This is a genomic window from Dietzia sp. NPDC055340 (assembly GCF_053645335.1).
On the sequence record NZ_JBSHML010000010.1, the window covers coordinates 1 to 56,455 of the forward strand.

Annotated in this window: 53 protein-coding genes (1 of these 53 cut by a window edge); 24 read left to right on the forward strand and 29 right to left on the reverse strand. The window is 70.5% G+C overall.

Annotated elements, in window-relative coordinates:
* Positions 1–106: 106 nt before the first annotated feature.
* Both ACWIFB_RS09000 and ACWIFB_RS09005 read right to left on the reverse strand, forming a co-directional pair.
* Complete coding sequence (locus ACWIFB_RS09000) at positions 107–1,342, reverse strand: IS1096 element passenger TnpR family protein (RefSeq protein ID WP_454058046.1); 1,236 nt, start codon at positions 1,340–1,342, stop codon at positions 107–109.
* Positions 1,343–1,403: 61 nt separating this feature from the next.
* A complete protein-coding gene (locus ACWIFB_RS09005; protein ID WP_454058047.1) occupies positions 1,404–2,150 on the reverse strand; it encodes a potassium channel family protein in 747 nt (248 codons plus the stop codon).
* On the opposite strand from ACWIFB_RS09005, the gene ACWIFB_RS09010 reads away from it, so the two are divergent.
* From ACWIFB_RS09010 to ACWIFB_RS09040, 7 genes are all read left to right on the forward strand, one after another.
* Positions 2,149–2,301 (forward strand): hypothetical protein, encoded by a 153-nt coding sequence (locus tag ACWIFB_RS09010; protein ID WP_454058048.1) that lies wholly within the window; start codon positions 2,149–2,151, stop codon positions 2,299–2,301. The genes ACWIFB_RS09005 and ACWIFB_RS09010 overlap by 2 nt on opposite strands.
* A gap of 18 nt (positions 2,302–2,319) precedes the next feature.
* On the forward strand, positions 2,320–3,231 hold the full coding sequence (locus tag ACWIFB_RS09015) for a dihydrodipicolinate synthase family protein (protein ID WP_452098700.1): 912 nt from the start codon (positions 2,320–2,322) through the stop codon (positions 3,229–3,231).
* Positions 3,224–3,625 carry a DMT family transporter gene (locus ACWIFB_RS09020; protein WP_452098701.1) on the forward strand — a complete coding sequence of 134 codons (402 nt, stop codon included), beginning with the start codon at positions 3,224–3,226 and terminating at the stop codon, positions 3,623–3,625. Before ACWIFB_RS09015 ends, ACWIFB_RS09020 begins: the two co-directional genes overlap by 8 nt.
* Entirely contained in the window at positions 3,622–3,942 is a 321-nt protein-coding gene (locus ACWIFB_RS09025; protein WP_452098702.1) for a DMT family transporter, read from the forward strand. The genes ACWIFB_RS09020 and ACWIFB_RS09025 overlap by 4 nt, the downstream gene beginning before the upstream one ends.
* Before the next feature lie 60 nt (positions 3,943–4,002).
* Complete coding sequence (locus tag ACWIFB_RS09030; RefSeq protein WP_452098703.1) at positions 4,003–5,211, forward strand: NADH:flavin oxidoreductase; 1,209 nt, start codon at positions 4,003–4,005, stop codon at positions 5,209–5,211.
* A 164-nt stretch (positions 5,212–5,375) separates the two neighbouring features.
* Positions 5,376–6,239 (forward strand): SDR family oxidoreductase, encoded by an 864-nt coding sequence (locus tag ACWIFB_RS09035; RefSeq protein ID WP_452098704.1) that lies wholly within the window; start codon positions 5,376–5,378, stop codon positions 6,237–6,239.
* A gap of 5 nt (positions 6,240–6,244) precedes the next feature.
* Positions 6,245–6,643, forward strand: coding sequence for a DoxX family protein (locus ACWIFB_RS09040; protein WP_452098705.1), 399 nt, complete (start codon positions 6,245–6,247; stop codon positions 6,641–6,643).
* A gap of 83 nt (positions 6,644–6,726) precedes the next feature.
* Here the strand turns inward: ACWIFB_RS09040 and ACWIFB_RS09045 are convergent, their stop codons facing one another.
* The gene (locus tag ACWIFB_RS09045) at positions 6,727–7,749 is read right to left on the reverse strand and encodes a mechanosensitive ion channel family protein (RefSeq protein ID WP_452098741.1); all 1,023 of its coding nucleotides are present in this window, start codon (positions 7,747–7,749) and stop codon (positions 6,727–6,729) included.
* 93 nt (positions 7,750–7,842) lie between these two features.
* On the reverse strand, positions 7,843–9,354 hold the full coding sequence (locus tag ACWIFB_RS09050) for a dolichyl-phosphate-mannose--protein mannosyltransferase (RefSeq protein ID WP_454058049.1): 1,512 nt from the start codon (positions 9,352–9,354) through the stop codon (positions 7,843–7,845).
* A 93-nt stretch (positions 9,355–9,447) separates the two neighbouring features.
* On the opposite strand from ACWIFB_RS09050, the gene rsmI reads away from it, so the two are divergent.
* Positions 9,448–10,296, forward strand: coding sequence for a 16S rRNA (cytidine(1402)-2'-O)-methyltransferase (gene rsmI / locus ACWIFB_RS09055; RefSeq protein WP_454058050.1), 849 nt, complete (start codon positions 9,448–9,450; stop codon positions 10,294–10,296).
* Positions 10,297–10,334: 38 nt separating this feature from the next.
* Here rsmI and ACWIFB_RS09060 read toward each other — a convergent pair whose 3' ends face one another.
* On the reverse strand, positions 10,335–11,618 hold the full coding sequence (locus ACWIFB_RS09060; protein ID WP_344988118.1) for an aminodeoxychorismate synthase component I: 1,284 nt from the start codon (positions 11,616–11,618) through the stop codon (positions 10,335–10,337).
* A 174-nt stretch (positions 11,619–11,792) separates the two neighbouring features.
* Here ACWIFB_RS09060 and ACWIFB_RS09065 point away from each other — a divergent pair, with 174 nt between their 5' ends.
* From ACWIFB_RS09065 to rsmA, 5 genes are all read left to right on the forward strand, one after another.
* Positions 11,793–13,394, forward strand: coding sequence for a BCCT family transporter (locus ACWIFB_RS09065; RefSeq protein ID WP_454058135.1), 1,602 nt, complete (start codon positions 11,793–11,795; stop codon positions 13,392–13,394).
* A 9-nt stretch (positions 13,395–13,403) separates the two neighbouring features.
* Positions 13,404–15,242, forward strand: a complete 1,839-nt coding sequence (metG, locus tag ACWIFB_RS09070; RefSeq protein WP_454058051.1) for a methionine--tRNA ligase — start codon at positions 13,404–13,406, stop codon at positions 15,240–15,242.
* An 8-nt stretch (positions 15,243–15,250) separates the two neighbouring features.
* A complete protein-coding gene (locus ACWIFB_RS09075) occupies positions 15,251–16,117 on the forward strand; it encodes a TatD family hydrolase (protein WP_454058052.1) in 867 nt (288 codons plus the stop codon).
* A 243-nt stretch (positions 16,118–16,360) separates the two neighbouring features.
* Complete coding sequence (locus ACWIFB_RS09080; protein WP_454058053.1) at positions 16,361–17,557, forward strand: transglycosylase family protein; 1,197 nt, start codon at positions 16,361–16,363, stop codon at positions 17,555–17,557.
* A 38-nt stretch (positions 17,558–17,595) separates the two neighbouring features.
* Positions 17,596–18,507: a 16S rRNA (adenine(1518)-N(6)/adenine(1519)-N(6))-dimethyltransferase RsmA gene (gene rsmA / locus ACWIFB_RS09085; RefSeq protein WP_452098742.1), complete on the forward strand. Its 912-nt coding sequence runs from the start codon at positions 17,596–17,598 to the stop codon at positions 18,505–18,507.
* Here the strand turns inward: rsmA and ACWIFB_RS09090 are convergent.
* Entirely contained in the window at positions 18,444–19,406 is a 963-nt protein-coding gene (locus tag ACWIFB_RS09090; protein WP_454058054.1) for a LysR family transcriptional regulator, read from the reverse strand. The genes rsmA and ACWIFB_RS09090 overlap by 64 nt on opposite strands.
* A 102-nt stretch (positions 19,407–19,508) precedes the next feature.
* On the opposite strand from ACWIFB_RS09090, the gene ACWIFB_RS09095 reads away from it, so the two are divergent.
* Genes ACWIFB_RS09095 through ACWIFB_RS09105 form a run of 3 tightly spaced genes read left to right on the forward strand, consistent with a single transcriptional unit; the run spans position 19,509 to position 23,447 of the window.
* A complete protein-coding gene (locus tag ACWIFB_RS09095; protein WP_454058055.1) occupies positions 19,509–20,513 on the forward strand; it encodes a YeiH family protein in 1,005 nt (334 codons plus the stop codon).
* A gap of 37 nt (positions 20,514–20,550) precedes the next feature.
* Entirely contained in the window at positions 20,551–21,618 is a 1,068-nt protein-coding gene (locus tag ACWIFB_RS09100; RefSeq protein WP_454058056.1) for a 4-(cytidine 5'-diphospho)-2-C-methyl-D-erythritol kinase, read from the forward strand.
* 2 nt (positions 21,619–21,620) lie between these two features.
* Complete coding sequence (locus ACWIFB_RS09105) at positions 21,621–23,447, forward strand: ABC-F family ATP-binding cassette domain-containing protein (protein WP_454058057.1); 1,827 nt, start codon at positions 21,621–21,623, stop codon at positions 23,445–23,447.
* Positions 23,448–23,664: 217 nt separating this feature from the next.
* Here the strand turns inward: ACWIFB_RS09105 and ACWIFB_RS09110 are convergent, their stop codons facing one another.
* From ACWIFB_RS09110 to ACWIFB_RS09125, 4 genes are all read right to left on the reverse strand, one after another.
* The gene (locus ACWIFB_RS09110) at positions 23,665–25,440 is read right to left on the reverse strand and encodes an oleate hydratase (RefSeq protein ID WP_454058058.1); all 1,776 of its coding nucleotides are present in this window, start codon (positions 25,438–25,440) and stop codon (positions 23,665–23,667) included.
* A 139-nt stretch (positions 25,441–25,579) separates the two neighbouring features.
* Complete coding sequence (locus tag ACWIFB_RS09115) at positions 25,580–26,497, reverse strand: HAD hydrolase-like protein (RefSeq protein ID WP_454058059.1); 918 nt, start codon at positions 26,495–26,497, stop codon at positions 25,580–25,582.
* Positions 26,494–27,048 (reverse strand): TetR/AcrR family transcriptional regulator, encoded by a 555-nt coding sequence (locus ACWIFB_RS09120; protein WP_454058060.1) that lies wholly within the window; start codon positions 27,046–27,048, stop codon positions 26,494–26,496. The genes ACWIFB_RS09115 and ACWIFB_RS09120 overlap by 4 nt, the downstream gene beginning before the upstream one ends.
* Positions 27,049–27,106: 58 nt before the next feature.
* Complete coding sequence (locus ACWIFB_RS09125; RefSeq protein WP_454058061.1) at positions 27,107–28,747, reverse strand: GMC oxidoreductase; 1,641 nt, start codon at positions 28,745–28,747, stop codon at positions 27,107–27,109.
* Positions 28,748–28,871: 124 nt separating this feature from the next.
* Between ACWIFB_RS09125 and ppk2 the strand changes: the two genes are divergently transcribed.
* The 3 genes from ppk2 (at position 28,872) to ACWIFB_RS09140 (ending at position 32,329) form a co-directional block, all read left to right on the forward strand.
* On the forward strand, positions 28,872–29,822 hold the full coding sequence (gene ppk2 / locus ACWIFB_RS09130) for a polyphosphate kinase 2 (protein ID WP_344988093.1): 951 nt from the start codon (positions 28,872–28,874) through the stop codon (positions 29,820–29,822).
* 95 nt (positions 29,823–29,917) lie between these two features.
* The gene (locus ACWIFB_RS09135) at positions 29,918–30,961 is read left to right on the forward strand and encodes an enoyl-CoA hydratase/isomerase family protein (RefSeq protein WP_344988091.1); all 1,044 of its coding nucleotides are present in this window, start codon (positions 29,918–29,920) and stop codon (positions 30,959–30,961) included.
* Between the two features lie 153 nt (positions 30,962–31,114).
* Positions 31,115–32,329 (forward strand): AI-2E family transporter, encoded by a 1,215-nt coding sequence (locus ACWIFB_RS09140; RefSeq protein WP_452098718.1) that lies wholly within the window; start codon positions 31,115–31,117, stop codon positions 32,327–32,329.
* A 34-nt stretch (positions 32,330–32,363) separates the two neighbouring features.
* Here ACWIFB_RS09140 and ACWIFB_RS09145 read toward each other — a convergent pair whose 3' ends face one another.
* From ACWIFB_RS09145 to ACWIFB_RS09155, 3 genes are all read right to left on the reverse strand, one after another.
* Positions 32,364–34,205, reverse strand: coding sequence for a serine hydrolase domain-containing protein (locus ACWIFB_RS09145; RefSeq protein ID WP_452098719.1), 1,842 nt, complete (start codon positions 34,203–34,205; stop codon positions 32,364–32,366).
* Positions 34,206–34,275: 70 nt separating this feature from the next.
* Positions 34,276–35,157, reverse strand: coding sequence for a cytochrome c biogenesis CcdA family protein (locus ACWIFB_RS09150; protein WP_452098720.1), 882 nt, complete (start codon positions 35,155–35,157; stop codon positions 34,276–34,278).
* 7 nt (positions 35,158–35,164) lie between these two features.
* Positions 35,165–35,923, reverse strand: a complete 759-nt coding sequence (locus ACWIFB_RS09155; RefSeq protein WP_452098721.1) for a DsbA family protein — start codon at positions 35,921–35,923, stop codon at positions 35,165–35,167.
* Between the two features lie 145 nt (positions 35,924–36,068).
* Between ACWIFB_RS09155 and ACWIFB_RS09160 the strand changes: the two genes are divergently transcribed.
* Genes ACWIFB_RS09160 through ACWIFB_RS09170 form a run of 3 tightly spaced genes read left to right on the forward strand, consistent with a single transcriptional unit; the run spans position 36,069 to position 38,076 of the window.
* Complete coding sequence (locus ACWIFB_RS09160; protein ID WP_452098722.1) at positions 36,069–36,659, forward strand: hypothetical protein; 591 nt, start codon at positions 36,069–36,071, stop codon at positions 36,657–36,659.
* On the forward strand, positions 36,656–37,096 hold the full coding sequence (locus ACWIFB_RS09165) for a BlaI/MecI/CopY family transcriptional regulator (RefSeq protein ID WP_452098723.1): 441 nt from the start codon (positions 36,656–36,658) through the stop codon (positions 37,094–37,096). Before ACWIFB_RS09160 ends, ACWIFB_RS09165 begins: the two co-directional genes overlap by 4 nt.
* Entirely contained in the window at positions 37,093–38,076 is a 984-nt protein-coding gene (locus ACWIFB_RS09170; RefSeq protein WP_452098724.1) for a M56 family metallopeptidase, read from the forward strand. Before ACWIFB_RS09165 ends, ACWIFB_RS09170 begins: the two co-directional genes overlap by 4 nt.
* Positions 38,077–38,143: 67 nt before the next feature.
* Here ACWIFB_RS09170 and ACWIFB_RS09175 read toward each other — a convergent pair whose 3' ends face one another.
* From ACWIFB_RS09175 to ACWIFB_RS09215, 9 genes are all read right to left on the reverse strand, one after another.
* On the reverse strand, positions 38,144–38,953 hold the full coding sequence (locus ACWIFB_RS09175) for an MsnO8 family LLM class oxidoreductase (RefSeq protein ID WP_452100655.1): 810 nt from the start codon (positions 38,951–38,953) through the stop codon (positions 38,144–38,146).
* Positions 38,954–39,073: 120 nt separating this feature from the next.
* Entirely contained in the window at positions 39,074–40,546 is a 1,473-nt protein-coding gene (locus tag ACWIFB_RS09180; RefSeq protein WP_454058062.1) for a GH1 family beta-glucosidase, read from the reverse strand.
* Between the two features lie 6 nt (positions 40,547–40,552).
* Positions 40,553–41,791: an MFS transporter gene (locus ACWIFB_RS09185; protein WP_454058063.1), complete on the reverse strand. Its 1,239-nt coding sequence runs from the start codon at positions 41,789–41,791 to the stop codon at positions 40,553–40,555.
* A 110-nt stretch (positions 41,792–41,901) separates the two neighbouring features.
* On the reverse strand, positions 41,902–43,596 hold the full coding sequence (locus ACWIFB_RS09190; protein ID WP_454058064.1) for a hypothetical protein: 1,695 nt from the start codon (positions 43,594–43,596) through the stop codon (positions 41,902–41,904).
* An 83-nt stretch (positions 43,597–43,679) separates the two neighbouring features.
* Positions 43,680–44,642: an LLM class F420-dependent oxidoreductase gene (locus ACWIFB_RS09195; protein ID WP_454058065.1), complete on the reverse strand. Its 963-nt coding sequence runs from the start codon at positions 44,640–44,642 to the stop codon at positions 43,680–43,682.
* 378 nt (positions 44,643–45,020) lie between these two features.
* Positions 45,021–46,628 (reverse strand): peptide chain release factor 3, encoded by a 1,608-nt coding sequence (locus tag ACWIFB_RS09200; RefSeq protein WP_230930091.1) that lies wholly within the window; start codon positions 46,626–46,628, stop codon positions 45,021–45,023.
* A gap of 235 nt (positions 46,629–46,863) precedes the next feature.
* Positions 46,864–47,322, reverse strand: a complete 459-nt coding sequence (locus tag ACWIFB_RS09205) for a DUF1990 family protein (RefSeq protein WP_454058066.1) — start codon at positions 47,320–47,322, stop codon at positions 46,864–46,866.
* A gap of 40 nt (positions 47,323–47,362) precedes the next feature.
* On the reverse strand, positions 47,363–47,971 hold the full coding sequence (gene pth / locus ACWIFB_RS09210) for an aminoacyl-tRNA hydrolase (protein ID WP_452100649.1): 609 nt from the start codon (positions 47,969–47,971) through the stop codon (positions 47,363–47,365).
* 33 nt (positions 47,972–48,004) lie between these two features.
* Entirely contained in the window at positions 48,005–48,901 is an 897-nt protein-coding gene (locus ACWIFB_RS09215; RefSeq protein WP_454058067.1) for a LysR family transcriptional regulator ArgP, read from the reverse strand.
* 68 nt (positions 48,902–48,969) lie between these two features.
* On the opposite strand from ACWIFB_RS09215, the gene ACWIFB_RS09220 reads away from it, so the two are divergent.
* Positions 48,970–49,587, forward strand: coding sequence for a LysE/ArgO family amino acid transporter (locus ACWIFB_RS09220; protein ID WP_454058068.1), 618 nt, complete (start codon positions 48,970–48,972; stop codon positions 49,585–49,587).
* A 153-nt stretch (positions 49,588–49,740) separates the two neighbouring features.
* Here ACWIFB_RS09220 and ACWIFB_RS09225 read toward each other — a convergent pair whose 3' ends face one another.
* The 5 genes from ACWIFB_RS09225 to glmU all read right to left on the reverse strand — a co-directional run bounded on the left by ACWIFB_RS09225 (position 49,741) and on the right by glmU (position 54,002).
* A complete protein-coding gene (locus ACWIFB_RS09225) occupies positions 49,741–50,370 on the reverse strand; it encodes a 50S ribosomal protein L25/general stress protein Ctc (RefSeq protein WP_454058069.1) in 630 nt (209 codons plus the stop codon).
* A 162-nt stretch (positions 50,371–50,532) separates the two neighbouring features.
* Positions 50,533–51,189 carry a phosphoribosylanthranilate isomerase gene (locus ACWIFB_RS09230; protein WP_454058070.1) on the reverse strand — a complete coding sequence of 219 codons (657 nt, stop codon included), beginning with the start codon at positions 51,187–51,189 and terminating at the stop codon, positions 50,533–50,535.
* Positions 51,190–51,193: 4 nt separating this feature from the next.
* Positions 51,194–51,535 (reverse strand): arsenate reductase (glutaredoxin), encoded by a 342-nt coding sequence (gene arsC / locus ACWIFB_RS09235; protein ID WP_230930016.1) that lies wholly within the window; start codon positions 51,533–51,535, stop codon positions 51,194–51,196.
* An 11-nt stretch (positions 51,536–51,546) separates the two neighbouring features.
* Positions 51,547–52,524 (reverse strand): ribose-phosphate diphosphokinase, encoded by a 978-nt coding sequence (locus ACWIFB_RS09240; protein ID WP_295649082.1) that lies wholly within the window; start codon positions 52,522–52,524, stop codon positions 51,547–51,549.
* Positions 52,521–54,002 (reverse strand): bifunctional UDP-N-acetylglucosamine diphosphorylase/glucosamine-1-phosphate N-acetyltransferase GlmU, encoded by a 1,482-nt coding sequence (glmU, locus tag ACWIFB_RS09245; RefSeq protein ID WP_454058071.1) that lies wholly within the window; start codon positions 54,000–54,002, stop codon positions 52,521–52,523. The genes ACWIFB_RS09240 and glmU overlap by 4 nt, the downstream gene beginning before the upstream one ends.
* Positions 54,003–54,128: 126 nt before the next feature.
* Between glmU and ACWIFB_RS09250 the strand changes: the two genes are divergently transcribed.
* Positions 54,129–55,421, forward strand: a complete 1,293-nt coding sequence (locus ACWIFB_RS09250; protein WP_454058072.1) for an MFS transporter — start codon at positions 54,129–54,131, stop codon at positions 55,419–55,421.
* A gap of 12 nt (positions 55,422–55,433) precedes the next feature.
* On the opposite strand, the gene ACWIFB_RS09255 is transcribed toward ACWIFB_RS09250, so the two are convergent.
* On the reverse strand, positions 55,434–56,045 hold the full coding sequence (locus tag ACWIFB_RS09255) for a flavodoxin family protein (protein WP_454058073.1): 612 nt from the start codon (positions 56,043–56,045) through the stop codon (positions 55,434–55,436).
* Between the two features lie 28 nt (positions 56,046–56,073).
* Positions 56,074–56,455, reverse strand: the final stretch of a protein-coding gene (locus ACWIFB_RS09260; RefSeq protein WP_454058074.1) for an acetyl-CoA acetyltransferase. Its footprint extends 1,217 nt past the window's final position; only the last 382 of its 1,599 coding nucleotides appear in the window; its start codon lies beyond the right edge, outside the window; it ends in the stop codon at positions 56,074–56,076.

Here is a 56,455-nt window from a genome sequence, read left to right on the forward strand (position 1 = left end):
AGAACCACCAGCACCGACCAAAGTCGCCGCCGCAGCATAGAACCCTCGCATTCCGTCACCAAAACCCTTGACAATCACCATAGGGACACCCCCCGCAGATGCCGACTCACGGCAGTGCGGGACGGATGTCGTGTTCCGCGAGACGCTCACGGGCGCGTCCCTGTTCGGCATCCGCCGAGAACACGAGCCATCGCTCCACCAGGTCGGCCTCGTCGATCGCGCTCCGGAATGCCTGGAACGCCCCTTTCCCGTCCAACGCCGTCTCGAGCCGTCTGCGTAGATCACGGTCTCGCTCCTGCGCGGCGAAGGCCATCCTGTCGTTCCAGCGGTCGTCGGCCTCGTACCGGTCCAGCCAGAGAAATCGATCCGGATCGGTCTCCACGTCAACGGGGTCGTCGGCGTCGACGAGCCCATTCCCGACGGGGATCACCGACCCGGTCTCGAGGTCGACGTAGGCGCCGGTCAGGTGCTCGGAATCGCCGAGCATCGTGGCGAGCATGTCGATATCGACGGGGGTCTGCCGCCCGGGCGGCGTGTCGCCCCGCAACCGCGCGAGGAGCTCCTCACCCAACACCTTGTCCCCCGGGAGGCCGCGGGCATTCAGCCTGTTGACGAACGAGAGTACGAGGGCCTCCCTCCTCGCGTCGCCGGACTCCAACAGGAGCGCAGCCCCGACGGCTATCTGTTGCAGCGCGTCGTCGACCTGACGCCCTGCGATCGCCGACAGGAGGGCATCACCACCCCGGGCCGACAGGGCCCGTCGTACCTCCTGGAGATCGCCACTGGAGATAGTCGGGGCCGCGGGCCATCGAGGATCCAGCATGGGCTCAGGCTGGTCGGGGCGGGGGCCCGGCTGGGACTCGCCGTCGTCGTCGCTCCAACGGCGCCCGTATTGGTCGGGTATGTCTCCCCATCCCCAGTAGGGCAGGGGAGTACTGGGCCGGATCCCCAGGGTCTCGACCGGGTCGATCTTGACCGGGTGTACCTCGCAGCGGTGCACCCAGTTGTCCCCGAGATCGAAGACGAACCGGAACTCATCCCCGAGCTCCACGGTCTTGGCGACCTTCGTCCGTTCGATGTCCTCGAGGCGCTGGACCGGGCCGAAGCCGGACGACACGAAGTCCAGACTGCTCTCAAGATTGGCGACGGTTGTCCCGTCTGAGAGCGTGAACTCGGAGAGATGCGCGGGATCCCATCGAGCGAACGCGGTGTTGATGGCGTCAGCGAAATCCATGAACGTGTGCGACGGGCCGACGGCGAAAGCCCGGCCGGGTGGTGGCCACAGATCGTCGCCTCGGCCGCCTAGGAGTTCCACCGTGATCGAAAGCCAGGTACGTGCCATGAGTTCGAGTATGTCGGCTTGCTGGGGAGCTCGCCGTGATCTGCTGTGCCCGCTGCTCGCGTCACTGCGTCGTCGGCCCGCTTGGTTCGCTTGGACCGCTGGGCTCGGATGGCCCGTCGGGGTCGTGATGGCTAACTGTCGCGCCCGGGTGGATGAGAGCGTCCTTGCGGAGCGCGAGTTGCTCGCCGAGCACCGAGACCACCAGGGCCGTGGTCGTACCGACGATCGCTATCCCGGCCAGCATCAGCCCCACGGCGAGAGCGCGCCCGGGGAAGGTGACCGGGTAGTACTCGCCGTAGCCGACGGTCGTCAGCGTGGTGAATCCCCACCAGATCGCGTCGTCGAGATTGACGATGTTGGCCCCGTCCGCCCCGCGCTCGAACAGCCAGACGGCCGAGGCGGCGAAGTAGACGAACAGGAGCATGAACAGGAAGGTGGTGACCAGCAACCTGGCCCGGAGGGTGGTGCCGGACCGCCGGAAGGCCGGGAGCCGCCACAGATAGATGAGGATCACGAACGGCCGCAGGAGCGGCAGGATCAGGCACACCATCTCGAACCGGTAGCGATGGAAGAACGCACGGGGGTCCTTGCGGGCGAGCACCGCCCGGATGAGGAAGTCGATGAGGATCAGCACGTAGCAGGCGATCGCCGCGAGCCGTGTCGCGTTGACCAGGTCCCGGGCGTGGACCGATCCGGAGACCAGCGCCACCGTCGCCGCGAAGAACAGGATCGAGGCCAGGAAGACCGGCCACGTCGTGAAGTGCTCGAAGTGCTGCGCCCGCTGGATCGGCGACGCGGAGTCGTTCATGGCCTCGACGTTAGTCTTCGCCCACGCCCACGCCCACGCCTTCGACGGGACGAAGGGCGACGACGATGACGACGACATCGAGCGCATCGGTGGCGAACGCGTGGGCGGCGAATCGGGCGAGGCGGGCCTTGCTTTCTCTCCGGGCGCGTAGAGGGGCATAGTGGTCGACGTGTTCAGCGGACTGAGTGCATTTCCCTTGACCCCGTTCACCGGCGCGGGCCCGGACAGCGGGGGTGTGCCCGACCTCGGCGCGTACGCCCGCCTGGTCGCGCGACTGGTGGCGGCGGGGGTCGATTCGATCGGAGCTCTGGGCTCGACGGGTGGGTTCGCCTACCTGCAGCGCGGTGACCGTCGCGCGCTCGCGCGGACGGCCGTGCGTGCGGCCGGATCCACGCCGGTGATCGTCGGCGTGGGGGCCCTGACGACCCGGGAGATCCTCGGGCACGTGGCCGATGCGGAAGACGCGGGCGCGGCCGGCATCCTCGTGCCACCGCTGGGCTACCAACCGCTGCGCCCGGCCGAGGTCATGACGCTGTTCAAGACGGTGACCTCGGAGACCGACCTGCCCGTGGTGGTCTACGACAACCCGGCCACCACGGGTTACACCTTCACCCGCGAAGTGCTCACCGAGGTCGCCGCGCTGCCCCGGGTGGTCTCGGTCAAGATCCCGCCCGTGGCGGCGGACCTCGGCAGGGCCCTCGGGCACGTGACCGATCTCCGTGATGCCGTGTCGCGGTATGTGTCCCTGGGGATCAGCGGCGACCGTGCCGGCGCCTGCGGACTACTCGTCGGATGCGACACCTGGTACAGCGTGCTGGCCGGGGTGTTCCCCCGGACCTGCCTGGCGATCACCCGCGCCGCGCAGGACGGCGACGAGGAGCTGGCGACCGGGCTCTCCGCGGAGCTGGACCCCGTCTGGGACCTGTTCGACAGGTTCGGCAGCTACCGCACGGTGTCCGCGATCGCCGCCGAGACCGGCCTCGTACGCCACGAGGGACTTCACCATCCGGTGCTGCCGCTGAGCGGGGACGAGCGTGAGGCCGTCCGGTCCGCGCTGCAGACCATCGGCCCCCGTGACTGAGCCCGGCGGCCGAGTACCCGGTGAAGCGGGCCAGGGCGCGGGCACGGCCCGCCGGTGGGGATTCCTCATGGCGGCCATCGGGCTGGAGGTGGCGGGTTCGCTCTCGCTCAAGGGCGCCCTGACCTCTCCGGTGCTCTACCTCGTGGTGGTGCTGGGCTACGCGGGAGCGTTCGTGTTCCTGGCACTGACCCTGCGGGCCAGGATGCCGCTCGGCGTGGCGTACGGGATCTGGGGCGCCGCGGGGGTCGTGCTCACCGCGGCGCTGTCCGCGTTGATCTTCGCCGAGCCGCTGACCCCGCTGATGGGCGCGGGCATCGCGGTCATCATCGCCGGGGTCCTGTGCGTCGAACTCGGGGCCCAGCGGGCCCGCGCCACAGAAGGGGTGCCCGTGTGACCGGGTGGGCGTATCTCGTCGTCGCCATCGTCCTCGAACTCGCGGCGACCCTCTCCCTCCGCAAGGCGGTCGACGACCGTCGGTGGTACCTCGCGGTGGCGCCCGGCTACCTGGCCGCGTTCGCCCTGCTGTCCCTGACGCTCGCCGCCGGGATGCCACTGGGCGTGGCGTACGGCATCTGGACGGCCGCCGGCGTGGCGCTGGCCGCGGTGGCGAGTCGGTTCCTGTTCCGCGAACCGCTCAGTCCGCTGATGGGCGCCGGGATCGCGATGATCGGTGCCGGCGTGGTGCTGGTGGAACTGGGATCGGGGGCCTGACCCGGAAAACAGGCTGGCCAAGCCCCCGCGAGACCGACTGGAACAGGTTATAGTTCCCGCATGCTTCTCGCGCCCGGAACCCCTGCACCCGACGTCTTCAGTCCCGGCAAGATCGGCAACGTGATGCTGCGTAACCGCATCGTCAAGGCCGCGACCTTCGAGGGCCGGTGTCCGAACGGTCGTGTGACCGACGAGCTCATCGAGTTCCACGCCGAGTATGCGCGTGGCGGCGTCGGGATGACCACGGTCGCCTACCTCGCGACCTCACCGGAGGGGCGGACCGACCGGCACCAGTACCACTGGGGCATGGACGACGGCGGGATGCTGCGCAGGCTCACCGACGCCGTGCACGCCGAGGGCGCCGCGGTCTCCGCGCAGGTCGGTCACGCCGGCGCCGTGGCCAACTCCGCCTCCAACGGAATGCCCGCGATGGGGCCGTCGCGCATCCCCGCGCCCACCGGGATGTCCCTGACCAAGGCGTGCACCGAGGCCGACATCGACCGGATCATCGCCGACCACGTCCGGGCCGCCCGCGGTGCCCGCGAGGCCGGATTCGACGCCATCGAGGTCCACTTCGGGCACAACTACCTCGTCAGCGAGTTCCTCAGCCCCAAGCTGAACAGGCGCAAGGACGCCTACGGCGGCTCGCTCGAGAACCGCGCCCGGTTCGCGCGCCGCATCGGCCGGGCCGTCCGCGACGCCGTGGGCGACACGATCGCCGTGACCATCAAGCTCAACATGGACGACGGCGTGCCCGGCGGGTTCTGGATCGACGAGGCCGTACAGGTGGCCAGGTGGATCGAGCAGGACGGCTCCGCCGACGCGCTGGTGATGACCGTGGGCAGCTCGCTGCTCAACCCCATCTACCTGTTCAAGGGGGATGCGCCGCTGGAGGAGTTCGCGGCGACCCAGCCGCCCGTGATCAAGATGGGCATGAAGGTCGTCGGGCCGAGGATGTTCAAGGAGTACCCGTACACCGACGCGTACATGTTCGACGACGCCCGGCAGATCCGTGAGGCCGTCGACCTGCCGATGATGCTGCTCGGCGGGATCGTCGATCGGCCCTCCATCGACAAGGCCATGGGTGCCGGCTTCGAGTTCGTGGCCATGGGCCGCGGGCTGCTGCGCGAGCCGGACCTGCCGAACAAGCTCAAGGCGGACGAGCGTCGCCGGTCGCTGTGCGTGCACTGCAACCGCTGCATGGCCACCATCTACAGCGGCAGCCGCTGCGTCCTGCGCGAGTACGTCCCGCCGGTCCCGGCGCGGTAGCCAGGGCCGATACAGGCTGCGGTCGGACCGCGGATCAGCGCCGCCGACCGCGTGCAGCGAGCAGAGATCCGCGCCGCGCGACCTACCCTCGCGGGGTGCGGCGGGCCGCTACGGTGGGACACCAGCGGCCCGACCAGTCGACCCGGGCCCGGACAGGGGAGCACATGTCGAGGCGGCGGATCAAGGACTACCGGGGCACGATCTGTGTGGTGACGGGCGCGGCCAGCGGGATCGGACGTTCGGCCGCGATCCGCCTGGCCGACGAAGGCGCGCGGCTGGTGCTGACCGATGTCAACGCCGACGGGCTCGCCGGGGTCACGCAGGAGTGCCGTGACAAGGGGGTCTCCGTGCTGGCCTCCGAGACGATCGACCTCACCGATCACGAGGCCGTGGCCGCGTTCGGCGAGCGGGTCGTCGCCGCGAACGGCGCGCCTGACGCGATCTTCCACGTGGCCGGGAACTCGGCCTGGGGCCGCCCGGACCTGCTCGAACACCGCGTGTGGCGGTCCATGGTCGAGGTCAACCTGATGGGCACGATCCACGTGATCGAGGCGTTCATTCCCGCGATGATGGCCGCCCGCAAACCCGGCGCGGTGGTCATGGTGTCGTCGGCCGCGGGCCTCCTGGGACTGCCGTGGCACGCCGCCTACAGCGCCGCCAAGTTCGGCATCCGCGGGATCGCCGAGGTGCTGCGCTTTGATCTGGCGCCATACGACATCGGTGTGCACCTGGTCTGCCCGGGTGCCGTCGACACGCCGCTGGTGGGCAGCATCGAGATCGCCGGCGTGGACCGTTCGAACCCCGAGGTGGCCAAGACCGCGGCGCAGTTCCAGCGTCACGCCGTCACCCCGGACCAGGCGGCCGGATCGATGATCGAGGGCGTGCGCAAGGGGCGCTACATCGTCTACACCTCGCCCGACATCCGGCTGGCCTTCGTGGCCCAGAAGTTCGCGCCGCCGGCCTACAAGCTGGCGATGAAGCTCATCGCCCGGAAGATCAACAAGGCGGCGCAGGGCGTCCTCCCGTGAGGGGGATGGAGACACTCACCGACGCCGCGATCCTCCTCGCCCGCGTCGGGCTCGGGGTGATCTTCGTGGCGCACGGGTGGCAGAAGTTCTTCACCCTCGGACTGTCCCGCGTGGGGGAGCAGTTCGCCTCCTTCGGCGTGCCCCAACCGGACGTCACCGCCGCGATCGTGGCCGGCGTCGAACTGGCCGCCGGTATCGCACTCATCGCCGGGATCCTCACCCCGCTGGCCGGGATCCTGCTCGGCGCGGACATGGCCGGCGCGTTCTACTTCGTGCACGCCACCAACGGCCCGTTCGTCACCCAGAACGGCTGGGAGCTGGTCGTCGCGCTCGGAGTCGGGGCCCTGCTCATCGCCGCCGTCGGGGCCGGCAGATTCAGTGTCGACAGGGCACTGGGCGGCTGACCGCACGGGCGCACAGCAGCGAGGGCGCGGCGGACCCGATCAGGGTCGCCGCGCCCGCGCTGGTGTCGCCGGTGCTCAGGCCGTCATTCGGCCGAGGAGATCGCCTTCATCGGCGTCACCGGCAGGCCATGGGAGTAGGGGGCGTCGATACCTGCGTCGACGAAGGCGTTGCGGATGCGGCGCCGCAGTTCGCGCTCGGTCGCCCACTGCATGTTGGCGTGGGTCACCGCCGTCATCCGTAGCGACCACGAGTCCGCACCGAGTTCGTTGACGCCGGCCAGCTCGGGCCCGGAGATGAGGTTGGACTTGATCGGCTCCTCGAGCGCCGCACTCTTGGCGGTCTCGATGGCGATATTGCAGGCGCGGTCGATGTCCGCGCCGTAGGAGACCGGGATCTCGAGGAACGCCACACCGAAGTCCTGGCTGTAGTTGCCCACGCGCAGGATGTCGCCGTTACGGCAGTACCACAGGGTTCCGTGCAGGTCGCGCAGCGAGGTGATCCGCAGACCCACGTTCTCGACCGTGCCCTCGGCCTCGCCCAGGTCGACCCAGTCGCCCACGCCGTACTGGTCCTCGAAGAGCATGAAGATCCCCGAGAGGAAGTCACGCACCAACGCCTGCGCGCCGAAGCCGAGCGCCACGCCCACGATCCCGGCCGAGGCGATGAACGGTGCCACGTTCACCCCTACTATCGCCAGCGTCTGCAGGACCACCCAGACGAGGACGACGAAGGACACCAGCGACTTGAGCACCGACCCGATCGTGGCCATGCGCTGGGCTCGCCGCTCCGCCCGCTTGCGGTCGGACATCGCCTGCTCGGCGGGCTTGCGGTGTGCCTTCTTGAGACTCTCGGCGGTCAGTCCACCGCTCTCGTCGGCGCTGACCCCGCGTTGCTCGTCGTCGTGCTCGTCGATGTCGACGGTGGTCCCGGCGTCGGCCTTCCTGCGGCGACGCGGCCACAGGCTCGGGCTGGTGCCGTCAGCCGTGGGCCTGGTGACGCGGTCGATGGCCCTGTGCAGGAGCCAACGCACCACCAACGCCAGAAGTATGTACACGACGATCATGACCGGCTTCTCCACCAGCCATTCCTGCGTCGTGTCGGACATCCCGAGATCGGGGAAGGGAATGGGTAGCTCGTTCACGACACGACGCTACTGACCCTCACTGGTCATGTCAGGTGCGCCAGGGGTCGCGGGGGGTCACCGCCAGGACGGCAACCAGAGCTGCATGTTCCATTCGGCCTGCGTGATGGGCGTGCCGGAGAGGATCGGCAGCATGAAGATGAAGTTCACGATCACCAACGCGAGATACAGGCAGACGATCGTCCGCCCGATGATCCGCCTGCGTGGGGGATCCGAGGATCTGCCGGAGATCTCGCCGAGCACGAGCGAGACCATCATGACGAAGAACGGCACCATCACCGCGGCGTAGAAGAAGTACATCTGCCGGTCGTGCTGGAAGAACCACGGCAGGTATCCGGCGGCGTATCCGACCAGCGGGAACACGTAGCGCCCGTCGCGGCAGATCACCGCACGCCAGAACGCCCAGGCCAGTACCGGGATCGCGAGCCACCAGATAGCGGGCGTGCCCAGCAGCATGATCGCCCGTACGCAGGAGGCCTCGCCGCATCCGGCCACGTCCTCGCCCTGCTCGACGTAGTAGAGCATCGGTCGCAGGCTCATCGGCCACGTCCACGGCTTGGACTCCCACGGGTGTCGGTTCCCGGCCGAGGTGGTCAGCGACGAGTGGAAGTCCAGCACCGAGGACTGGTAGTAGATCCAGGACTGGATGACATCGGGGAGCCAGCTGTCCTCGGTTTTGGCGCCCACCGCGTGGCGGTACACCGTGTTCTCGCCGGCGAACCACGGCAGCCAGGTGAAGAAGTGGAGGATCGTCGGCCAGATCACCAGGGTGAGGAAAGCCGGTGGCGCGTCCCGGAGCAGCGCCCCGGCGAAGGGCCGACGGATCCCGTAGCGGCTGCGCAGCGCCCAGTCCCATGCCACGGTCATCAGACCGAAGAAGGCGATGAAGTACAGGCCAGACCACTTGACGCCGAGGGACAGGCCGAGCATGACGCCGGCCGTGAAGCGCCACCACCTGAACCCGAGCCGCGGTCCGAGGTCGGACAGGTGCAGGCGGCCCTCGACGGCGGCACGGTGCATGCGGGCCCGCATCTGGTCGCGATCCACCAGCAGTGCGCCGGCGGCCGCGGTGACGAACAGCACCTGGTAGATGTCCAGCATCCCGATGCGGGACGTGACGAACGAGACGCCGTCCAGGCAGAGCAACAGACCGGCGACGAGCCCCAGCTGGGTGGAACGGGTCAGCCGCCGGGTGATGCGCATGACCAGCAACACCACGAGCACGCCGCAGATCGCGGCGGTGAACCGCCAGCCCATCGGCGTGTAACCGAACAGCATCCCGCCGATCGACTCGATCTGCTTGGCCACCGGCGGGTGCACGACCAACCCGTAGGCGGGGTTCTCCTCGATGCCCAGCTGGGCGATGTTGAACGACTGCGGCGCGTAGTGCTTCTCGTCGAAGACCGGGGTGCCGCGGTCGGTGACGGAACCCAGGCCCCAGAAGCGCGTCACGAACGCCAGCACGAGGATGACGCCGGTGGCGATGAGGTCGCGGGTGGTCTCGACAGGCCCGGTGTCCGGAGCGGGGAGCGGGCGGCCGGGAGAGCGCACGCCGAGGGTCGAGGTCACAGGGCGAGCATAGTTGGGGGCCGTGTCGCGCACGGGGGACGCCCGGCGGCAGCAAGGGGTGGCTCGCGGGACGACGGGGATAAGGTGGACGACATGACGTCCGGACGGGTCGTATTGGCGGCCACCCCCATCGGGAACCCGGGCGACGCCTCGGGCCGACTCCGCCAGCTGCTCGAGACCGCCGACGTGGTGGCCGCGGAGGACACCCGACGCCTGCGATCACTGGCCGCGGCGCTGGAGGTCACCATCGGCGGCCGGGTGATGAGTTTCTACGAGCACAACGAGGCCGGCCGGGTGCCGCAGCTGCTGGATCGGGTCCGGGCGGGTGACGTGGTGGCGGTCGTGACCGACGCCGGCATGCCCGCGGTCTCCGACCCGGGATATTCGCTGGTGGTGGCCTGTATCGAGGATGGTCTGCCGGTGACGTGTCTGCCGGGGCCGTCGGCCGTGACCACCGCGCTCGTGCTCAGCGGTCTGCCCGTGGATCGCTTCTGCTTCGACGGGTTCCCGCCGCGCCGCGCCGGGCGGCGTCGCACGTGGCTGGCCCGCCTGGCCGCGGAGGAGCGCACCTGCGTGTTCTTCGAGTCGCCGCACCGTCTGGCCGACACCCTCGCCGAGGCCGCCGAGGTGCTCGGGCCGGATCGCCGTGCCGCGGTGTGCCGGGAGCTCACCAAGACCTACGAGGAGGTGCTGCGCGGAACGCTCGCGGAGCTGGCCGAACGCACCGCCGACGGGGTGCTGGGTGAGATCGTCGTGGTGCTCGAGGGCGCAGACGCGGCGGATACCGAGGCCTCGCTCGACGATCTGGTCGAGATCGTGGAGGAGCGCGTCGCGGCCGGTGAGCGCCTCAAGGACGCCTGCGCGGCGGTGGCGGAGGGGTCGTCGCTGACCAAGCGGGACCTGTACCAGGCGGTGCTCGACGCCCGCGCGGAGTCTGATTAGTCACCCACTCGCGTTGTGGGCCCCATCAGCGAGCCGCGTCACCAGGGCGCCGGCCCACCGCCCCACGTGAACGCCGCCTTGTGCACGCATTCGTCCCATTCGGCGTCCGGGTCGGAGTCGATCGTGATCCCGCCGCCCACCCCGAACTCACATCGTCCGTCCGGCGCGATCTCCAGCGTCCGGATGGCCACCGACAGGTCGAGCTCGTCGGGCCCGGCGATCCCGATCGCCCCGCAGTGTAGCCCGCGCGCCCGCGGCTCCCACCCGGCGATGAGCCCACGCGCCCGCAGCTTGGGCGTGCCGGTGACGGAAGCGGGCGGGAACGTGGTCTCGACCAGTTCGTCGTGCGGAACGCCGGTCCGGGCCGCGACGGTCGAGACGAGGTGCCACACGCCGGGCGCCTCGTGGACTGCCAGCAGCTCGGGCACCGTCACCGAGCCGAGTTCGGCGGTCCGGCCCAGGTCGTGGCGGACCAGGTCGACGATCATGATGTTCTCGGCCACGTCCTTGACCGACCCGCGAAGCAGTGCGGGATCGGCCGCGCGCGGCAGGGTGCCCTTGATGGGGCAGGAGCGCACCTCGCGGCCGCTTCGCGTCAGATACGTCTCCGGCGACAGCGAGACCACCGAGCCCCACGGCCCGGTCATGAACGCCGCGCGCCGCGCCCGGGTCTTCCGCCACAGCCGACTGAACAGCACGAGCGGCTCGCCGTGCAGCCGGCCGTCGAGTCGGGTGGACAGGCAGGCCTGATAGATCTCGCCGGCCCGGATGGCCTCGAGGCACTCCCGGACCGCGGCCTGATGCGACCGCCGGTCCGGGGCCTCCCAGGTCAGATGGGCCGCGGCGGTATCGGTGTTGGTGACTGTGTTGGTGACTGTGTCGGTGGCGTCGTCAAATCTTCCGAGCCCCAGGTCGCGCGGGGTGGGGACGTCACCCCGTGCGGTCCAGCGCCCGTCGTGGCCGAGGACGAGCAGGCCGTCGGCGCGGCCGGACACCGCCTCGGGCAGGAGGCGGCGGGCGCCGATCGGAACGTCGGGGAACGAACGGAAGCCCAGCGTGTAGCGGGATTCCGCGGCGGGTGCGGGGGAGTGCGAAGGGTCGACGACGACGAGGCCGTCTCCGTCGGCGCTGGCGCTGCCGTCACCGAAGGCGTGCTCCGATGCCACGGGCAGCAGCTCGACGGACGGGGCGATCACCGCGGCGGCGCCCAGCCAGTCCCCGAGCAGCGCGGCCGGTTGCGGCAGCCCCTCGTGGGTGGCTCGGCGAGCGCAGGCGTCGAGGACGCGGAGCGGGTCCGGCGGCACTTCCGCCCAGGTATGCACGGTATAAACGTGGCAGATCCGCACGACCCGGGTCCAGCCGGGGCCGAGCCGGAGACGGCCAAACTTACCGACTGGCGGCCCCAACGTGCTACCAGTGGACCTGTGACCATCAACGAAGAGAAAGTCCCAAAGTCTCCACCTGCCAAGGGTGGATCACCGACCAGCGGGATCAGCATGGGTGTGTTCATCCCTGCGCTCATCCTGATCGGCGCGGTCCTCGTCTGGGGGCTGGTGTTCACCGACTCCTTCCAGACGGTGGCCACGGCGGCCTTCGACTGGACCGTGGACAGCGTCGGCTGGGTGTACGTCCTCGCGGCGACCTCCTTCGTCGCGTTCGTCCTGTGGCTGGCGTTCAGCAAGTACGGCAACGTGCGCCTGGGCGGGGACGGCGAGAAGCCGACCTTCCGCACCACGAGCTGGATCTCCATGATGTTCGCGGCCGGCATGGGCATCGGCCTGATGTTCTACGGCGTGAGCGAGCCGCTAGCGCACTTCGTCGAGGATCCGCCGGGAACCAACGGCGGCGTGACCACCGCGATGGCCACCACGACCTTCCACTGGACCGGCCACGCCTGGGCCGTCTACGCGGTGGTCGGGCTCTCGCTGGCGCTGACCGCCTACCGCTACGGCGGCCGGCATCTCATCTCCAGCGCCTTCACCCCGCTCATCGGTCAGCGCCGCGCGGACGGCTGGCAGGGCAAGGTCCTGGACGTCCTGGCGATCTTCGCGACCGTGTTCGGTACGGCGGCCTCGCTCGGCCTCGGCGCGCTGCAGATCCAGGCCGGACTGCAGCAGACCGGAAGCATCACCGGCGAGAGCATCGCGGTGGTGATCGGCATCATCGTCGTGTTGGGCCTGTGCTTCGTCGCCTCGGCGGTCAGTGGCGTCGAGCGGGGCATCCAGCTGCTGTCGAACATCAACATGATCCTCGCGATCCTGATGGTGATCTTCGTGCTGGTGTTCTCCGGCGCGGCCGTGTTCATGCTCGACCTGATCCCCACCTCGGTCGGCGCGTACATCGACACCTTCTTCGCCATGTCCGCGCGCACCGGCGCGAGTGACAACGGCACGGCCGGCCCGTGGCTGTCGGGCTGGACGGTCTTCTACTGGGCCTGGTGGATCTCCTGGTCGCCCTTCGTGGGCATGTTCCTGGCCCGCATCTCGCGCGGCCGTACGATCCGTGAGTTCGTCGTAGGCGTGCTGGTCGTGCCGAGCGTGCTGAGCATCGTATGGTTCTCGGTTCTGGGCGGCGCCGCGCTGGACCTGGAGCTCAAGGGGGAGAGCATCTACGGCGACGGTGACGCGACCGTCCAGCTGTTCTCGCTGTTCGAGCACCTGCCGCTCACCGGGCTGCTGTCGTTCCTGGCCATGGCGCTGGTGGCGATCTTCTTCATCACCGGCGCGGACTCGGCGTCCATCATCATGGCGTCGATGTCGGAGTTCGGTGCCGAGGAGCCCAAGCGTGGGGTCGTGGTGCTGTGGGGCGTCCTCACGGCCGGTGTGGCGGTCCTGATGCTGCTGCCGGGCCTGAGCGAGGGCGAGCCCTCTCTGGCGCTGGACAGTCTGCAGAACCTCACGATCATCGCGGCGTCGCCGTTCGTGGTGGTCCTGGCGTTCATGTGCGTGTCCATGCTCAGGGGTCTGCAGTCGGACCCGTTCATCACCGAGAAGATCTACGCGATGCCGCGCAAGCAGCAGGACGAGATCATCGCGGCGCGGGAGGCCGCGGCGCACGGGGGTACCACCTCCTCGAAGGAGGAGGATCCGACCACCTAGTCTGTAGCCATGGCGAAGACAGTCCTCACCGCGGTCGCATGGCCGTACGCGAACGGCCCCCGGCACATCGGACACGTCTCGGGGTTCGGCGTACCGTCGGACGTCTTCTCCAGGTACCAGCGCATGGCCGGCAACGACGTGCTCATGGTCTCTGGCACCGACGAGCACGGCACCCCCCTCCTCGTCCAGGCGGAGAAGGAGGGGGTGCCGGTGCAGGCGTTGGCCGACCGGTACAACCGGGTGATCGTCGACGACCTGGCCGGGCTGGGGCTGAGCTACGACCTGTTCACCCGCACCACCACGCGGAACCACTACGCCGTGGTGCAGGAGTTGTTCAAGGGTCTGCACCGCAACGGCTACATGGTGGCCAAGACCACCACGGGCGCGGTGAGCCCGTCGACGGGCCGTACTCTGCCGGACCGCTACATCGAGGGCACCTGCCCGATCTGTGGCTACGACGGTGCGCGCGGCGACCAGTGCGACAACTGCGGTAACCAACTCGATCCGATCGACCTGAAGAACCCGGTCTCGAAGATCAACGGCGAGACGCCGAAGTTTATCGAGACCGAGCACTGGTTCCTCGACCTGCCCGCCCTGGCCGACGCGCTGGGGGACTGGCTCAAAGGGCGCAAGGACTGGCGGCCCAACGTCCTGAAGTTCTCGCTCAACCTGCTCGAGGACCTGCGCCCGCGCGCGATGAGCCGCGACATCGACTGGGGCATCCCGATTCCCGTCGAGGGCTGGCAGGACCGCGGTGACAAGAAGCTCTACGTCTGGTTCGACGCCGTGGTGGGCTACCTGTCGGCGTCGATCGAGTGGGCGTGGCGCTTCGGTGAGCCGGAGGCGTGGCGCCGCTGGTGGACGGACCCGGAGGCGGTCTCCCACTACTTCATGGGCAAGGACAACATCACCTTCCACTCGCAGATCTGGCCGGCCGAGCTGCTGGGCTACGACGGCCGTGGGGCCAAGGGTGGCGAGCCCGGTGGACTGGGCGCGCTCAACCTGCCCACCGAGGTGGTCTCATCTGAGTTCCTCACCATGTCGGGCTCCAAGTTCTCCTCGTCGCGCGGCGTGGTGATCTACGTCCGCGACTTCCTGGCTGAGTTCGGTCCCGACGCCCTGCGCTACTTCATCGCCGTGGCCGGGCCGGAGAACCAGGACACCGACTTCACCTGGGACGAGTACGTGCGCCGCACCAACGCCGAACTGGTGGGCGGCTGGGGCAACCTCGTCAACCGCACCGTGTCGATGGCGCACAAGAACTTCGGCGAGATCCCGCGACCGGGCACGCTGACCGACGTGGACGCCGAGCTGCTGCGCGAGGCCCGCTCCGCGTTCGACACCGTCGGCGGCCACCTCGACCAGTCACGCTTCAAGGCTGGCGTGACCGAGGCGATGCGCATCGTCGGCGCCGCCAACCGGTACATCGCCGCCACCGAGCCGTGGAAGCTGGCCAAGGAGCCCGACCAGCGCGAGCGGCTGGGCACCGTCCTGCACACCGCGCTGCAGGTCGTCTCCGACGCCAACACGTTGCTCACCCCGTTCATGCCGTCGGCCGCCCAGCGGATCCACGGCGCGATCGGCGGCGAGGGCATCTGGGCGGCCGCACCGCAGGTCCACGAGGTCACCGACGACATGCCCGTCGAGGTGTTGGGTTCGGGTGTGCCCGAGCCCGGCCACCGGTACCCGGTGATCATGGGCGACTACGCCTCCGAGCAGGCCCGGTGGGCCCGCAGCGAGATCGTGCCCGGCACCCCGCTGGCCAAGCCCTCCCCGTTGTTCGCCAAGGTCGACCCGGAGCTGGCCGAGACCGGCCCCGAGTGGGCCCCGATCCAGCGCGAGGACTGACCCGGAGTATGGGAAAGCGCAAGCCCCGCCCGACCCCCGTCCTGCCCGAGCCGCTGCCCGGACTCGTCGACGCCCACACGCACCTGTACTCGTGCGGGCACCGCACCGCCGACGAGGTCCGCGCCGCCGCCGACCGTGCCGCTCTGGCCGGCGTGGCCGCGCTCGTGACCGTCGGCGATGACCTGGCCGAGTCGGAGGCCGTGGTGGCCGCCGCCGAGGCCGACGAGCGGGTGTACGCGGCCGTGGCCGTGCACCCGACCCGTGCCCGCGAGGTCACTGACCCCGAGACCGGCCCGGCCGCGCAGGCCCGGCTGGCGGAGCTCGCCGCCCACCCGCGCGTGGTGGCGGTGGGGGAGACCGGCCTGGACCACTACTGGGTGGGGACGATGGACGGTTGCGCCGACCCGGCGGAGCAGGAGGAGTCGCTGCGCTGGCACGCCGGTCTCGCCGCCGAACTGGGCAAGTGCCTGATGATCCACAACCGCGAGGCCGACGACGACCTCATGCGCGTGCTGGCCGAGGTGGCCGGGTCCGGGTCGGGCGTCCCGAGCGTGATGCTCCACTGCTTCTCCTCGCCCCTGGACGTCGCCCGTGAGGCGCTGGACCGCGGCTACGTGCTGTCGTTCACCGGGAACGTGACCTTCAAGGCCAACGAGCACCTGCGCGAGGCGGCACGCCTGGCCCCGGCCGGGCAGATCCTGGTGGAGACCGACGCCCCCTACATGGCGCCCGAGCCGTTCCGCGGGGCCCGCAACGAGCCGGGACTGGTCGGCTACACCGCCCGTGCGATCGCCGAGGTCCGCGGGCAGACGCCCGAGGAATTCGTGGCCGAGGTCGCCGAGACCGCGCGGGGGATCTTCGGCCTGACGGTCTGACGCGGCACCGCCGGCCGACGCGGGCGACCGCCCGGCCCACCGGCCGCGGGGGGAGCGCCGTGAGTGGTGTGACTGGAGTGAACAGCGGTGCAATTGTAACGAAAAGTAATCGGCGGCCTTCGTCGTCGTCGCATGTCACGGGTATCACGTTGCCCGACGGTGACCGGATTCGTTACGCTACCGTGATGAAACGTGGACGCCGGATACGGGCGTTCGCGCGGTACGCGAGGAGAGATCTGACAAGTGGTTGACGACGCACGGACCGGCACCCCCACGGACACCGGCAACGGCACCCGCCGGGAGCCGAGGGGACTGCTCGCCCCCGTCACGCGGATCCACCGCTCGCGCTCCGCGCTGCTGCGGTGGTCGGTGGCCGGCATGCTCACCACCCTCGTGGTGGGCGGGGTCGCGGCGGTGGACCAGCGCACCCAGTACACGCTCGAGGTGGACGGCTCGACCGTCGAGCTCGTGACCTTCAAGTCCGACGTGCGCGCCGCGCTCGAGGAGGCCGGCTACTCGGTCGACGAGCGTGACGTGGTCTCTGCGCCCGAGCGGCTCGGCGACGGCGACACCGTGACCCTGCAGCGCGCCCGGCCCGTCACCGTTGAGGTCGACGGCGAGACCGAAGAGGTCTGGACCACGGCCACCACGGTCGCCGACCTCGTCGCCGAGCGCGGCGACGTGCCGCCCCGTAGCTACGTCAGCCCCCGTATCGACGCCGAGGTGCCGCTCGACGGTGCTTCCGTCTCGATCGTGACCCCGCGCGAGGTCATGCTGTCCGACCACGGCGGCCCGCACAGCTCGTTCAGTGCGCCCGGCGCGACCGTGGGCGAGTTCCTGGAGCGACTCGGCGTGAAGCTGGGTGCGCAGGACGTCGTGGAGCCCGCCCCCGAGACCCCGGTCGGCCCGGAGACCCGGGTGACGGTCACCCGCATCGCCACCGCCGAGGAGAAGGCGGTCGAGCCCTACGACGCGCCCGAGACGACCATCGAGGATCCCGAGGCGCTTGAGGGGGAGCGCACCGTCGCCGAGCCCGGCGTGCCCGGCGAGCGCGAGGTCACCTACACGGTCACCCGCGTCAACGGCGTCGAGACCGAGCGTCACCGCGGCGCCGAGACCGTCCTGACCGAGGCCACCCCGGCCGTCGTGAGCGTGGGCACCAAGCCCAAGCCGGCGGTCCCGCAGTCCTCGCAGGGCAGTACGTGGGACGCGATCGCACAGTGTGAGTCCGGTGGTAACTGGGCGACCAACACCGGCAACGGCTTCTCCGGCGGCCTCCAGTTCCACCCGCAGACCTGGACCGGCCACGGCGGCGGCCAGTACGCGCCCAGCGCCCACCTGGCCACGCGTGAGCAGCAGATCGCGATCGCCGAGAAGGTCCGGGCCTCACAGGGCTGGGGCGCCTGGCCCGCCTGCACCTCGCGGCTGGGGCTCCGCTGAGCATCGTCGACCCGGGATCCCAGCCCGCGGGGACGGGGATCTCCGAGCAGTTCCGCGGGCAGGCCGAACCTCTCGGCCCCCAGGAGGTCCGCGCGCTCGCCGGCGAGCTGGGCATCAAGCCCACCAAGACCCTCGGGCAGAACTTCGTCCACGACGCCAACACCGTCCGGCGGATCGTCGTGGCCTCCGGCGTCGGGCGCGAGGACTCGGTCATCGAGGTGGGCCCCGGCCTGGGCTCGCTGACCCTGCCGCTGCTCGACGCCGCCGGCCGCGTGGTGGCCGTGGAGATCGACCCGGTCCTGGCCGAGCGGCTGCCGCGCACCGTCGCCGAGCGGGCCCCGCAGCGGGCCGGTGCGCTCACCGTCGTGGGCGCCGACGCGCTCGCGGTGACCGTCGCCGAGCTGGGTCAGCCCGCGCCCACCGCTCTCGTGGCGAACCTGCCCTACAACGTGTCCGTGCCCGTGCTGCTGCACCTGCTCGCCGAGGTGCCCACCCTGCGCACCGCGCTGGTGATGGTGCAGCTCGAGGTGGCCGATCGCCTGGCCGCCGCCCCGGGCTCGCGCGTGTACGGCGTGCCCAGCGTCAAGGCGGGCTTCTACGGCACCGTCCGCCGCACCGGCGTGGTGGGGCGCAACGTCTTCTGGCCCGTACCCAACGTCGAGTCCGGGCTGGTGCGGATCGACCGGTACGACGAGGCGCCGTGGGACATGAGCGACGAGCACCGCCGCCGGGTGTTCGCCGTGGCCGACGCCGCGTTCGCGCAGCGCCGTAAGACCCTGCGCGCGGCGCTGTCCGGCTGGGCCGGCTCGGGTGCGCTCGCGGAGGAGGCGCTGGTCGCCGCCGACGTCGACCCGAGGGCGCGCGGCGAGCAGCTCACCACCGCCGATTACGTGGCGATCTCCGAGGCCGCCCGGGAGTTGGGCATCGGACCGGGGCCCGGGCCCGCCTGACCGCGCACGTTCCTCCGCGCGATCGTCACCAGATCAGCGGCCGGCCCCGAGAGCTGGCGCGGTGGCCGCCACACCGCCCGCAGGCGGCGGTCCAGGTCCAGGCCGTCCACCTCGATCACCCGGAGCTCGCCCGAGCGCACCTGGTCGGACACGGCCAGCGAACTGAGGACGGCCGGCCCCACGCCCGCGAGGACGCTCGTCCGGACGGCGGCGGAACTCCCGGATTCCAGGAGCGGCGCGGCTCGCTCGTACTCCTGCAGCGCCAGATCCAGCGTGACGCGGGTGCCCGATCCCTGCTCGCGGACCACCAGCGGCGTGGCGGCCAACTCGCGCACGCTCACGGGCGTCCTTCTCCGCACCCACGGATGACCGGGCGGGACCACCACGACGAGTCGGTCCCGGGCGACGGTCGCGGAGTGCAGGCCGGCCGGGACCGTGGGTGTCTCGACGAATCCCACATCGCACGCCCCGCCGGAGACCTCGTCGAACACCACGGCGGAGTTGCGCACGTTCACGTGTAGGCCCACCTCGCCGTGCTCGCCGCGGAAGTCCCCCAGCCACAGTGGCATGAGGTGCTCGGCCACGGTCATGCTCGCGCTGACCGTGAGCTGGGCGGCCCGCTCGCTGTTCAGACTCTCCGCCACGTCGAGCAGCCCGGCCGCCCCCTCGAGGACCTGCCGGGCCCAGTGCGTGATCAGCCTCCCGTGCGGGGTGAGGGTCGCGCCCGACGGGCGGCGCTCGAGCAGGGGCGTCCCGAAACGGTGCTCGAGCTGCTTGATCATCCGGCTGGCGTTGGGCTGGGCCACACCGGCGGCGCGGGCGGCGGCGCTCAGACTGCCGTGGTCGTCGACACCGGTCAACAGCTCCAGGGCCACGAGGTCCGGCCACCATCTGGTCATGTCCGGATCATATGCCTCGCAGCGCTGGCATATCAGAATTATATGCCCCGATGCCGATTCCGCGGCTACCGGCAGATCTCTGCCCGACCGAGACTGGACGCCATGACCTCCCTGAGAACCGCGATCCGACCAGACCTGCCGGGGCTCGCGCTGTGCGGCCTCGGCACGGTCCTCGCGCTGGCGCTGGGGCGTCTGCTTCCCGCCGTGAGCCCGCTGCTCGTGGCGATTCTGCTCGGGGCCGTCCTGGTGAACCTCGGGCGCGTGACCCCGGGGTGTCGCCCGGGCCTGGCGGTGGCGTCGACCACGTTTCTCCGCGCCGGAATCGCCGTCCTCGGGTTGCAGGTGGCCCTCGGCGACATCCTCGGGCTGGGGTGGCCGGTCCTGGTCGTCGTGGTGTCGGTGGTGATCCTCGGGATCGCGGGGACGATGCTCGTCGGCGCGCTCCTCGGCCTGGGATGGACGCAGCGGGTGCTGATCGCCTGCGGGTTCTCGGTCTGCGGGGCGGCGGCCGTGGCGGCCGTCGACGGCGTGGTGGACGCCCGCGAGGAGGAGGTGGCCACCGCCGTGGCGCTCGTGGTGGTGTTCGGCACCCTCATGATCCCCGCCGTGCCGCTCGCCGCCGCGGCGCTGGGGATGCCCGAGGCCGCGGCCGGCGCGTGGGCCGGGGGGTCGATCCACGAGGTGGCCCAGGTGGTCGCGGCGGGCGGGGCGATCGGGGGATCGGCACTCGCGGTGGCGGTGACGGTCAAACTCGCGCGCGTCCTCCTGCTGGCCCCGGTCGTGACGGTGCTGGGGCTGCAGGCGCGCCGACGATCCGCCTCGGTTCCGGGCCTCCGGCGGCCCCCGCTCGTGCCGCTGTTCATCGTGGCGTTCCTCGCCTGCGTGCTCCTGCGGTCGTCGGGGCTGCTCGCGCCGGCGGTGCTCGACGGGGCCGGGGTGGCGCAGACGGTCCTGCTCACCGCCGCGATGTTCGCCCTCGGGACGGGCGTGCGGGTGGCCACCCTCCGCGAGGTCGGCGCGCGCCCGTTCGTCCTGGCCGCGGCGTCCACCGTCTGGGTGGCCGGGATCGCGTTGGTCGGGGTGCGGGTGGCGGGGGTCGCGGCCTGACCGTCGGTTCCGCGGTGGGCGACGTAGGCTGATGGGCATGCTCCGCGACGTCTCCACCCCCACCGGCCCGCGTGCCGTGACCGCCGTCGCGCCGGCCAAGATCAACCTCCACCTGGCCGTGGGTGACGTGCGCGAGGACGGCTTCCACGAGCTGGTCACCGTGTACCGGGCCGTGGATCTGTGGGAGGAGGTCACGGTCGCGATCGAGGCCGCCGGACGCGACGACGACACCGCCGGTTCCGACGACGACGTCGCGATCACCGTGTCGGGGCCCGGGGCCGACCAGGTGCCCACGGACCGGACCAATCTCGCGGCCCGGGCGGTCGACCTGCTCCGTGAGGAGGCGGGTTCGGATGCCCGGATCGCCATCCGTATTCGCAAGGGCGTCCCCGTGGCCGGCGGAATGGCCGGCGGAAGCGCGGACGCGGCGGCCGCCCTGGTGGCCACCGACCGGCTGCTCGGTCTGGGACTGAACCGGGCGGAACTGGAGCAGCGCGGGGCCCGTCTCGGCAGTGACGTGCCGTTCTGCATCCGCGGCGGAACAGCGCTCGGCACCGGCCGGGGCGAGGAGCTCGCGACGCTGCTGCACGCCCGCGGCGAACAACACGTCGTCGTGGCACTGGCCGCCGGCGGGCTGTCCACCCCGGCGGTGTTCGGCGAGCTCGACCGGCTCCGCGCCGAGCGGGGGACCGCGGAGCAGGGCGACGGCCGCCGCGCCCTGCCCCGGGCGGGCGGCACCGAGCAGCTCGTGCAGGCCCTGGCCGGGAACGACCCCGCCGCGGTGGCCGCCCTGCTGGTCAACGACATGGAGCCCGCCGCCCTCTCACTCATGCCCGCGCTACGCCGCACCCTGCGCGCGGGCCAGGAGGCCGGAGCCCTGGGCGGAATGGTCTCCGGCTCCGGGCCGACCTGCCTGTTCTTCTGCGCCGACCGCGAGCACGCGATCGCCGTGGCGGCCGAGATCAGCGAATCCGGCGTCGCACGCGAGGTGCGCATCACCAGCGGCCCGGTCGGCGGCGCCCGCATCACGAGCGACGCCACCGGCGACCTCGACCTCGATCACGTCGGCAGCGCACCGTCCGCCGGCGACCCCACAGGAAAGTAGAGATGGCCCCCACCAACCTCATCAACATCGAGCAGGGTTCGATCTCCTTCGGCATCCGCCAGGTACTCGACAACGTCTCCCTGGGCGTCAACGCCGGTGACCGCATCGGCGTGGTGGGCCTCAACGGCGGCGGCAAGACGACCCTGCTGGAGATCCTCACCGGCGTCGCCGAGCCCGACTCCGGGCGCGTGTCCCGGGTGGGTGACCTGCGGATGGCGGTGGTCACCCAGCGCACGGAACTCGCGGCCGACACCGTGGGCGAGGCCGTGATCGGCGGACTCGGCCTGGCCACCCACGAGTGGGCCGGCGACGCCCGCGTGCGGTCGGTGCTCGACGGCATCGGCATCCACGACCTCGGCCTGGACACCCCTGTCGCGGACCTGTCCGGCGGCGAGCGGCGCCGGGTGTCGTTGGCGGCGGCCCTGGTGCAGGACCTCGATCTGCTGGTGCTGGACGAGCCCACCAACCATCTCGACGTGGAGGGCGTCCAGTGGTTGGCCGACCACCTGGTGCGGAGGTCGAGCGCACTCGTCGTCGTCACACACGATCGCTGGTTTCTCGACACGGTGGCCACCCACACCTGGGAGGTCGTCGACGGCCGCGTCGAGCAGTACGAGGGCGGATACAACGACTGGGTGTTCGCGCGCGCCGAGCGTGATCGCCAGGCCTCCGTCACCGAATCGCGCCGGCAGAACCTCGCGCGCAAGGAGCTCGCCTGGCTGCGCCGCGGCGCGCCCGCACGTACCTCCAAGCCGCGCTACCGCATCGAGGCCGCCGAGGCGTTGATCAAGGACGTGCCGCCGCCCCGCGATGCACTGCAGCTGTCGAGTTTTGCTGCGCGGCGGCTGGGCAAGGTCGTGATCGAACTCGAGGACGTCCGGCTCGACGCCCCCGACGGCCGTACGCTCGTCGACGATCTGACCTGGCGGCTCGCGCCGGGCGAGCGACTCGGACTGGTGGGCGTCAACGGTTCCGGCAAGACCACCCTGCTGCGGGCGCTCGCCGGCCAGGCGCCGCTGGCGGCCGGGCGACGCAAGGAGGGCAAGACCGTCCGGATCGGCTGGCTCAAGCAGGAGCTCGACGACCTGCCGCTCGACCAGCGGGTACTCCAGGCGATCGAGGACGTCGCCACGCGCGTGGCGTTCGGCGAGGATGAGCTGTCCGCCTCCCAGTTGGCCGAGCGGCTCGGTTTCTCGCCGGCGCGGCAGCGCACGCCCGTCGGTGACCTCTCCGGCGGCGAGCGGCGGCGGCTGCAGCTCACCCGCGTACTGATGGCCGAGCCGAACGTGCTGCTGCTGGACGAGCCCACCAACGATCTCGACATCGACACACTGCGGCAACTCGAGGACCTTCTCGACGGCTGGCCCGGGACGATGGTCGTGATCTCTCACGACCGCTACCTGATCGAGCGGATCTGCGACTCGGTGTGGGCGCTGTTCGGGGACGGCGGGCTCACCAATCTGCCGCGCGGGATCGACGAGTACCTCGAGCGTCGGCGCGTGGCCGGGGCGGCCGGCGACTCGGGCAAGATCTCGCGGGCCGCGTCCGGCGCCGCGTCCGGCAGCGCGGGCGTTGCAGCTCCCGCAGTCCTCGACCTCAGCTCCGGCGAGCAGCGCGAGCTGCAGAAGGAGATGAACAAGCTCGAGCGGCAGATGCAGAAGCTCTCCCAGCGCGAGGAGAAGCTCCACGCCGACCTCGCGGCCGCCGCCGGCGAGGTGTTGGACACTGAGAAACTCGCCGCGCTGGATCGTGATCTCCAGACTGTCGTCGCGGAGAAGGAAGAGCTCGAGGAGCGGTGGATGGAGATCGGCGAGCAGCTCGAGGGCTAACGCGATCGCGGCCGACGTGCGCAGCGCAGTTCCGCGTCTCGGCGCAGATGATGTGCGGTCCGGTGGGCCCAGGTCCTCCGGGAGGCACCACTGCGGAGAGCTCTGGACTTCTGCAGTGGTGCCTACCGGCCTCGCTGTGGTTACGACCGAGCAGAGAAGAGACTATCGGGCCCCAGCCGGGTCGGGCCGCCGGACGAGGTCGGCCGAGGAGCGCGACTCAACTCTCGTCGATCATGCCGTAATGCTCGAGCAGCTGCCCCACCACGTTGTTCTCGATGTGATGATGGGCGTACCGCCGGGCGAGCGGACCACCGGGGATCTCGAACGCCGCACCGTCGCGCATCCGATTCACGGCGTGGAACAGCGCACGCACGTCGTAGGTGGAGTTGAACACTTCCGGCACCCCGCGTTCGATGTCCAGCAGTGTGTAGACCGCTTCCATCGGGGTGCGCACCGAGTATTCGGTCGTGAAGATGCAGTCCCGCTCCTTTGACTGGGAGAACTGGCCGATGAACGCGAAGTTCGTGGACCCCTCGGGCACCACGGCGGGCCGGTCACTGTGCTTACGGGGCATGAAGAACGCGGTCACGTACGGCATCATGACCGGCACGGTCTTGGCGCCGGTGGCCGCCAGTTCGTCGATCTGGTCGACCGGGACGCCCATGTGGTAGAGCCACTCCTGGGTGATCTCCTCGCCGGTGCAGTCCTGCATCGGCTTCTTCACATAGTCGCCCTCGGCCTCGGGGAAAAGCCCGTAGATCCAGGCCACGATCTGATCCTTGGGCTGCTTCTTGAAATGCGGCTGACGGTTGACCGTCCAGGACATCAGCCAGTTGGAGTCCATCACCGTGACGATGCCTCCGGTGACCACCTTGCCGCTGAAGGGATCACGCTTGGAGATCTTCTGGATGTACTCGGGGATCCGCGGATCGAGCGTCGTTACCGTGGCCGACTCCCACTTGGTCTTGGGGATGTGGGCGCCGAACACATCGGGGTTGCCGAACGACGGGTCCTTCCCGGCGATCTTGCGCCACAGGTCCCAGGCCGGGGCGGGGCCGGTGTTGAGCCGAGCCGGGGTGTGATGATCGCCGTCGTCGGAGTTCTCGGTGAGCGACCCGATGGTCATGAACAGCAGGTCGTCCTCGGTGAGGTCGATCTGCTTCGGCTCGCCCTTCTCCACGAGGTGGATGCGGGAGGCCTGCTTGCGGACCTCGTCCTGCTCGATCATGAAGTCGACGTCGGTGACGACCGTGCTGTACTGGAAGTTCACACCCTGATCGGTCAGCCACGTGACCAATGGCAGCACGAGCGATTCGAACTGGTTGTACTTGGTGAACTTCAGCGTCGAGAAGTCCGGGAGGCCCTGGATCTGGTGGATGAAGCGGTGCAGGTAGAGCTTCATCTCAAGCGCGGAATGCCATTCTTCGAACGCGAACATGGTGCGCCAGTAGAGCCAGAAGTTGCTGTCGAGGAATGCCCGGGTGAAGACCTCGTCGATCCGCTTGTCCTCCATTTCCTCTGGAAGGGCGGTGAAGATGTTCGAGATTTCCTGCTGGGCCTTCTTGCTCAGGTCGAACTTGAAGTTCGTGCCGCCGTCCTCACCCTGGTTCTTGGTGGTGCGGCGCAGCGTGTAGTTCGGGTCGTCGCGGTTGATCCAGAAGAACTCGTCGAGGACACTCGCGTTCTCCTCCTCGAGCGACGGGATGGACCGGAAGAGATCCCACAGGCACTCGAAGTTGCTCTCCATCTCGCGTCCGCCGCGGATCACGAAGCCCTTGTCGGGGATGTCGAGACCGTCAAGCGCGCCACCCGGAAGATCCTGCTGTTCGAAAATCGTAATCCGGGAGCCGTCCATCTGGCCGTCACGGATCAGAAAGGCTGCGCCGGCGAGTGCGGCGAGTCCGGATCCGACGAACCAGGCACGCTTCGAGTCCACCCCCTCCGGCTTCCTCGGGCGTGCGAATGCCTCGTAGTTACCACTCGTGTACCGCATCGGACTCCTTCTTGCCGAGCGCGCCGGAAGAGCCCGGTCCGGGCTGTCAGCACGCGGGTGTGGGGTGAGCGTCGCCGTGCTGGAGTGCTGCGGCGCTCGCCCCTAGGCTAGTGGCGCTATGCGACTCTGAGCAGGCAATCTAAGAAATAGTTTTCTGAACGGATATGGCTGCGCGGAGGGCCTGCGTGTCGGTCAGATCGGGCAGGACCACGTGGGCGCCGGCCGAGTGGAGGTCGTCGGCCGAGACCCGCCCCGTCGCCACGCCGACGCAGCGGGCACCCGCATCGAGTGCGCCGCGCACGTCGTGCACGTGATCGCCCACCACGACCGCCTGCGCAGGAGAGACGTCAATACCTTGCGCGCGGGCGGCGGCGACCGCGTCGAGGATCAGGTGGGCCCGGTCGCTGCGGTGATCGCCGAACGCCCCGAGCGAGGGATCGGGCAGGCCGTCGAATCCGCAGACACGCAGCTTGAGCAGCGCGGTCCGACGCATGTTGCCGGTCACGATGCCCTGGTACACGAGCGGGTGCGCGGCCAGCGCGCGAACTGCGTCATGGGCGCCGGGTAGGGGACCGCCGCCGCCGGCGAGTAGGTCGTCGGCGAACGTCTCGCACCGGTCGGCGACGGCATCCATGACCGAGCGCACGAGAGGGCTGCCCTCGCCGGCGGGCGCAGAAGAGTGCGCAGGGCCGGCGGGCGCGAGGGTGGGCGCAGGGCCAGCGCGCGTGGGGCCGGTGTCGTCGTCGATATTCATGCCGTTGCGCACCAGCAGATCGGTGAGGATCGCACGGTCGGTACGTCCGGCGAACGAAGCGCCCATTACAGGTTCGCGGCCGAGCAGTTCGGCGAGGACCGGCGTGATCATGCGCGAACCGAAGCCGGCCGGGTCGAGGAGGGTGAGGTCGAGGTCCCAGAGTACGAGCACGGGCGCGGGCGCCGGTGGGGTCACGGGCGCGGCGGTGGGTGCCGGAGCGGCCGTAGGAGGGTCCGGCGTGGCCGGAGTCAGGGCCGGCGCGGCCGCAGCGCGGCGGACCGTGGCGAGGTCCGCGCGCGTCATTCGAGCAGGCTCGCCACGAGCGGCTCCAGCCAGGTGCGGAGGAAGGTGCGCAGGTCGGCGTCGGAGCGGGCCTCGGGTGAGTCCAGGCACAGCACCGACCAGCCCACGTGGACGCCCACGTCGGAGAAGAAGTCCAGGTGCGGAACCAGCTGCGGGAACTGCTCGGTGGCGGGCACGAGCAGCGACCTGGCGTATCGGCGCGCACGTTCGGCGGCGCCCGGGTCGAAGATCGGGTTGGAGCCTCCGGCCAGGGTGAGGGTCCGCAGCAGGGGGTCGCCGAGGATGTGTCCGCGGGTCACCACCAGGATCTCCACCAGCAGGTCCAGCGGGGTGGTGGTAGAACTCTGCAGGTCGGAGACCGCGCCGAAGAGCGAGGTGAGCCGCTCGGAGATGGCCTGCGAGACCAGCTCCTCGCGCGTGCCGAAGATCGAGTAGACGGTCTGGCGACTCACGCCCGCACGTTTGGCCACGGCCGCGATTGTGACGCCGTCGAAACCGGCGTCACCTATCACCTCGCGGGTGGCGTCGAGTATGGGTTCGCGGGAGCGCACGAAGACAGTATCCCCCAGCAGGGGGCGAGTGTTCGCGTTCCCCCGCCCCGGGCCGACCTCAGACCACCGCCCCCACGTCGTGACGCACGATCCGATCCAGCGCCCGCTCGGCGATCGCGGCGATGGTCCACGACGGGTTGCAGGCCGCGGTGGTGCCGGGGATGAGCGCGCCGTCGACGACGTAGAGGCCGCGCTGGCCGAGCACCCGCCCCTCGAGGTCGCAGACGCTGTCCATCGCCGCGCCGCCGAGCGGGTGCCAGGTGGAGTTCAGCATCGTGTTGGTGTCGGTGAGATGTCCGGTCGGTCCGACGATCCGGCGTGCGGTCCGGTCGATGTGGCCGAACACGATGTCGTCGTCGCCCCCTCCCGGCCACCTGATCACGCCGCGGTCCTGCGCGGCGTCGTACACGATCCGACCGCGATCGGCGCTGACGCCGTAACCGACCATCATCGTGGAGTGGATCTCGGCGCCGACCGACGGGATGGACGCCTGGATGAGGGTGTGCGCGCTGCGCGGATCGTCCCAGTTGAGACTGCCGTAGACGACCGGCCCGCCCTGGACGGCGCCGAAACCGGCGGTGGGGTCGGACCACAGGTAGATGCGGTCGGCGTTGGTGCCCCAGCCGCTGCCGATCCCGTCCGGCAGGTCGGTGATCTCGCCCGTCGCGGCGGCGCGCGTGAGCAGTGTGCTCGTGCCCACCGACCCGGCCGACAGGATGAGCGTCGGCGCGCGGAGGGCGAGGGTGCGTAGCAGCCGGCCTGCGGTGTCGAGCACCTCCACGTCCAGTTCCCAGCGACCGTCGGGCAGCCGCCGCATGGCGCGCACGTCGTGTAGCGGCCGGACGTCGACGAGGCCCGTGGCCTCGGCCCGCGCGAGGTAGGTGACGTCGACGGAGTGCTTGCCGCCGTTGTTGACGCCGAGCGAGCCGTCGCCGTTGGTGTAGGCGGGTTTCATCTCGCCGCGCAACTCGGCCAGCGCGTAGTCCCAGTCGATGGGCATGGGGATCTTGCGCAGCGGCAGGCCGGCCTCGCGGACGCGCCGGGCGAAGGCGCTCGCGACGGCGTAGGTGGGCGAGGCGATCAGCTCGTCGGGGGCCTCGGCCAGCCGCAACATGCGGGCGACGCGCGGGTAGTACTCGCGGTCGAGCTCGCGCCAGTCGAGGCCGGAGGGGAACCAGGTGTGGAAGAGCTCCGCGGTGGGTTGGAGCGCCATGCCCTGGTAGATGAGGGAGCCGCCGCCGACGCCGGTGGCGCAGACAGAGGTCATGTTCTCGCCGACGGAGGCGTCGAGGAGGCCGGTGTAGCGCGGGAGGTCGACGGGGCGGCCGAAGACCTCGGGGGAGGAGCGGAACCACAGGGCGCGCTCGTCGGGGGCCGTGGCGTCGGGGAAGGTGGTGGCGTCCGGTCCGGTGGGCCAGCGGCGGCCCCGTTCGACGACGACGACGGGCACTCCCGCCTCCGCGAGTCGTAATGCGGAGATCCCGCCTCCGAAGCCGCTGCCCACGACCAGGACGCGATGGTCTTTGATCGCGTGGGGAATCCGGGCGGCCGGGCGGGCGGCCTCCGGGCCGGCGGACCCGGGGGCCGGTGCGGCGCCGGCGGGCCCGGTGGGCTGTGCTCCGGCGGGATGCGCGGTGAGTGCGGCGAGGCCGGCGGCGGTGACGGCGCCGAGGAAGCCCCGGCGGGAGAGGTGGTGCATCGAATCCTCGTCTCGGGCGGTGGGTGACAGCCGTCACCGCGCGCAAAGTTAGACAGTCGTCGCGGATACCGTCAAGTTCTTCGTGTGGGGTCGACGAGGCGCTGAGGCCCCGTAGGATCGGCCCATGAGCAGCGGGAAGAGCGGCGACAAGAAGTCCGGCGCGAAGAAGTCCTCGTCCGGCAGCGGCACGAAGAGTGCCAGGACGGGCACCAGCACGAAGAGCGCCAAGGCGGGCGGCGGCGCGAACGGTGACTCCAGAGAGCTGCTGCCCAGTGGGCTCCAGAGGCTCCCCAAGAAGGAGTACGAGAAAGAGCTCAAGCGGCTCCAGGCCGAGCTCGTGGAGATGCAGGCGTGGCTCCGGGAGACCGGGAACCGTCTGGTGGTGGTGTTCGAGGGGCGCGACGCCGCGGGCAAAGGATCGGCGATCAAGCGGCTCACGCAGTACCTCAACCCCCGCCACGCCCGCGTTGTCGCGCTGCCCGTACCGACGGAGGTGCAGCGGACGCAGTGGTATTTCCAGCGCTACATCGAGCACCTGCCGGCCGCCGGGGAGATCGTGATCTTCGACCGCTCCTGGTACAACCGGGCCGGCGTGGAGCGCGTGATGGGGTTCTGCACCACCGACGAGTACCGCCGCTTCCTGCACCAGGCGCCGATCTTCGAGCGGCTGCTCGTGGAGGACGGGATCATGCTGCGCAAGTACTGGTTCTCCGTCTCGGACTCCGAGCAGGAGCGTCGCTTCCGGGACCGGAACAAGGACCCGATGCGGCGGTGGAAGCTCTCTCCCATGGATCTGGAGTCCATCAACCGGTGGGAGGACTACAGCCGGGCCAAGGACGCGATGTTCGTCCACACCGATATCCCCGAGGCGCCCTGGTACACGGTCGAGTCGGAGGACAAGAAGCGGTCGCGGATCAACGTGATCTCGCACCTGCTCTCGACCATTCCGTGGGAGAAGCTCGAGCCGCCGAAACTGGAGATCCCGGAGCGGCCCGAGGAGACCGACTACGTGCGGCCACCGCGCGAGGAGTTCCGCTACGTGCCGGATGTGGCCTCGCAGCTGCTCGACGACTGACCCCGGGCTGCTCCCGGACGCCCGGGCGGGGGCGATGAGCTAGGAATTCCTAGTATCTCCGCGCCGGGTCGCGGCGGGCCTGTCAGACTGGGGCCATGAGCGAATTCGTCATCACCCGGCGCGAAGGCCGGATGCAGCACATCGTCCTGGACCGCCCCAAGGCCCTGAACTCGCTGGACCTGCCTATGTGCCAGGCCCTGCACTCGGCGTTGGACGAGGTCTCTGGGGATACGGCCGTCGAGGCCGTGGTGGTCTCCAGCACCTCGGAGAAGGCGTTCTGTGCCGGCGGCGACATCCGCGCTCTGCGCGACGCGGCGGCGGCCGGCGACCACGAGACGAACCGGACGTTCTTCTCAGAGGAGTACGCGATGAACCTCGCGTACCACACCAACCCGGCTCCGACCGTGGCCGTGATCCACGGCGTCGCGATGGGCGGCGGGCTCGGCATCTCCATCAACGGCTCGCACCGGGTCGTGACCAAGAAGGTCATGATGGCCATGCCGGAGACCGCGATCGGCTTCATCCCGGATGTCGGCGCGAGTCACTTCCTGCCGCGCCTGTGCGGCGGCGGGGAACGCGGGCTCGCGGTGGCGATCTACCTCGGCACGACGGGCGTGCGTCTGAACTCAGCCGACGCCCTCTACACCGGACTCGGCACCCACCTGATCGACAACGACGACCAGGAGGCGTTCATCGCCGCGATCGGCACCGACGGTCTCGACGCGGCGCTCGAGCGTTTCGCCCGTGATCGGTCCGAGGCGGGAGAATCTGCCGTGGAGACCCACATCGACCGCATCGTCGATGTCTTCTCTCGCAGCACCGCGCAGGAGATGGTGGCCGCGCTGCAGGCCGGCGAGCAGGACGAGTGGGCCACCGCGACGCTGGAGATGTTCCGCTCGCACTGCCCGACGTCGGTCATCGCGACCATCGAGCTGCTGCGTGCCGGGGCCGGGGCCGCGGACCTGCGGGAGTGCCTGGACAACGAGCTCGCGCTCGGCGCCTGGATCACCGCCCGCCCCGACTTCGTCGAGGGCGTGCGTGCCGTGGTGATCGACAAGGATCGCACCCCGTCGTGGGACCCGGCCGATCTCGACTCGGTCGACGTCGACGCGATCCGCTCCGCGCTCGCCGGAGCCTGACCCGGACCTCGCGTTCCGCGGCGTCTCGCGACTGCTCCCGCGGCCGGACATCCGGCCGCGGGGCGGGGTTCCGCGCCGCGGGGGATCGCGGTGCGCCACCGCGTAATGTCGTTGCGCGTAGGGCGATCGTGGTGGCAGGGCCGAGGAGGACGTATGTCAGAAATCGCTGGTCACGACGCAGACGCGTCGTCGGCCGACTCAGAGGAAAGTGGATCCGTAGCTGCGGCGACGAGTGAGGAGGCGCACTCCGACGAGGCCGTGAGCGAGATCGCTGCCCCGGACGAGGAGTCCAAGGGCTGGGGAATCGCGGCCGTCACCGTCGTGTCACTGGCTGCGGCGTTCATCGTGCTGTGGGGCATCTCCGAGCACTCGCACATGGTGATGCCGGCGTTCCTCGCACTCAACCTCGTGATCGCCGCGCAGCCACTGCAGTCTCTGCTCGAACGGGTCGGCGTGCCGCGCTGGGGTGGGATGATCATCGTCCTACTGGTCCTGTATCTCCTGCTCATCGCCCTCGTGGGCATGCTCGTGTGGGCGCTCTGGATCGCCGCGGAGGAGATCCCGCAGTATCAGGACAAGTTCTACGAGATGTACCGACAGTCCATCGAGTTCCTCGGCCGGTTCGGGCTGAGTCAGGACCAGGTTTCCGAGGCCTTGAGCGGGGTGTCGCCGACCACCGTGATCGGTGCCCTGCAGAACGTCGCGGGCCAGGTGTCCTCGGCCGGGGGCCAGCTCACCATCCTGGTGATCGCGCTGACCTTCCTCGTCTTTGACATCCCCGGGGTCTCGCGGCGCCGGGCCACCATCGCCCGCCTCCGGCCCCGCCTGGCCGACGCACTCGACTCGTTCGGCGACGGCCTCAAGTCGTACTGGATCGTGGCCACCGCATTCGGTCTCATCGTGGCCTTCATGGACGTGGTCGCGCTCTGGATCCTCGGCGTCCCGCTGGCCCTGGTGTGGGGCGTGCTGGCGTTCGTCACCAACTACATCCCCAACATCGGCTTCGTGCTGGGTCTCGTTCCGCCCGCGCTGTTCGCCCTGCTCACCGGCGGCGTCGGGGACGCCATCTGGGTGGTTGCCATCTACAGCGTGATCAACCTGGTGATGCAGAGCTTCATCCAGCCCAAGTTCACCGGCGACGCGGTGGGCCTGACCCCGACGGTCACGTTCCTGTCGCTGGTGTTCTGGGCGGCCGTCGCCGGCCCCCTCGGCGCGATCCTGGCCGTCCCGCTCACCCTGGCGTTCAAGGCGTTCCTGGTGGATGCCGACCCGCGCATGGCGTGGCTGTCCACCTTCCTCACCACTCCGGACGCCGACTCCAAGCGCGGCAGACTCCGGGCACGGAAACTGACCGCCGCCGCGCGCTGAGAGCCACAGGGCCCGCCCGCCATTCGGAGAGGCCTCAGTCCTCGACGCGGGTGAAGGTGCCCATGCCGTCGCCGTCGAGGAGGTCGACGGCCATCGTCTCGCCGTCGAAGGTGACGCTGCCGCGTGAGCCGCGCGGCCAGGTCTCGCCCTCGGGGCTGATCGCGAACGTGGCCCCGTCCCAGTGCTCGAGCCGCCAGGACTGCCGGTCGGGTCCCACCGTCAGCACCAGGGCGGGGCCGGTGTCCGCGGCCGCGCCGGTGTCCGTGGACCCGGCGACGCTGTCGTCGTCCTCCCGGCCGTCTTCGGTCGCGTCGCTCGACCCGCGCGCCTCGCGCACCTCGACGTCACCGAAGTAGGCGTTGCGGTAGACACCCAGCAGGTCTTCCACGGGTGGGGCGGCGGCGGGCGATTCCGGGCGCCGGGCCGAGACCAGGTCGCCGATCCCGACCCGGAGCGGGGCGAACTCGGTGGCGAACAGCTCGCCCCACGGTTGCGCGGGGTCGCCGTACTGGGCGTAGTCGGCGAACCGGGCGTTGATCGTCTCCGGAACCCCGATCGGCGCGGCGTTGGTGAGTGTGACGATCCCCAGGTCGAGGTCGGGCATCATGAGCATCGCCGTGGCCGCGCCCTGCGTGAAGGCGCCCGAGTGGCTCCACTGCACGCGGCCGGATGAGCTGGTCCCGATGTCGAAGCCGTAGCCGTAACCGCCCGTGCGGTCGGCGCCCGACTGCGGCGGCGAGGACACGACCTGCGGGGTCAGCGCCTGCCGCAGCGCTTCCGGGGGGACCACCTGCTGGCCGGCGGGCCCGGCGCCGTCGGCGAGCACCATCGTCATCCACCTGGCCATGTCTGCAGCGGTCGAGCTCAGCCCGCCCGCGGGCGCCTGCGCGTCCGGGTCGCGCGCGGGATCGGCGGGGACCCACCCGGCCTCGGACCCCGGCAGGGAATCTGGTTCAGACCCGGACCCGGAGTCATTCCCGGCCTCGCCCGAGCCGGTGTCGGAGTCGGTGGCCCGCACGTGCCCCACGGCGCGATTGCCGCGATCGCCGAGCTCCTCGTGCGAGTACGAGGACTCGCTCATCCCGAGCGGCTCGAAGATGAGCTCGCGACCGAGCTCGTCCCACGGGGCCCCCGCGGCCGTCGCGACCGCCTGCGCGCCCGCCGTGAGGCCGAAATCGGTGTACGCGTACGAGGTTCGGAACTGCTCGAGCGGCAGGTGCCGCAGCCCGTGCAGGATCGCCGGCCTGTCGTACCCCAGATCCTCCAGGTCACCGCCCGCCTGTTCCGGCAGCCCGGAGCGGTGCGCGAACATATCGCCCACGGTGACCTGCTCCGACGCCCGCGGGTCCGAGAGTGCGAACCACGGCAGGTACTCGCGGACCGGCGTGTCCCAGCCGACCTCGCCGCGGGCACTCTCGGCCGCCACGACGGTCGCGCTGACCGGCGCGGAGATCGACGCCATGGGGAACACGGTCTGCGCGTCCACGGCCTCGCCGGTCTCGGTGCTCCGCACCCCGAACCCCTCGGCCAGCACCACCTCGCCGCCGTGGACCACAGCCACCGAGGCGCCGGGAACCCCCGACTTCTCGAGCTCCTCCTCGACGATGTCGGTGACCTTGCCGATCGCGTACTCGATACGGTCCTCGCCCACCTCGAGCCCGGAGTAGGCGGCCGGACTCTGTCCCGGTTCGGGCTTGGGGAGCGGCGCTCCACACGCGGCGACGGTGGTGAGGACGAGGCCCCCGGCGGTCAGTGACCACATCCGGCGGCGGACGGCGACGCGACCCGATTCCCGGCCACGCGGAGTGGTGGGCAGAGAGGCGCGGAGAGGCGCGATCCGCCCGGCTCGCGGGGCCCGTGACGGGGGAGTGAGCATGTGCCCAGGTTAGTGCTCGGAACCGCCGGATGCGCCGAGGGACATCGGGCGGCTACAGCGAGGCCCGCGGTCACGCGTCCTCCTCAATCCGGACGCGGATCTTGTCCGGGAGCGAGACCTCGGGGAACGGGGTGTCCGCGGCGACTCGCGGCTCCGTCCGCGAGACGCGGATGACGATCAGTGCGGTGAGGGCCACCGCGAGGACCACGAGGACGACGACGAGATCGGGGATCGCGCCGGCCCACCCGAGGACCGCTCCCTCGAGTTCGGCCTGGGCGCCGGCGCCGAGCAGTCCGGTGAGCTCGGTGGTGCCCGCGGTCACCAACAGCAGGACGCCCACGCCGATGGTGAGGACTCCGCCGATGATGCCGGTCCACGTGTTGCTCCAGGGCCCGATCGAGACCTCACGGGGCCGGATCAGCCGTTTGATCGCGGGGAAGCGCCCCCACACGAGGGACAGCAGGAGCAGAGGCAGGGCCATGCCGGCGGCGAAGACCAGCACGATGACCCCGCCGGACAGTGCGGTCCCGGAGACGGCGGCCACCGTGAGGACGGCGCCGAGCAGCGGTCCCGCGCACACACCCGCCAGCCCGTAGACGGTGCCGAGGGCGTACACGGCCGTGATGGAGGTGCCCTGCGTGTTGGTCCCACGGCCCCGGAAGGGGAGCGGCACGTTGAGCAGCATGAGTACGCCGAGAACGATCACGATGACCGAGGCGACGGTGACGAACGTGAAGCGGTGCTGGTTGACGAACGCGCCCAGTGTCCCGGCCAGGACGCCGAGGGGGACGAGGCTGGTGGCCAGGCCCAGGTAGAAGACGCCGGTCCGGGCGAGCAGCTCGCGGGGGCTCGCGAAAGCGTACGAGAAGAACGCGGGCAGGAGCATCGCCGAGCAGGGGCTCAGCAGGGTGAGGACGCCACCGAGGAAGGCGCCGGTCAGTCCGATGTCCATGTCGGCGTCACTCCGCCGCGGCGAGTGACTCGTCGAGGTACTCGCGGAACGTCGTGAGGGGTTGCGCGCCGGACAGTGCGGTCTCGCCTGCCACGAAGAACGGGACGGCGGTCACCCCGAGCTGCTGCGATTCGAGGGTCGCGGCCTCGGTCTGCTTCCGGATCTCCGGGTCGTCGAGCGCTGCGGTGAACCGGTCCATGTCCGGCATCCCCACCTGTTCGGCGAAGGCGATGAGCTCCTCGCGGGGCAGATCCGGGTGACCCTTCTCGGGCGCGGCGTCGAAGACGGCCGTGAGGTACTCGACGTACTTGTCCTGGTCGGCCGCCGCCTGCGCGGCGACCGACGCGAACTCCGATTCCTCGCCGAAGTAGGCGACGTCGGTGAACTCGATGCGCACCTTCCCGGTGTCGACGTACTCCGCGATGAGGGTCGGCAGCGTGTCGCGGCTGAACGACGCGCAGAAGGGGCATCGCAGGTCCACCCATTCGGTGAGCACGACCGGCGCGTCGATGTCGCCGATCGCCTTGGGGTCGTCGGCATCGCGCCTGACGAACATCATGTCCCCGCCGCCGCTCGCGTTCGCCTCAGCGTTCGTCTCGTCTGAGGCCTCTCCCGCAGTGGTGGTCGAGGTGGGGGATTGGCCGGGCAGCATCTGGGCAACCACCACGATGCCGAGGAAGGCGACGACCGCCCCCAACACGATGTTCCAGATCCGGGAGCGTCGGTACTTCGCCTCCAGTGTGTGGCGTGAGACGGGAGCGTTCACTGCGGGCCCTTCTGTCGGGGGTCGGTTCTGCGGAGGTTCCGGAGGCTGCGGTGCCGTCGCACCGGGTCGCGTCCGGGCGAACCGGTAACGACTATGGCACATAGTCGACTATTGCGGTTAGTCGACTCGTGGCATGATCGTCCCCATGCAGTTCTCGAAGCCCGCGGGCCCGGTGGAGAAGATCAGGCGGCACGTCGCGACATGGCCGCGATCGGTATCGCTCGCGGCCGAGGGGCTCCGCACGCTCACCCGTCGGCAGTGGGTGGTCGCAGCAGCGGTCTCGATCGGCTTCGGGGTGCTGCTCGGCCTGGCCACGGTCCTCATCCCCAACTCGCTGTTCACCCGCGACATCCCCGCGGTGTGGTGGAACTACCCCGTCTGGATCGTCACATCGATGCTCGCCGGCCTGCTCTTCGCGACCTACGTCCGCGACGGCGCCGGGGAAGCGGGCGCCTCCGCCAGCGGGGCCGGGGGTGACGACGACGAGGCCAGGCGCACGAGCAGGGCCGGCATGGCCGGGGCGTTCCTCGCGTGGTTCGCGGTCGGGTGTCCGGTCTGCAACAAGTTCGCCCTCCTCGCGCTCGGCTACTCGGGCGCCATCACGTGGTTCGCTCCGTTCCAGCCCGTCCTCGCGGTGCTGGCCCTCGTACTCACGGGCGTCGCGCTGATCGTCCGGTTACGTGGCCGGGTCCTGTGCGTACTACCGTCGGGCCGGGTGGAGGAGGTGAGCCGATGAGCAGTCGCGGCGAAGGGGCTCGAGGAGAGCGTGCATCCCGCCGGAGCGGCGGTCGAGAAGCGCCGTCCCGGCAGGACGAGGCGCCCCGCCTCGGCACGCTCGAGTCCCGGGTGATGGACATGTTGTGGGACGCCGGGCCGTCGACCATCCGCGGGCTCATCGACCGGCTCCCGGGCGAGCCCGCGTACACGACCATCGCCACGGTGCTCACTAATCTCTGCCGCAAGCAGCTCGTGTCCCCGCACAAGGAGGGCCGCTCCACGGTGTACGGGGCCACCGGCACGCGTGAGCAGCACGTGGCCTCGGTGATGTCCCACGCGCTCGGGAGCAGTCGTGACCGTGCCGCGTCGATTCTGCACTTCGCCGAGACCATCCCGGACGACGAGTTGGATCTGCTGCGGGAGTTCCTCGACCGCCGCGGTGGAGGTGCGTCGTGACCGGCATCCTGCTCCTGGTGTTCGTGCTGTGCCTCGGCCTCGCCGTGCCGGCTCTCGCCGGGCCGCGCGTGCTACGCCACGCGGCGCCCACGCTGATGCGGGTGCCCCGCCTGGCGGTCGCGCTGCTGTCCGGAGGCGTGGTCGCCTGGGTGCTGGCGGCCCTGTCCATCGCACCACTGCTCGCCTGGGTCGTCACCGGGCCGGACATCCTTCCCGGCGACGCCGCGGTCGTGTGCAGCCAGTGTCTGGCAGCCGCTGATCCCTTCGGGCTCGACCGGGTGGACACCGGCGTGCCTGTCGCCCTCCTGCTGGCCGTGCCGGTCGCGGTGTCGGTTTACCAGGCCTTCGCGATCGCGGGTGATCTCGTCCGTCGTCGCCGCCGTTCGAGCAGAACCGCGCGGGTCTTCCGGGACGGCGCGCGGCCGGTGGACCTGTACGGGCACCGGGTGCTCCTCGTGGGCGACGAGCACCCGTTCGCGCTCACGTTGCCCCGGCGGCACGGTGGCATCGTGGTCTCCACCAGCGCCGTCCGGATGCTGACCCCCGACGAACTGCGGGCGGTCCTCGCCCACGAGGCCGCGCACCTGCGCCAGCGGCACCACCTCATCTCGGCGGTCGTCACCACGCTCACCGGGCGACTGCACCGCGTTCCCCTGTTCGCCGCCGTGGAGGCGGCACTCGGCCACTACCTCGAGATCGCGGCCGACGACGCCGCCAGGCGCGAGGTCGGCACCACGGCGCTGGCCGGCGCGCTGTTGACCCTGGGACAGACCGGGCATCCGGGGGCGCATCGCCAGCAGATGCACGGCGCGCTGCACGCGCTCGGCCCCGACCGCATCCGGCACCTCGTCGAGCCGGGACGCGGCACGGCCGGGGTCGCGGCGGCCACCGCGAGTGTCTTCTGCCTGACCGCGCTGGCCCTGCTCGCCGCCGTGGTCCACGTCCCCTACGCGCTCGCGGTGCTCACCGGGTGTATCTAGGCAGCAGATGCCGCGGGCGTTGTTCGTCGCGTTCTAGCCCGTAAGTTGTTCGGTCCGCGTGATCTGTTCAGCCTGCGAGGCCGGACGCGGCTGCGCCCTGCGCCGCGTGGTCGGGCATCCCGTAGTGATCGGCGAGGAGGTTGACGGTCCGGGCCTGCCCGCGGCGCGAGGGGCCCATCACGGTGAGCATCACCTCGTCGACCTCGGTCCGCGCGTGCAGGGCCTCGAGCGATGTGGCGACCTGCGCCGGGGTGCCGTTGACGAAGCGCTGGGTGTAGGTGTCGAGTATCTGACGCTCCTGCGCTGTCGCGGGGTACGCCTCGACCTCGTCCGCGGGAAGCAGGCTGTAGGACTTGCGCTGGAACATCCGCAGCATCGCCATGGCGGCCGACATGGCCTGGCGGTGGGCCTCGTCCGCGTCGTCGTCGGCCACCACCCCGATGCTCACCAGCGTGTACGGCGCGAACAGGGCCTCGGACGGGCGGAAGTTCTCCCGGTACAGACGGAACGCCGACTCGACGTCCGCGTTCCCGAACTGCAGCGCGAAGGCGTAGGGGCGGCCGAGCGCGGCGGCGAGCTGGGCCGAGTACGGCGAGGAGCCGAGGATCCAGACTCCAGGCCCGGCGCTCGTGTGAGGGACCCGGTTCTCCGCGGACTGCCACCGGCCGGGCTCGGCGTGGACGTCGCGGTACGGGTGCCCCTCGGGGAACTCGTCGGCCAGGAAGCCGAGGCGTTCGAGGACCTGCTGTGGGAAGTGGTCATTGGCCTCGTGATGGCGGCGCAGGGCGGCCGCGGTGGCCTGGTCCGTGCCCGGCGCGCGGCCCAGCCCCAGGTCGATGCGTCCGGGGGCGAGGGCGTCGAGCATCCCGAACTGCACCACTGCCTCCGGGCATGGGTGCGGAGGAAGAAACGATCGCACGGGGCCGCCCGCGCATACGCCCGCAAGCGCGACCGCGCACTGGACCCCACGCCGGCGTGCTGACGCCGACCGCCGCGATCAGCGCGCGGAGCAGGCCGAGGCGATGAGGTCGCGGAACCAGTACCAGGAGTCCTTGCGCGTGCGATCCTGGCTCTCGTGGTCCACGTGGACCAGCCCGAATCGCTCGGCGTACCCGGCCGCCCACTCGAAGTTGTCCATCGCCGACCACGCGTAGTAGCCGCGCACGTCCACCCCGAGGTCGATCGCGTCCACGACCGCGGCCAGGTGCGCGCGCAGGAACTCGATCCGCCGGTCGTCGTGGACGGCGCCATCAGGCCCCGGCTCGTCGTGGTAGGAACAGCCGTTCTCGGTGATCGTCACCGGCGGCAGATTCGGGTAGCGCTCGTGGAGCTGCACGAGGATATCGGTGAGCCCGGACGGCACGATCGGCCAGTCGAAGTCCGTGCGCTGCACACCCTCGATGCGAACCGGCCGGAACGGCATGTCCTCGGGAAAGTCCACCTCGAGCACGCCGGAGTAGTCCTTCCCGGGCCGCGGTGCCTCGATCACCGTCGGTTCGTAGTAGTTGACGCCGTAGTGGTCGAGGGGTCGGGAGATCGCGACGAGATCCTGCTCGAGCTGCTGCGCGGTCAGCCCCGCGGATGTCATGACGAGCTCGGCCACCCAGTCCTCCGGATAGCAACCCCGCAGGATCGGATCGGAGAACGTCCAGTTGGTGAGGATGCGGAACAGGTCAGCGGACTCGGCATCTGCGACGTCGGCGTTGTCGTCGTCGTCAGGTCCTCCCGCGGCGCCGGTCGCGGCGAGTACGGGGAAGTGCTGCTGGACCACCCCCACCTCGTGCCGGCCCCCGGCCGCACGGATCGCGTCCACCGCCAGCCCGTGCGCGCGCAGGAGATTGTGGGCGACCGGCAGGCAGTCCAGGCCCAGGCCCAGCGCGGGGGCGTGATCGGTGAGGGCGTGCCCGTAGAGCGTGTGCACGTTCATCTCGTTGAGGGTCAGCCAGTGCGTGACCCGGTCCCCGAGCGCGTCCACCACGACCGCGGCGTAATCCGCGAGCGCGTCCGCCGTCGAGCGCTCGAGCCACCCGCCCTCGGATTGCAGCGCCTGCGGCAGGTCCCAGTGATAGAGCGTGGGCACGGGCGTGATGCCGGCGGCCAGCAGCCCGTCGACGAGTCGGGAGTAGAAGTCCAGCCCTGCGCGGTTCACCTCGCCCCGGCCCGCGGGCAGGATGCGCGACCACGAGATCGAGAAGCGGTAGTCGTGCGCGCCCAGTTCGGCCAGGTCACGGACGTCCGCGGGCCAGCGGTGGTAGTGGTCGCACGCCACGGCGGGGGAGTCGCCGCCGCGGATGCGGCCCGGTTCGGCGGCGAAGACGTCCCAGATGCTGGGTCCGCGGCCGTCGATGTCGGCGGCGCCCTCGATCTGCGCGGCGGCGGTGGCGGTGCCCAGTCGGAAGCCGGCGGGCAGTACGGGGCCGGCAGGGGTGCGCGGCACGGGACGGTCGGGCGCGGTGGCGTCGGTCGGCATGGGGTCCTATCTCACGGATCGCAGGGGAAGGGTGCACAGGGCGGCCGCCACGGCGATCACCGCGCCGACGCCGTACAGGGCCGGGTAGCCGGCGGCGGAGAGCACGAGGGGCGCGGCGAGGGCGGGGGCGAGCACCTGGGGTAGCGAGTTGGCGATGTTGGCCACGCCCAGCAGGGTGCCGGAGGTCGCGCCGTCGGCGAGCGTGGAGGTGATGATCGCCATGTCCACGCCGATGAACAATCCCCAGCCCAGTCCCAGGATGGTGGCGGCGAGGAGCACGACCGGCATCGTGGTGGCCAGCGCGAGCAGGATCAGGCCGCCCGCGGTGGTGAGTGCCCCGGCCACCGCGAACACCCGGCGCCGGGCGAACCGATCCGAGACGGCTCCGGTCAGACCCGCGCACACCGCGGACAACACCAGGGTGATCACGGTGACGATCAGGACCGAGCCGGCGACGTCGTCGGCCTGCACCACCTCGTCGAGGAAGAAGAACAGGTAGAGGAGCAGGATCGCGTTGGTGAGGTTCATCAGGAAGCGCAGCAGCCACGCCCACGTGTAGTCGCGGGTGGGCCGGAAACCGCGCGCAACGCGGTCCCTCGGAACAGACGCCGGGACGCTGCCGGTCATCGCCGACGATGTCCGGTCGGCCACGACGATCGCGACCAGAAGTGTCGGGGTGGCCACGGCCAGGACGAGATAGCCGACCGCTCCCGCACCGACGGACTCGGCGACCACCGTCCCCGCGATCACGCCGACGATCTGCCCCACGCCGAACAACGACCCCACGATCCCGCGTTGGGCGACCGGGACCCGGTCGGCGATGAGGGCCGCCAGCACGGCGAACGGGCCGTTGAGCCCGAGCTGGACGAGCACCCAGCCGGCCAGCGTGAGGGGGCCGGTGGACGCGGTGAACAACACGACCTGGCCGATCACCCCGATAGCGGTGCCGGCGTAGACCACCGGCATACGGGTGCCGAGACGGCCCCGGCATCGGTCGGAGGCTAGCCCCCAGAGCGGGTTGGCGACCAGTGCGACCGCCGCCCCCGTACCCACGACCAGCGCGAGCAGTCCCTCGCGGTCGCTGGGCCCGGCGATGAGATCGGTCTGCGCGGGCAGCAGGATCTGTAGCGGGCCGAACCAGGAGGCGAACACCGCCACGACGCCGAGCGTGAGCGCGACGATCCACCCCGCCCCAACCGGCGAGGGCTCAGGTGACTCGACCGACGTGGCCGACGTGGCCGACACGGAAGGCGGAACAGGCGAAGCAGGCGGAGTCGGCGAGGTCGGCGGGTCCGGCGCGTCCGGCCGACGCGGCGCTTTCGACCGACGCGGTGGGTTCGGCGGGGCGCCGGCGGTCACCTCGCGCGTTCCCAAGTGGCCACCCACGCCTCCGCGCCGCCCATCAGCTGGCGCTCGAGCTCGGCCCGGTCCGGCCCGGCGCGGTGCAGGACGTCGGTGATCCAGTCGGCGTACAGACCGTACTGCGCGACACCGTCGACGTTGAGGTCGTAGACACGCTCGGCGAACCGCCAGCGGTCCATCACCTCACCGCTGGGCGCGGTGAACGGGTAGACCAGCGGGTCCGCCGCTGCGCTGGGCCGGGGCTCGGCGAGCGGGGCCAGTCCGTTGACGTCCGAGCCGAAGCCGTAGCCGTCCCACGGCCGGGTGGCGCCGGCGGTGGTGGCGCGCCAGGAGTCGAGAAAGCCCTCGTCGAAGTTCTCGGTGGGGTCGGGCGGGTAGGCGAATGCGGCCGTGAACCCGCCCATCTCGTGCATCCGGCGGCTCAGTGCCGGGTCTGACCACGTGTGGTCCACCACGAGCCCGCCGTAGCCCGCTTCTTCGGCCAGGTCGAGGGTTCGGGTCGCGCTGGCCACGCTCATGTGGTCGAGGTTGATGAGCATCCCGCGGTCCATGAGCCCGCGCACGGCGTGCTCGCCCAGCGGGGTCAGGCCCCGGACGTTGCACAGCGGCTCCTGCGGGTACACCGGCAGACCGGCGCCCGCGGGAGCGCCGGACGAGGCCGCGGCCAGGCCGTCCGCGACGGGAGTGCTGGCCAGCGGCTGGGCGTGGTCGGAGGCGCCGGTGGTGCAGGGCCGGGTCTCCCAGAATCGCTGCGCGGCGAGCTTGTTGCCGATGTTCACCGCCAGCCCGGCCAGGTCCTCGTCCATGCGGGCGCCGCCGAGGGCGTTGTCGAACTTGTGGACCGGGAACACCGTGGACACACCCCATGAGGCGAACTCGTCGAGGCCGCGGTCGATGTCCTCGGCCGTGCACAGCGGCGCGTCGTCGATCATGCGGCACCCGAACGGCTCCGAGGCCTCGACCCCCAGGGTGACCGCGAGCTTGCCCTCACCCGCGATCCGGCGCACGTCCTCCGGCGAGCGGGCGATCCGGAACCAGCCCCGGCCGGGCCCGCCGTGCTCGGCGTCGATGTGCGCCTCCATGCGGTTCAGATAGTCCACCTGCCTGCGCAGCTGGTCCATCTCGTCGCACGAGTGGGGCGAGCCGACGAGCATCTCGCACAGCACGCGGTTGGCGACCAGGTGGTTGTTGAGCACGCGCTGCCCGGCCCGCCACGACCGCTCTATACCGGTGTAGTAGGCCTGCTCGTGAAGCTGCGAGTCGTGCGCCGGCCAGCTGGCGAAGGTGGGGAAGCCCTGCGCCCCGCCGGGGATGTCGGTTCCGCCGAGGATGCCCTCGAGCAGCGCGAAGTGGCCGGTGCCCGAATGTGATGGGCAGTCTGCCATCGCCTCCGCCAGGCCGCCGGGCGCGAACGGTCGGCCGCAGCGCAGCGCCCCGCCGAATGCCTCGGAGGCGGCGATGTGGGCGTGGGCGTCGATGTAACCGCGGATCGGCCCACTGGGCTGGGCCGCCGGGACCTGTGCGGAGGTCCGGGGACCGGTTGTCGTCGGTCCGGCCTGGCTCGTCGGCGCGATCGCGGTGGAGACCACCAGGACGACGACGGCGAGGAGCGCCGACGCGGTCAGAGCCCACCCTCGGGAAAAAGGCGGTCTTGTCGTCGTCGTCATCGTCACGTCATTGGGCGCCATGCTGTGACATTAACCACATCCCCGCGGCGGGTGGGGGCTTTCCTCACCGGGCTCGTGTGTGGTTGCTCCGGTCGGGCCGGGGATCAGAGCTGAGACGCGACCTCGGAGGCGACCAGCTCGAGGTGATCCAGGTCCGACATGTCCAGGACCTGCAGATAGATGCGGCGCGCGCCGACCTCCGCATACCTGCCGATCGTGTCCACGACCTCGGCCGGCGAGCCCGCGGCGCCGTTGGCGCGCAACTCGTCGACCTCGCGGCCGATCGCGTCGGCGCGGCGGGCGAGCTGCGCCTCGTCGCGCCCGCAGCACAGCACGAGCGCCGCCGACCGGAGGATCTCTTCGGGGGCGCGGCCGCGCTCGGCGCACGCGGCGTCGACGCGCTGGTACTGCGTGGCGACGGTGTCGAGGTCGGCGAACGGCACGTTGAACTCGTCGGCGAACCGGGCCGCCAACGCCGGGGTGCGCCGCTTGCCGTGGCCGCCGACGATCACCGGCGGGCGCGCCTGCAGCGGCTTGGGGAGGCCGGGGGAGTCCACCAGGTCCACGCGCTTGCCGCGGACGGTGAGCGTATCACCGGCCGGGGCGGACCACAGCTGTTCGAGCGCGCCGAGGGTGTCCTCGAGCAGGTCAAAGCGCTCGCCGAGCGGCGGGAAGGGGACGCCGTATGCGGTGTGCTCGTCCTCGTACCAGCCGGCGCCGAGGCCCACGTCGAGGCGGCCGCCCGACATCTGGTCGACCTGCGCCAGGGAGATGGCCAGCGGGCCGAGGTGCCGGAAGGTCACCGAGGTCAGGAGCGTGCCGAGGCGGATCGTGGACGTCTCGCGGGCCAGGGCGGCCAGCGTCAGCCAGGCGTCGGTGGGGCCGGGCATGCCGGTGACGCCGCCCATCTTCAGGTAGTGGTCGGAGCGGAAGAACGCCTCGTAACCGAGGTCCTCGGCGGCGCGGGCCACGGCGAGCTGATCGTCGTAGGTCGCGCCCTGCTGCGGCTCGACGAAGACGCGGAGACCGACGGACGGGGAGACTGGGGCGGGGCTATCGGCTGGCATGGCATCCAGGATGCCCGCGGTCCGCACGAAGGCGCCAACCGTGCGGGGGTGGCCGGGCAGTCGGTTGCCGGACTCGCGCTTCAGCGCACATGAGCCGGTTGCAAGACACCCGAGCCGAGTTGCAAGACATCTGATGCGATTCATGCCCCGGTTTTCGCACCTCTGGTCTTGCGAATGGGTTGGCATGTCTTGCAACCCGGGCGGGGTGTGCAGCCCGGGTGAGGTGTGCAACCCCTGCGGGGTGTGCAACCCCGGCGGGGTGTGCAGCCCGGGTGAGGTGTGCAGCCCCGGCGGGGTGTGCAGTCCCGGTGGGGTATGCAGTCCGGGCGGGGTGTGCAGCCCTGGTGAAGTGCTTGCAGCCTCGGGCGGGGTGCCGGGCTAGTTCGTGTCGGCCACCAGCGGCTCGATGGTGAGGTGGTCCATCTCCTTGCTGATGTACTGCAGCCGCCACTTGTCGCCGAAGAGGGCCAGCAGTTCGCCGTCGGTGCGCTGGAACACCTCGACCCCGCGCTGACGGTTCAGCTCGTCGGCGGACTCGGCGTCGGTGCGGCGGGCGATGGAGTACGGAAGGTTGTCGACGATCACCTCGACGTTGAACTCGGCCTTCATCCGGGCCGTGACCACCTCGAACTGCATGGGTCCGACCGCGGCCATGACCGGGTTCGCGTCGCCGCGGGTGTCGTTGCGCAGGATCTGCACCACGCCCTCGGCGGCCAGCTGGTCGATCGCCTTGCGGAACTGCTTGTACTTGCCCAGCGACTGCGCTCGCACTACCGCGAAGAACTCGGGAGCGAACTGCGGGATCGGCGGGAACTTCACCTTCTTGCCGGTGTAGAGGGTGTCTCCGGGAGCGAGGCCGGTGGCGTTGACCAGGCCCACCACGTCTCCGGGGTAGGCGGTCTCGACCGTCGAGCGGTCACGACCGAACACGGTGAGCGCGTACTTGGTGGTGAACGGCTTCGCCGTCTGCGCGTGCTGGACCACCATGCCGCGCTCGAACTCGCCCGAGACGACCCGCATGAACGCCAGCCGGTCGCGGTGCGCGGCGTCCATGCCGGCCTGCACCTTGAACACCACGGCGGAGAACGGGTCGGTGGTCTCGCGGGGCTCCCCGCCGACGGTCGGCCACTCGCGTGGCGGCGGCGCCAGGTCGACCAGCGCGTCGAGGATCTGGTGCACACCGAAGTTGAGCATCGCGGAGGCGAAGATCACCGGGCTGGTCTCGCCGGCGAGGTACAGCTCCTGGTCGTGGTCCTGGCCCATCGCCGACAGCAACTCGGACTCCTCGACGGCGGTCTCCCACACGTCGCCCTCACGCTCGAGTGCTTCGGCCGGGCCGTAGATCTCCTCGGGCGCGATGGTCGAGCCACCGGCGGTGCGCGTGAAGTGCACGTACTCCTCGGGCGCCCCGCCGGAACCGCGGCGCAGCAGCCCGCGGTAGTCGCCGGCGATGCCCACGGGCATGAACAGCGGTGTCGGCACGAGCCCGATCTGCTCGGTGATCTCGTCCAGCAGCTCCAGCGGCGTCTGGCCGGGCCGGTCCCACTTGTTGATCACGGTGATGATCGGCAGCCCGTTGTGCTTGCACACCTGGAACAGCTTGAGGGTCTGCGGCTCGAGGCCCTTGGCGGCGTCGATGAGCATCACGGCTGCGTCCACGGCGGTGAGCACACGATAGGTGTCCTCGGAGAAGTCGGCGTGACCGGGGGTGTCGACGAGGTTGATGACGTACGGCTCGTCCGAGGGGTCGGCGCCCTCGGGGACGTAGTTGAACTGCAGGGCGGTGGAGCTGACGGAGATGCCGCGGGCCTTCTCCATCTCCATCCAGTCCGACACGGTCGAGCGGCGGCCCGACTTGCCGTGGACGGCGCCGGCCTCGGTGATCACGCGGGCGTGCAGCGCGAGCGCCTCGGTCAGCGTCGATTTACCGGCGTCCGGGTGTGCGATGACGGCGAACGTGCGTCGGCGGGCGACCTCGGTGGTCACATCGCCGGATCCGTCGGTACCGGGCTGGTGCCCGTTCGTGCCGGCGTTCTCGGCGGTGTCCGTCACGCGTCCTCCTCGTACTCGGGCGGCGCTCGCCGCAGTCGGTCCAGTTTACGTCCGAGCGGTCGGGGCCGCCCAATCCGGGCAGGTGGCCCGTGGGCGGGAGTAACCGAGGGAAAGTCGAGGTGGCGGAGCCGCCGCGGTGCTCGGGGCGTGTGCGGAGCAGGCCGCCGGTTCAGCGCCCTTCCGCGAGCGCGTCGAGGTAGCGGCGGGTGATCCGGTCCTGTTCGGCGCGTGCGATCGGGCCGCCGAGTCGCGCCAACCACGTGGCGTGCTCGGATTCGGCGGTGATGGTCAGGCGCACGTGGCCCGTGGCCGCGTCATGCGTCACGACGAACGACTCCCGGCCGCGCTCGGGGTGGCCGGGCAGCGACCGGTAGGTGAACCCGCGGGCGTCGTCGTCGTCGACAACCTCGGTGACCTCGCACGGCGCCGACACTCTCAGCCACGCCGCGGGGCCCGAGCGGGGGCGGAGCGTCACGGTCCGGCCGGGGGTGGCGGGTCCGTCGACGACGACGACGAGGCCCGCCCCTCGGTGCATGCCCCAGTTGAGGAGGGACCGGCTCGCGCGCTCGAACAGTTCCGCCCCGACGCCCAGGTGGGCGGTTCGCGTGAAGCGCCGGGGCCGACTCATGTCCGTATCGCGCCGGCGGCGCGCTCCGATTTCCGGCCGGTCACGCGGAGTGGACCTGGTTCTGGGCCGTCTCCAGGCCGTGCTGGAGGAGCAGCTCCACGGCGTCGGCGGCGTCCTGGACGAGGAACGGGACGTCGGGCTGCTCGAGCTTGGAGAAGCGCTTGAGGACGAAGTCGGCCACCGCCATGCGGCCGGGCGGGCGGCCGACCCCGGCACGGACCCGCAGGTAGTCGCGGGTGCCCAGCGACTGAGTCAGCGAGCGGAGGCCGTTGTGGCCGCCCTCGCCGCCGCCGCGCTTGAGGCGGACCTGGCCGAAGTCGATGTCGATCTCGTCGTGGATCACGATCACGTCGGTCGGCTTGACGGAGAAGTACTTCGCCACCGCCGCGGTGGGGCCGCCGGAGAGGTTCATGTAGCTGCGGGGGCGGGCCAGGACGACCTGCCGGCCGGCCAGGCGCGTCTGGGTGATCTCGCAGTTGGTCTTCTTGTGGGTGCTGAAGCTCGCCGGCATGGGCAGCGCGCGGGAGGCCAGTTCCTGCAGGACCTCCCAGCCGATGTTGTGGCGGGTGCCCTCGTAGTCGGGTCCGGGGTTGGCCAGGCCCACCACGAGCGCGGGGCCGGTCGGTTCAGCGGTAGTCACGCCACTCATGATCCCAGATGCCGTCGTGGGGGTGCCGGTCCGTCAGGTGCGCAGTTCGGCCCGGGCGATGTCGAGGACCGCGTCGGTCAGGGCGTCGAGGTCCGGCGACTGTAGTTTCCAGTGTTGCCAGAACAGCGGCACGTCCAGCGGCCGGTCGGGGGAGACGTTCTCGATCTCCCCGGACACCAGCCACGGTGTGGCCAGCTGCTCGGGGATCAGACCCCAGCCCAGGCCCGCCACGATCGCCCGGACGTGGTCGTGGGAACTCGGGATGTAGTGCCGTGGCCCGGTGGGCTGGCGGCGGGTCAGCCGGCGGTAGTAGTGGTTCTGGTGGGCGTCGCTGCGGTCGAAGTCGACGATCGGCGCGCGACCGAGCGCAGCGGTGGGCGAGCCGTCGCGCAGGTGTCGTGCCACGAATCCGGGGCTGGCGCAGGCCAGGTAGCGCATCGAACCCAGCGGGAGCGAGCGGCAGCCCTGCACTGGACGGGACTCGCTGGTGACCGCTGCCATCACCTCGCCGCGGCGCAGCAGCTCGGACGAGAGTGATTCATCCTCGCGCCGGATGTCGAACACCACGCGGCCCGCCGAGTGGACCTCCGTCATGGCGTCGAGGAACCAGGTGGCCAGCGAATCGGAGTTACACGCCACCGCCAGCGCCACATGCTCCTGGCTCGTCACCGAGTCGCCGAGCTCCCCGGCCAGGGACTCCTCGAGGTGCAGCATCTGACGGGCGGTCCGGAGCACCACCTCGCCCGACTCGGTGGCGGTGATCGGGCGTTCGCGGCGCACCAGGATCCGGCCCGCCGACTCCTCCATCGCGCGGATCCGCTGGGACACCGCGGACTGGGTGATGTGCAGGTGAGCGGCGGCGGCCTCGAACGAGCCGAGATCCACGACGGCGGTGAGGGTGCGGAGCTGATCGAGCTGAAGAGTAGACATAAGTACTGCTAATGCTAAGTCATAAACAGTAGTGGCACTACTGATGCACACCGCTCTAGCGTGAGTACGTGACCACCACTTCCACACTTCTCATGGGCGCCGGCATGGGTCTCGGGCTCATCGTCGCCGTCGGCGCACAGAACGCCTACGTCCTCCAGCGGTCCATCCGAGGCGATGTCCGGATGGCGCCGATCGTCGGTTTCTGTGTGGCCTCCGAGGCCGCGCTGATCATGCTCGGCGTACTCGGGGTGGGCGCCCTCGTCGAGGCCGCGCCCGGGGCGATCTCGGTGATGACGTGGGTCGGCGTGGCGTTCCTCGTGGCCTACGGCGGGTTCGCGGCCTACCGGGCGATCCGGCCGGGGCAGGGATTGCAGGCCGGCGGGGACGCGCGTATCCCGTCGACGCTCGGTGCGGTGGCGGCGTGCGCGGCGTTCACCTGGCTCAACCCGCACGCCTACCTCGACTCGGTGGTCTTCCTCGGCACGCTCGCCAATCAGCAGGCGGGCGATCTGCGCTGGGTGTTCGCCGCGGGTGCGTTCCTCGCCGGCATCGCGTGGTTCTCGCTCATCGGGTTCGGCGGCAAGGCGCTGCGTGGGCTGTTCTCCCGTCCGGGTGCGTGGCGCGTTCTCGACGCCCTCATCGCCGCGATGATGTTCGTGCTCGCGTTCGGCCTCATCCGCGGCTGACCTTGCCGCTGCCGGGCCGACCAGCGGCGACTGCGGACGGGCCGCGGGGGGTCGGGAGATGCAGACGGGCCCGGCACGACGTGATCGTCGTGCCGGGCCCGGTCCGGTGAGGCAGCCGTCAGGCCGCGTCCGCGTGCATCACACGCGGGAGGCTCACTCCTCCTCGGCAGCCTTCGCGGCGTCCTCGGCGGCCTCGCCCTCGGGGGCCTCTTCCTCGTCCGACTCGAGGTCGGCCTCGGTCGGCGCCTCGATGACGTTGACGAGCAGGGTCTCCGGGTCGGAGATCAGGGTGGCGCCGGTGGGCAGCGTGACGTCGGCGGCGGTGAACTGGGTGCCCGCCTCGACGCCGGCGATCGAGATCTCGAACTCCTCGGGGATGTTGGTGGCCTCGACCTCGACCTCGATGACGTCGGCGTCGGTGGTGACCAGGGTGCCCGGGGCGGCCTCGCCCGTGACGAGGACGGCGATCTCGACGACGACCTTCTCGCCCTTCCTCACGACGAGGAGGTCGGTGTGCTCGATGATGCGGGTCAGCGGGTGCACGTCGATCTGCTTGGGAAGAGCGAGCTGCTCCTCGCCCTCGATGTCGAGGGTCAGCAGGGCGTTGGTGCCCGCGTAGCGCAGGATCGCGGCGAACTCGAGCGCGCCGAGAAGCAGGTGGCGGGGCTCGGTCTTGTGGCCGTACAGCACGGCGGGCACCTGGCCCTCGCGGCGGGCGCGGCGGGCGGAGCCCTTGCCGAACTCGGTACGGACGGCGGCAGTGAGCGCGTTCTTGTCGGACATGCGATGACCCCTAGGTGAGTATTTCCGGCCCGGCGCGAAGCGAGACCTCACGGAAAACCGCACTGGAGGTGATCGCGTCGATAACGGAGTGGCCGGGCGGCCCTCCCTCGCCGAGATGACCCGATAAGCCTACCGTCGCCCGGTTCGGCTGCCCAAATCCGGTCAGGCCAGGGCCCGGGCGGCGCCGCGGACGAAGTCGCGGCAGAGTTCGGGCGACTTGTCGCCGTTCGGGTCGTCGACGCCGCTGTTGACGTCCACGCCGTAGGGGCCGACCTGCTCGGCGGCGGCACCCACGTTGCCCGGGTTCAGGCCGCCGGCCAGGATCACCGGCGTCCCGATCGGGGCGACGGCCTCGACGATGCGACGGCTGATCGACCAGTCGTGCGTTTTGCCGGTTCCGCCGAGCCGGTCCTTCGAGCGCGAATCGAGAAGCAGCGCATCGCAGTGGGGTGCGGCCTCGACGGCGTCGTCGACGGCCTCCTCGCCGGAGACGTGGATGGCCTTGAGGACCTTCCTGCTGCCGGCGCCGGCGCGAACGGCCTTGAGGGTCTCGAGGGTGACGATGCCGTGGACCTGGATCGTGTTGACCCCGGTCTGGTCTGCCAGCTCGAGAATGCTCTCCGGGGTGTCCCGGTGGGTCACCAGCACGGTGGAGACGAACGGGGGAGTGGCCGCGGTGATGCGGCGGGCGACCTCCGGGGTCACCTCGTCCTCGCTGCGGTGGTTGATCCCGCAGATCAGTCCGATGGCGTCGGCTCCGCCCTCGAGTGCGATGCGCAGGTCGCTCTCGTTCCGGATGCCGCAGATCTTGGCTCTCATGGGGTCAGAGGATCTCTTCCACTGCAGCGGTGGGACGAGCCATGCGGGTGCCCTTGGGCGTCACCACGAACGGCCGCTCGATCAGTCGCGGGTGGGCGACCATCGCGGCGAGCAGCTCGTCGTCGGACGCCTCGAGGAGGCCGAGCTCGGTGAACTCGGCCTCCTTGACGCGCACCGCCTGCCGGACCGTCAGCCCGGCATCGGCGATGAGGGTGCGCAGTTCCTCGACGGTGGGCGGGGTGTCGAGGTACTTGATGATCGTCGGCTCCACGCCCCGCTCCCGGAGCAGCTCCAGCGCCTGCCGGGACTTCGAGCAGCGGGGGTTGTGGTAGATCGTGGCGTCCATCGCGGGCCTGCCTACGCGGAACCGTTGAACAGGCTGGTCACGGAGCCGTTCTCGAAGACCTCGTGGATGGTCCGGGCCAGCAGCGGCGCGATGGACAGCACGGTGAGGTTCTCGAAGCGCTTCTCCGGCGGGATCGGCAGCGTGTCCGTGGTGATGACCTCCTTGGCGCCGCACGACGCGAGTCGCTCGGCGGCCGGATCGGAGAAGATGCCGTGGGTGGTGGCGATGATGACGTCCCCCGCGCCGGCGTCCTTGAGCACCTTGACGGCGCCGGCGATGGTGCCACCGGTATCGATCATGTCGTCCATGAGGACGCAGGTGCGGCCCTCGACGTCACCGACGACTCGGTTGGACTTGACCTGGTTGGGCACATTGGGATCGCGGGTCTTGTGGACGAAGGCCAGCGGGGCGCCGTCGAGGGCGTCGGCCCACTTCTCGCCCACCTTGACGCGACCGGCGTCGGGGGAGACCACCACGATGTTGTCCGTGCCGTAGTGCTGGCGGACATAGTCCGACAGCTGCCCCTGGGCGTGCATGTGGTCGACCGGGCCGTCGAAGAAGCCCTGGATCTGGTCGGTGTGCAGGTCGACCGTGATGATCCGGTCGGCACCCGCGGTCTTGAGCAGGTCGGCGATGAGCCGGGCCGAGATGGGCTCGCGGCCGCGGTGCTTCTTGTCCTGGCGGGCGTACGGGTAGAACGGCAGAACCGCCGTGATGCGCTTGGCGCTGCCGCGCTTGAGCGCGTCGATCATGATGAGCTGCTCCATGATCCACTTGTTCAGCGGAGCCGGGGCGCTCTGCATCACGAAGGCGTCGCAGCCTCGGACGGACTCCTCGAAACGGACGAAGATCTCGCCGTTCGCGAAGTCACGGGCGGTCTGGGGGGTGACCTCGACACCCAGTTCCGCGGCCACCTGATCGGAGAGTTCGGGGTGTGCGCGCCCCGCGAAAAACATCAGGTTCTTCTGGTTGTCGATCCACTCGCTCACTGCGTGCGCCCGTCCTTATGAGAGTCGTTCCGGGTTCGAAGGGCGGCCGCCGCCGAGCCGGAGTCCGGCCGGTTCTCGATCACCCAGTCGTCGATGTTCCTCTGTCGTCCACCGGACACCGCGAGAGCTCCCGGCGGGACGTCGTCCTTGATCACGGTACCGGCGCCCGAGTAGGCGCCGTCGCCGACGGTAACCGGTGCCACGAACATGGTGTCCGATCCTGTGCGGCAATGATCGCCGATCACTGTACGGCTCTTGTTCACTCCGTCGTAATTGACGAAGACGCTCGAGGCCCCGATGTTGGTGTGCTCCCCGATCGTGGCGTCCCCGACGTACGTCAGGTGCGGCACCTTGGTGTGGGCGCCGACCCGCGACTTCTTGACCTCGACGAAAGTGCCGATCTTGCTGGACTCGCCGAGGTCGGCCTCGGGGCGTAGATAGGCGAACGGGCCGACCTCGGCGTCAGCCCCGATCGTGGCGCCGATCGCATGGGTGCGGATGACGGTCGCGCCCGCTCCGACCGTGGTGTCCTGCAGCGTGGTGTCGGGGCCGACGGTCGCGCCGTCGCCGATCTCGGTCACCCCCGTCAGATGGGTGCCCGGCAGGATCGTCACGTCCCGACCGATCGTGACGTCCACATCGACCCACGTGCTCGCCGGATCCACGATCGTCGCACCGGACCGCATCGCGTTCTCGCACAGCCGACGGTTCATCTCCGCCGACAGCGCTGCCAACTGCACCCGGTCGTTGACGCCGGCCACCTGGTCGGCGTCCTCGAGGCGGTGGCCGCGGATGAGGCCGTTGGCGCGCCGGGCCAGCTGGATGACATCCGTGAGATACAGCTCGCCCTGCGAGTTGTCGGTACTCAACTGTCCGAGCTTGTCCCGCAGGACCTGCCCGTCGAACGCATAGATGCCCGAGTTGACCTCGGTGATCGCCTTCTCGTCCTCCGTGGCGTCCTTGTGCTCGACGATCCGCAGCACCTCGCCGTCGTCGTTCCTCACGATCCGGCCGTAACCCGTGGGGTCGGGCGCCGTCGACGTGAGAACGGTGACCGCCGCCCGCGGCCGCATATCGTGGCGCGTCACCACCTCGCGCAGCGTGTCCGCGTCCAGGAGCGGGATGTCGGACGTGGTGACCAGCACCGTTCCCTCGAACCCCTCCGGCAGGCCCGACATGCCCGCGGCCACCGCGTCACCCGTGCCGTTCTGCTCCACCTGCACCGCCGTCGACACCGGGACCCCCAGGTCGGCGGCGATCTCGTGCACCGCGGCGGACACCGTCTCGCGCTGGTGGCCCACCACCACGACGATCGCGTCCGGGGAGATCCCGGCCGCCGCGTGCATGGCGTGGCCGAGCATCGTCCGACCACACACGCGGTGCAGCATCTTGGGCGTGTCGCTCTTCATCCGGGTGCCCGACCCTGCGGCCAGGATGATGACCGCGGTCTTCCCGCGGTCGGTCTGGGGTGTCGTCATCAAGTCTCCTCGGGCATGGCGGTGCCCAGTGGTGGGGTCGACGGTTCGGCCCAGGGTACGGACCGCGGTCAAGGATAGAGGGTGGTCGCGGTACTCCGGCTGATCCCGCGGGGTAGCGTGCCCGGAGTGTCAGTGTTCAGACGGCAGCTCGCGGACACCCGGCCGCTGAGCGAACCGGCCTTCCGTAGGTTGTGGCTCGCCAACATCGTGACGGTGATCGGCGCGCAGCTGTCGATCGTCGCGGTGCCGCAACAGGTCTTCCAGATCACCGGCAGCTCCGCCTACGTCGGATTGACGGGCGTGTTCGCGTTGGTGCCGCTCATCGTGTTCGGACTGTGGGGTGGCGCCCTGGCCGACGCGCTCGACCGGCGCAGGCTGCTCTTGATCACCACGCTCGGGCTCATCGCGACCGCGGTGCTGTTCTGGCTCCAGGCCGCGGCGGGCAACCAGAACGTGTGGCTGGTCATGGTGCTGCTGGCGGTCCAGCAGGCGTTCTTCGCCGTCAACCAGCCCACCCGCGCGGCGATCATCCCGCGGCTGATCCCGTCGGACCAGCTCGCGTCCGCCTCCGCGCTCAACATGACGGTCATGCAGTTCGGGGCGATCGTCGGCCCCGTCTCGGCAGGCATCCTCATCCCTGTGGTGGGACTGGACACCCTGTACCTGCTCGACTCGATCGCCCTGCTGGCCACGCTGTGGGCGGTGTTCCGGTTGCCGCCCCAGCCCGTCGAGGGCGAGCGCCGGTCGGTCGGGTTGCGGTCGGTGTTCGACGGGTTCGTCTACCTGGCCACCCGCCGCATCCTGCTCGCCTCGTTCCTGGTCGACATCATCGCGATGGTCTTCGGCATGCCGCGTGCGCTGTTCCCGCAGATCGCCACCGAGTCGTTCGGCGACCCGGTCAGCGGCGGCACCGCACTGGGCATGCTCTTCGCGGCGATGAGTGTGGGCGCCGTGCTGGGTGGCGTGTTCTCCGGCTGGATCCCGCGTGTGCGACGCCAGGGCCTGGCGGTCCTGGTGTGCGTGGCGCTGTGGGGGTTGGCGATGGTCGCGTTCGGCCTCGTCGTGGCGGCGGCCTCGCCGGGCGGGTCGGCGTGGTGGCTGTGGCTGGCGCTCATCGCGCTGGCGTTCGGCGGCGCCGTCGACATGATCTCGGCCGCGTTCCGCCAGGCGATCCTGCTGGACTCGGCCACCGACGAGATGCGCGGCCGCCTGCAGGGCGTGTTCATCGTGGTGGTGGCCGGCGGGCCCCGCATCGGCGACGTTGCCCACGGCGTGGCCGCCGCGTCGGTGGGTACCGCGGTCGCCGCCTCGGGAGGTGGCGTGCTGGTGGTGATCGGTGTGGTGATCTGTGCTGTCGCGTTCCCGGCGTTCCTGCGCTACACCGTCCGCAGTGCGGTGGAGCGGGGAAGCAAGGGCTGAGCGGCCCCGGCCTCAGCCCGCCGGGTACTGCGCGCCCCGCAGCAGCCGCGCCAGGTGCGCCGCGTTTGCCGCCGCCGTCGAGTTGGTCGAGGCCACTGCCGACGGCGTCTCGTCGAGATCCAGGTAGTCCACCGGGTTCATGGCCTCGCCGTTCCAGTAGGTGCAGCCCTGCGCCGGGATGGTGAACCCGATGTCGCTCAGGCCCTGGAACAGGTCGGCGACGATCTTGTGCGCGCCGTCCTCGTTCCCGACCACCGCCACCACGGCCACCTTGCCGAACATGGCCGGGCGACCCTCGTCGTCGGTCGCGGACAGCTGCGCATCCAGCCGTTCGAGAACGCGCTGCGCGATGCTGGACGGGTTACCCAGCCAGGTCGGCGTGGCCAGCACCAGTACGTCGGCGGCCCTGACCTTCTCGAGGAGGGCGGGCCACTCGTCGCCGCCGCCCATGTCGTCCTCGACGCCCGGCCGCACGTCGTGGTCGACGACCCGCACGGTCTCCCCGGCGACCCCGTGGCCGGCGAGCTCGTCGAGCACCTGTCGTGCGATGAGTTCGCTACTGGACTCCGCGGGCGAGGCCTTGAGCGAGCAGACGAGCGCCAATGCCTTCAGATCCGTATCCATGTGCCGCACGCTAGGACCGTGGCCCTCCTCACACAACCGGTCGCGCCACGTTCCGCGGGCCGTTGGCCCGCACCACGACGTCCCTGCCGACCAGCTCTTCGCGAACGGAGAGTTCGGTCAGTTCCTCGGACAGGAACGCCAGGAAACGCGACCCGTCCGCGTGCAGGGAGCCGATCATGATCCCGCGATCCGGCCCGCCTGATCCGTGGTGCACGGTGTACGACTCGATACGCGCGGATCCCTCGGCGTGCCGGGCGACCGGCCGCCGGGACGCAGGGTCCGGCACCCGGGCGGCGGGACCGGATACCTGGGCGGTGGGACTCGATACCCGGGCGGCAGGGCCGGTCAGGGCCCGGGCGCGCGCGGGATCGCCGCCGCACCACGGGCGCGGGTCGGGGGAGTAGATCCCG

Bases quoted from the DNA above. Each gene is read 5' to 3' on its own strand.
- ACWIFB_RS09030 (WP_452098703.1), top strand. From the start codon at position 4,003: ATGCTTCTCGCGCCCGGAACCCCTGCACCCGACGTCTTCAGTCCCGGC.
- pth (WP_452100649.1), bottom strand. From the start codon at position 47,971: ATGAGTGGCGTGACTACCGCTGAACCGACCGGCCCCGCGCTCGTGGTG.
- ACWIFB_RS09230 (WP_454058070.1), bottom strand. From the start codon at position 51,189: ATGAGAGCCAAGATCTGCGGCATCCGGAACGAGAGCGACCTGCGCATC.
- ACWIFB_RS09215 (WP_454058067.1), bottom strand. From the start codon at position 48,901: ATGTCTACTCTTCAGCTCGATCAGCTCCGCACCCTCACCGCCGTCGTG.
- ACWIFB_RS09255 (WP_454058073.1), bottom strand. From the start codon at position 56,045: ATGGATACGGATCTGAAGGCATTGGCGCTCGTCTGCTCGCTCAAGGCC.
- ACWIFB_RS09160 (WP_452098722.1), top strand. From the start codon at position 36,069: ATGCAGTTCTCGAAGCCCGCGGGCCCGGTGGAGAAGATCAGGCGGCAC.
- ACWIFB_RS09010 (WP_454058048.1), top strand. From the start codon at position 2,149: ATGGCCTCGACGTTAGTCTTCGCCCACGCCCACGCCCACGCCTTCGAC.
- ACWIFB_RS09125 (WP_454058061.1), bottom strand. From the start codon at position 28,747: ATGCACCACCTCTCCCGCCGGGGCTTCCTCGGCGCCGTCACCGCCGCC.
- ACWIFB_RS09180 (WP_454058062.1), bottom strand. From the start codon at position 40,546: ATGCCGACCGACGCCACCGCGCCCGACCGTCCCGTGCCGCGCACCCCT.
- ACWIFB_RS09105 (WP_454058057.1), top strand. From the start codon at position 21,621: ATGGCCCCCACCAACCTCATCAACATCGAGCAGGGTTCGATCTCCTTC.
- ACWIFB_RS09225 (WP_454058069.1), bottom strand. From the start codon at position 50,370: ATGTCCGACAAGAACGCGCTCACTGCCGCCGTCCGTACCGAGTTCGGC.
- ACWIFB_RS09100 (WP_454058056.1), top strand. From the start codon at position 20,551: ATGCTCCGCGACGTCTCCACCCCCACCGGCCCGCGTGCCGTGACCGCC.
- ACWIFB_RS09075 (WP_454058052.1), top strand. From the start codon at position 15,251: ATGGGAAAGCGCAAGCCCCGCCCGACCCCCGTCCTGCCCGAGCCGCTG.
- ACWIFB_RS09110 (WP_454058058.1), bottom strand. From the start codon at position 25,440: ATGCGGTACACGAGTGGTAACTACGAGGCATTCGCACGCCCGAGGAAG.
- ACWIFB_RS09145 (WP_452098719.1), bottom strand. From the start codon at position 34,205: ATGCTCACTCCCCCGTCACGGGCCCCGCGAGCCGGGCGGATCGCGCCT.
- ACWIFB_RS09165 (WP_452098723.1), top strand. From the start codon at position 36,656: ATGAGCAGTCGCGGCGAAGGGGCTCGAGGAGAGCGTGCATCCCGCCGG.
- ACWIFB_RS09005 (WP_454058047.1), bottom strand. From the start codon at position 2,150: ATGAACGACTCCGCGTCGCCGATCCAGCGGGCGCAGCACTTCGAGCAC.
- ACWIFB_RS09040 (WP_452098705.1), top strand. From the start codon at position 6,245: ATGGAGACACTCACCGACGCCGCGATCCTCCTCGCCCGCGTCGGGCTC.
- metG (WP_454058051.1), top strand. From the start codon at position 13,404: ATGGCGAAGACAGTCCTCACCGCGGTCGCATGGCCGTACGCGAACGGC.
- ppk2 (WP_344988093.1), top strand. From the start codon at position 28,872: ATGAGCAGCGGGAAGAGCGGCGACAAGAAGTCCGGCGCGAAGAAGTCC.
- ACWIFB_RS09195 (WP_454058065.1), bottom strand. From the start codon at position 44,642: ATGCCAGCCGATAGCCCCGCCCCAGTCTCCCCGTCCGTCGGTCTCCGC.
- ACWIFB_RS09065 (WP_454058135.1), top strand. From the start codon at position 11,793: ATGGGTGTGTTCATCCCTGCGCTCATCCTGATCGGCGCGGTCCTCGTC.
- ACWIFB_RS09090 (WP_454058054.1), bottom strand. From the start codon at position 19,406: ATGACCAGATGGTGGCCGGACCTCGTGGCCCTGGAGCTGTTGACCGGT.
- ACWIFB_RS09035 (WP_452098704.1), top strand. From the start codon at position 5,376: ATGTCGAGGCGGCGGATCAAGGACTACCGGGGCACGATCTGTGTGGTG.
- ACWIFB_RS09095 (WP_454058055.1), top strand. From the start codon at position 19,509: ATGACCTCCCTGAGAACCGCGATCCGACCAGACCTGCCGGGGCTCGCG.
- glmU (WP_454058071.1), bottom strand. From the start codon at position 54,002: ATGACGACACCCCAGACCGACCGCGGGAAGACCGCGGTCATCATCCTG.
- ACWIFB_RS09150 (WP_452098720.1), bottom strand. From the start codon at position 35,157: ATGGACATCGGACTGACCGGCGCCTTCCTCGGTGGCGTCCTCACCCTG.
- arsC (WP_230930016.1), bottom strand. From the start codon at position 51,535: ATGGACGCCACGATCTACCACAACCCCCGCTGCTCGAAGTCCCGGCAG.
- ACWIFB_RS09190 (WP_454058064.1), bottom strand. From the start codon at position 43,596: ATGGCGCCCAATGACGTGACGATGACGACGACGACAAGACCGCCTTTT.
- ACWIFB_RS09000 (WP_454058046.1), bottom strand. From the start codon at position 1,342: ATGGCACGTACCTGGCTTTCGATCACGGTGGAACTCCTAGGCGGCCGA.
- ACWIFB_RS09135 (WP_344988091.1), top strand. From the start codon at position 29,918: ATGAGCGAATTCGTCATCACCCGGCGCGAAGGCCGGATGCAGCACATC.
- ACWIFB_RS09140 (WP_452098718.1), top strand. From the start codon at position 31,115: ATGTCAGAAATCGCTGGTCACGACGCAGACGCGTCGTCGGCCGACTCA.
- ACWIFB_RS09115 (WP_454058059.1), bottom strand. From the start codon at position 26,497: ATGACGCGCGCGGACCTCGCCACGGTCCGCCGCGCTGCGGCCGCGCCG.
- ACWIFB_RS09205 (WP_454058066.1), bottom strand. From the start codon at position 47,322: ATGAGTCGGCCCCGGCGCTTCACGCGAACCGCCCACCTGGGCGTCGGG.
- rsmI (WP_454058050.1), top strand. From the start codon at position 9,448: ATGACGTCCGGACGGGTCGTATTGGCGGCCACCCCCATCGGGAACCCG.
- ACWIFB_RS09045 (WP_452098741.1), bottom strand. From the start codon at position 7,749: ATGTCCGACACGACGCAGGAATGGCTGGTGGAGAAGCCGGTCATGATC.